Source organism: Acaryochloris thomasi RCC1774, from assembly GCF_003231495.1.
Lineage (GTDB): Bacteria > Cyanobacteriota > Cyanobacteriia > Thermosynechococcales > Thermosynechococcaceae > RCC1774.
In genome coordinates this window covers 1-51,853 of record NZ_PQWO01000027.1, presented here as the reverse complement: position 1 = coordinate 51,853, position 51,853 = coordinate 1, and the positions used below count along the sequence as shown (strand labels likewise).

At 47.6% G+C, this 51,853-nt stretch carries 60 protein-coding genes; 27 read left to right on the top strand and 33 right to left on the bottom strand.

The window, feature by feature from the left end:
* Positions 1-80: 80 nt before the first annotated feature.
* The 4 genes from C1752_RS24480 to C1752_RS24465 form a co-directional block, all read right to left on the bottom strand.
* Positions 81-878, bottom strand: coding sequence for a filamentous hemagglutinin N-terminal domain-containing protein (locus tag C1752_RS24480; RefSeq protein ID WP_110988678.1), 798 nt, complete (start codon positions 876-878; stop codon positions 81-83).
* The gene (locus tag C1752_RS24475; protein WP_158535186.1) at positions 871-1,926 is read right to left on the bottom strand and encodes a radical SAM protein; all 1,056 of its coding nucleotides are present in this window, start codon (positions 1,924-1,926) and stop codon (positions 871-873) included. The genes C1752_RS24480 and C1752_RS24475 overlap by 8 nt, the downstream gene beginning before the upstream one ends.
* A gap of 344 nt (positions 1,927-2,270) precedes the next feature.
* The gene (locus C1752_RS24470) at positions 2,271-3,620 is read right to left on the bottom strand and encodes a cytochrome P450 (protein ID WP_110988676.1); all 1,350 of its coding nucleotides are present in this window, start codon (positions 3,618-3,620) and stop codon (positions 2,271-2,273) included.
* A gap of 35 nt (positions 3,621-3,655) precedes the next feature.
* Entirely contained in the window at positions 3,656-4,699 is a 1,044-nt protein-coding gene (locus C1752_RS24465; RefSeq protein WP_110988675.1) for a hypothetical protein, read from the bottom strand.
* Between the two features lie 526 nt (positions 4,700-5,225).
* Here C1752_RS24465 and C1752_RS24460 point away from each other — a divergent pair.
* Together C1752_RS24460 and C1752_RS24455 are read left to right on the top strand one after the other, a co-directional pair.
* Positions 5,226-5,612, top strand: coding sequence for a hypothetical protein (locus C1752_RS24460; RefSeq protein ID WP_146242419.1), 387 nt, complete (start codon positions 5,226-5,228; stop codon positions 5,610-5,612).
* 182 nt (positions 5,613-5,794) lie between these two features.
* On the top strand, positions 5,795-6,979 hold the full coding sequence (locus C1752_RS24455) for a DNA double-strand break repair nuclease NurA (RefSeq protein WP_110988673.1): 1,185 nt from the start codon (positions 5,795-5,797) through the stop codon (positions 6,977-6,979).
* On the opposite strand, the gene C1752_RS29500 is transcribed toward C1752_RS24455, so the two are convergent.
* A complete protein-coding gene (locus tag C1752_RS29500; RefSeq protein WP_233501869.1) occupies positions 6,976-7,092 on the bottom strand; it encodes a DUF4351 domain-containing protein in 117 nt (38 codons plus the stop codon). The two genes, C1752_RS24455 and C1752_RS29500, sit on opposite strands and share 4 nt — an antisense overlap.
* Before the next feature lie 49 nt (positions 7,093-7,141).
* Positions 7,142-7,414, bottom strand: a complete 273-nt coding sequence (gene sepF / locus C1752_RS24445; RefSeq protein WP_110988671.1) for a cell division protein SepF — start codon at positions 7,412-7,414, stop codon at positions 7,142-7,144.
* 339 nt (positions 7,415-7,753) lie between these two features.
* Here sepF and C1752_RS24440 point away from each other — a divergent pair, with 339 nt between their 5' ends.
* On the top strand, positions 7,754-9,016 hold the full coding sequence (locus C1752_RS24440) for a hypothetical protein (protein ID WP_110988670.1): 1,263 nt from the start codon (positions 7,754-7,756) through the stop codon (positions 9,014-9,016).
* A gap of 170 nt (positions 9,017-9,186) precedes the next feature.
* Here the strand turns inward: C1752_RS24440 and C1752_RS24435 are convergent, their stop codons facing one another.
* The 3 genes from C1752_RS24435 to C1752_RS24425 all read right to left on the bottom strand — a co-directional run bounded on the left by C1752_RS24435 (position 9,187) and on the right by C1752_RS24425 (position 10,631).
* The gene (locus C1752_RS24435) at positions 9,187-10,041 is read right to left on the bottom strand and encodes an Rpn family recombination-promoting nuclease/putative transposase (RefSeq protein ID WP_110988669.1); all 855 of its coding nucleotides are present in this window, start codon (positions 10,039-10,041) and stop codon (positions 9,187-9,189) included.
* Between the two features lie 28 nt (positions 10,042-10,069).
* Positions 10,070-10,348 carry a hypothetical protein gene (locus C1752_RS24430; protein WP_110988668.1) on the bottom strand — a complete coding sequence of 93 codons (279 nt, stop codon included), beginning with the start codon at positions 10,346-10,348 and terminating at the stop codon, positions 10,070-10,072.
* A 76-nt stretch (positions 10,349-10,424) separates the two neighbouring features.
* Positions 10,425-10,631 carry a DUF2949 domain-containing protein gene (locus C1752_RS24425; RefSeq protein WP_110988667.1) on the bottom strand — a complete coding sequence of 69 codons (207 nt, stop codon included), beginning with the start codon at positions 10,629-10,631 and terminating at the stop codon, positions 10,425-10,427.
* Positions 10,632-10,821: 190 nt separating this feature from the next.
* On the opposite strand from C1752_RS24425, the gene C1752_RS24420 reads away from it, so the two are divergent.
* Positions 10,822-12,690, top strand: a complete 1,869-nt coding sequence (locus C1752_RS24420) for an RNB domain-containing ribonuclease (RefSeq protein WP_110988666.1) — start codon at positions 10,822-10,824, stop codon at positions 12,688-12,690.
* Here the strand turns inward: C1752_RS24420 and C1752_RS24415 are convergent.
* The 3 genes from C1752_RS24415 to C1752_RS24405 form a co-directional block, all read right to left on the bottom strand.
* The gene (locus tag C1752_RS24415) at positions 12,687-12,902 is read right to left on the bottom strand and encodes a hypothetical protein (RefSeq protein ID WP_110988665.1); all 216 of its coding nucleotides are present in this window, start codon (positions 12,900-12,902) and stop codon (positions 12,687-12,689) included. The genes C1752_RS24420 and C1752_RS24415 overlap by 4 nt on opposite strands.
* 54 nt (positions 12,903-12,956) lie before the next feature.
* Positions 12,957-13,229, bottom strand: a complete 273-nt coding sequence (locus C1752_RS24410) for a HigA family addiction module antitoxin (RefSeq protein WP_110988664.1) — start codon at positions 13,227-13,229, stop codon at positions 12,957-12,959.
* Positions 13,230-13,367: 138 nt separating this feature from the next.
* On the bottom strand, positions 13,368-14,228 hold the full coding sequence (locus tag C1752_RS24405) for a transposase (RefSeq protein WP_110988663.1): 861 nt from the start codon (positions 14,226-14,228) through the stop codon (positions 13,368-13,370).
* Between the two features lie 303 nt (positions 14,229-14,531).
* Here C1752_RS24405 and rbp point away from each other — a divergent pair, with 303 nt between their 5' ends.
* Positions 14,532-14,798, top strand: coding sequence for an RNA-binding regulator (gene rbp, locus C1752_RS24400; RefSeq protein WP_110988662.1), 267 nt, complete (start codon positions 14,532-14,534; stop codon positions 14,796-14,798).
* A 339-nt stretch (positions 14,799-15,137) separates the two neighbouring features.
* Here rbp and C1752_RS28635 read toward each other — a convergent pair whose 3' ends face one another.
* From C1752_RS28635 to C1752_RS24370, 9 genes are all read right to left on the bottom strand, one after another.
* A complete protein-coding gene (locus tag C1752_RS28635) occupies positions 15,138-15,314 on the bottom strand; it encodes a hypothetical protein (RefSeq protein WP_158535185.1) in 177 nt (58 codons plus the stop codon).
* Between the two features lie 165 nt (positions 15,315-15,479).
* Entirely contained in the window at positions 15,480-15,653 is a 174-nt protein-coding gene (locus C1752_RS28630; RefSeq protein ID WP_158535184.1) for a hypothetical protein, read from the bottom strand.
* Between the two features lie 87 nt (positions 15,654-15,740).
* Entirely contained in the window at positions 15,741-18,215 is a 2,475-nt protein-coding gene (locus C1752_RS24395) for an ATP-dependent Clp protease ATP-binding subunit (RefSeq protein ID WP_110988661.1), read from the bottom strand.
* Between the two features lie 526 nt (positions 18,216-18,741).
* Positions 18,742-19,572, bottom strand: a complete 831-nt coding sequence (locus C1752_RS24390; protein WP_274704538.1) for an acyl-CoA desaturase — start codon at positions 19,570-19,572, stop codon at positions 18,742-18,744.
* 190 nt (positions 19,573-19,762) lie between these two features.
* Entirely contained in the window at positions 19,763-19,933 is a 171-nt protein-coding gene (locus C1752_RS30500) for a pentapeptide repeat-containing protein (RefSeq protein WP_373276841.1), read from the bottom strand.
* On the bottom strand, positions 19,930-20,454 hold the full coding sequence (locus tag C1752_RS24385) for a pentapeptide repeat-containing protein (protein WP_110988679.1): 525 nt from the start codon (positions 20,452-20,454) through the stop codon (positions 19,930-19,932). Before C1752_RS24385 ends, C1752_RS30500 begins: the two co-directional genes overlap by 4 nt.
* A 275-nt stretch (positions 20,455-20,729) precedes the next feature.
* Positions 20,730-20,915, bottom strand: coding sequence for a hypothetical protein (locus C1752_RS24380; protein ID WP_110988660.1), 186 nt, complete (start codon positions 20,913-20,915; stop codon positions 20,730-20,732).
* 155 nt (positions 20,916-21,070) lie between these two features.
* Entirely contained in the window at positions 21,071-22,141 is a 1,071-nt protein-coding gene (locus C1752_RS24375) for an alanine/ornithine racemase family PLP-dependent enzyme (RefSeq protein WP_110988659.1), read from the bottom strand.
* 18 nt (positions 22,142-22,159) lie between these two features.
* Positions 22,160-23,281 (bottom strand): N-acetyltransferase DgcN family protein, encoded by a 1,122-nt coding sequence (locus C1752_RS24370; RefSeq protein ID WP_110988658.1) that lies wholly within the window; start codon positions 23,279-23,281, stop codon positions 22,160-22,162.
* A gap of 740 nt (positions 23,282-24,021) precedes the next feature.
* Here C1752_RS24370 and C1752_RS24365 point away from each other — a divergent pair.
* The gene (locus C1752_RS24365; RefSeq protein WP_110988657.1) at positions 24,022-24,711 is read left to right on the top strand and encodes a Type 1 glutamine amidotransferase-like domain-containing protein; all 690 of its coding nucleotides are present in this window, start codon (positions 24,022-24,024) and stop codon (positions 24,709-24,711) included.
* Positions 24,712-24,739: 28 nt separating this feature from the next.
* On the opposite strand, the gene C1752_RS24360 is transcribed toward C1752_RS24365, so the two are convergent.
* Both C1752_RS24360 and C1752_RS24355 read right to left on the bottom strand, forming a co-directional pair.
* On the bottom strand, positions 24,740-25,507 hold the full coding sequence (locus tag C1752_RS24360; RefSeq protein ID WP_110988656.1) for an LmeA family phospholipid-binding protein: 768 nt from the start codon (positions 25,505-25,507) through the stop codon (positions 24,740-24,742).
* Between the two features lie 354 nt (positions 25,508-25,861).
* Positions 25,862-26,656, bottom strand: coding sequence for an SDR family NAD(P)-dependent oxidoreductase (locus C1752_RS24355; RefSeq protein WP_110988655.1), 795 nt, complete (start codon positions 26,654-26,656; stop codon positions 25,862-25,864).
* Between the two features lie 762 nt (positions 26,657-27,418).
* Here C1752_RS24355 and C1752_RS29495 point away from each other — a divergent pair.
* A complete protein-coding gene (locus tag C1752_RS29495; protein ID WP_233501867.1) occupies positions 27,419-27,583 on the top strand; it encodes a hypothetical protein in 165 nt (54 codons plus the stop codon).
* A 118-nt stretch (positions 27,584-27,701) separates the two neighbouring features.
* On the opposite strand, the gene C1752_RS24345 is transcribed toward C1752_RS29495, so the two are convergent.
* The 5 genes from C1752_RS24345 to C1752_RS24325 form a co-directional block, all read right to left on the bottom strand.
* A complete protein-coding gene (locus C1752_RS24345; protein WP_233501866.1) occupies positions 27,702-28,013 on the bottom strand; it encodes a hypothetical protein in 312 nt (103 codons plus the stop codon).
* Between the two features lie 65 nt (positions 28,014-28,078).
* On the bottom strand, positions 28,079-28,720 hold the full coding sequence (locus tag C1752_RS24340; RefSeq protein WP_110988652.1) for a hypothetical protein: 642 nt from the start codon (positions 28,718-28,720) through the stop codon (positions 28,079-28,081).
* A 5-nt stretch (positions 28,721-28,725) separates the two neighbouring features.
* Complete coding sequence (locus C1752_RS24335; RefSeq protein ID WP_110988651.1) at positions 28,726-29,208, bottom strand: hypothetical protein; 483 nt, start codon at positions 29,206-29,208, stop codon at positions 28,726-28,728.
* 4 nt (positions 29,209-29,212) lie between these two features.
* Positions 29,213-29,434: a type II toxin-antitoxin system HicB family antitoxin gene (locus C1752_RS24330; protein ID WP_110988650.1), complete on the bottom strand. Its 222-nt coding sequence runs from the start codon at positions 29,432-29,434 to the stop codon at positions 29,213-29,215.
* Entirely contained in the window at positions 29,421-29,636 is a 216-nt protein-coding gene (locus C1752_RS24325) for a type II toxin-antitoxin system HicA family toxin (protein WP_110988649.1), read from the bottom strand. Before C1752_RS24325 ends, C1752_RS24330 begins: the two co-directional genes overlap by 14 nt.
* Positions 29,637-29,779: 143 nt before the next feature.
* Here C1752_RS24325 and C1752_RS24320 point away from each other — a divergent pair, with 143 nt between their 5' ends.
* The 8 genes from C1752_RS24320 (at position 29,780) to C1752_RS24285 (ending at position 37,690) form a co-directional block, all read left to right on the top strand.
* The gene (locus tag C1752_RS24320) at positions 29,780-31,990 is read left to right on the top strand and encodes an IS1096 element passenger TnpR family protein (protein ID WP_110988648.1); all 2,211 of its coding nucleotides are present in this window, start codon (positions 29,780-29,782) and stop codon (positions 31,988-31,990) included.
* Between the two features lie 272 nt (positions 31,991-32,262).
* Entirely contained in the window at positions 32,263-33,033 is a 771-nt protein-coding gene (locus tag C1752_RS24315; protein ID WP_110988647.1) for an AAA family ATPase, read from the top strand.
* Positions 33,026-34,009, top strand: coding sequence for a ParB/RepB/Spo0J family partition protein (locus tag C1752_RS24310; protein WP_158535183.1), 984 nt, complete (start codon positions 33,026-33,028; stop codon positions 34,007-34,009). Before C1752_RS24315 ends, C1752_RS24310 begins: the two co-directional genes overlap by 8 nt.
* A gap of 26 nt (positions 34,010-34,035) precedes the next feature.
* Positions 34,036-34,446 (top strand): PD-(D/E)XK nuclease family protein, encoded by a 411-nt coding sequence (locus tag C1752_RS24305; protein ID WP_233501865.1) that lies wholly within the window; start codon positions 34,036-34,038, stop codon positions 34,444-34,446.
* Between the two features lie 117 nt (positions 34,447-34,563).
* On the top strand, positions 34,564-35,100 hold the full coding sequence (locus C1752_RS24300) for a PD-(D/E)XK nuclease family protein (protein WP_158535182.1): 537 nt from the start codon (positions 34,564-34,566) through the stop codon (positions 35,098-35,100).
* 375 nt (positions 35,101-35,475) lie between these two features.
* Positions 35,476-35,991 carry a PEP-CTERM sorting domain-containing protein gene (locus C1752_RS24295; RefSeq protein ID WP_110988644.1) on the top strand — a complete coding sequence of 172 codons (516 nt, stop codon included), beginning with the start codon at positions 35,476-35,478 and terminating at the stop codon, positions 35,989-35,991.
* A 138-nt stretch (positions 35,992-36,129) separates the two neighbouring features.
* A complete protein-coding gene (locus C1752_RS24290; protein WP_110988643.1) occupies positions 36,130-36,843 on the top strand; it encodes an IS6 family transposase in 714 nt (237 codons plus the stop codon).
* Between the two features lie 103 nt (positions 36,844-36,946).
* Positions 36,947-37,690 (top strand): polysaccharide deacetylase family protein, encoded by a 744-nt coding sequence (locus C1752_RS24285; protein ID WP_110988642.1) that lies wholly within the window; start codon positions 36,947-36,949, stop codon positions 37,688-37,690.
* A 326-nt stretch (positions 37,691-38,016) separates the two neighbouring features.
* Here C1752_RS24285 and C1752_RS24280 read toward each other — a convergent pair whose 3' ends face one another.
* Positions 38,017-41,676: a Yip1 family protein gene (locus C1752_RS24280; RefSeq protein WP_110988641.1), complete on the bottom strand. Its 3,660-nt coding sequence runs from the start codon at positions 41,674-41,676 to the stop codon at positions 38,017-38,019.
* Between the two features lie 373 nt (positions 41,677-42,049).
* Here C1752_RS24280 and C1752_RS28140 point away from each other — a divergent pair, with 373 nt between their 5' ends.
* The 6 genes from C1752_RS28140 (at position 42,050) to C1752_RS24260 (ending at position 46,100) form a co-directional block, all read left to right on the top strand.
* On the top strand, positions 42,050-42,292 hold the full coding sequence (locus C1752_RS28140) for a hypothetical protein (RefSeq protein ID WP_146242417.1): 243 nt from the start codon (positions 42,050-42,052) through the stop codon (positions 42,290-42,292).
* A gap of 86 nt (positions 42,293-42,378) precedes the next feature.
* Positions 42,379-43,977 carry a protein kinase domain-containing protein gene (locus C1752_RS24275; RefSeq protein WP_110988640.1) on the top strand — a complete coding sequence of 533 codons (1,599 nt, stop codon included), beginning with the start codon at positions 42,379-42,381 and terminating at the stop codon, positions 43,975-43,977.
* Positions 43,978-44,202: 225 nt separating this feature from the next.
* The gene (locus C1752_RS24270) at positions 44,203-45,366 is read left to right on the top strand and encodes a serine hydrolase (RefSeq protein ID WP_110988639.1); all 1,164 of its coding nucleotides are present in this window, start codon (positions 44,203-44,205) and stop codon (positions 45,364-45,366) included.
* Positions 45,367-45,414: 48 nt separating this feature from the next.
* Positions 45,415-45,555 (top strand): hypothetical protein, encoded by a 141-nt coding sequence (locus C1752_RS28615; protein WP_158535181.1) that lies wholly within the window; start codon positions 45,415-45,417, stop codon positions 45,553-45,555.
* Positions 45,556-45,570: 15 nt separating this feature from the next.
* Positions 45,571-45,834: a phospholipase D-like domain-containing protein gene (locus tag C1752_RS24265; protein ID WP_110988638.1), complete on the top strand. Its 264-nt coding sequence runs from the start codon at positions 45,571-45,573 to the stop codon at positions 45,832-45,834.
* Between the two features lie 74 nt (positions 45,835-45,908).
* The gene (locus C1752_RS24260) at positions 45,909-46,100 is read left to right on the top strand and encodes a hypothetical protein (RefSeq protein WP_110988637.1); all 192 of its coding nucleotides are present in this window, start codon (positions 45,909-45,911) and stop codon (positions 46,098-46,100) included.
* A 71-nt stretch (positions 46,101-46,171) separates the two neighbouring features.
* On the opposite strand, the gene C1752_RS24255 is transcribed toward C1752_RS24260, so the two are convergent.
* Positions 46,172-47,389, bottom strand: a complete 1,218-nt coding sequence (locus tag C1752_RS24255; RefSeq protein ID WP_110988636.1) for a PQQ-dependent sugar dehydrogenase — start codon at positions 47,387-47,389, stop codon at positions 46,172-46,174.
* Between the two features lie 399 nt (positions 47,390-47,788).
* Here C1752_RS24255 and C1752_RS24250 point away from each other — a divergent pair, with 399 nt between their 5' ends.
* Entirely contained in the window at positions 47,789-48,166 is a 378-nt protein-coding gene (locus C1752_RS24250) for a hypothetical protein (RefSeq protein WP_110988635.1), read from the top strand.
* Positions 48,167-48,367: 201 nt separating this feature from the next.
* Here C1752_RS24250 and C1752_RS24245 read toward each other — a convergent pair whose 3' ends face one another.
* Positions 48,368-48,661 carry a DUF6788 family protein gene (locus tag C1752_RS24245; protein WP_158535180.1) on the bottom strand — a complete coding sequence of 98 codons (294 nt, stop codon included), beginning with the start codon at positions 48,659-48,661 and terminating at the stop codon, positions 48,368-48,370.
* A 267-nt stretch (positions 48,662-48,928) separates the two neighbouring features.
* On the opposite strand from C1752_RS24245, the gene C1752_RS28610 reads away from it, so the two are divergent.
* From C1752_RS28610 to C1752_RS29490, 4 genes are read left to right on the top strand one after another with little or no spacing between them, the layout of a single operon-like run.
* Complete coding sequence (locus C1752_RS28610; RefSeq protein ID WP_158535179.1) at positions 48,929-49,216, top strand: hypothetical protein; 288 nt, start codon at positions 48,929-48,931, stop codon at positions 49,214-49,216.
* A 2-nt stretch (positions 49,217-49,218) separates the two neighbouring features.
* Entirely contained in the window at positions 49,219-49,746 is a 528-nt protein-coding gene (locus tag C1752_RS24240; protein ID WP_158535178.1) for a DUF2786 domain-containing protein, read from the top strand.
* The gene (locus tag C1752_RS24235) at positions 49,736-50,089 is read left to right on the top strand and encodes an HNH endonuclease (RefSeq protein ID WP_110988632.1); all 354 of its coding nucleotides are present in this window, start codon (positions 49,736-49,738) and stop codon (positions 50,087-50,089) included. The genes C1752_RS24240 and C1752_RS24235 overlap by 11 nt, the downstream gene beginning before the upstream one ends.
* A 51-nt stretch (positions 50,090-50,140) precedes the next feature.
* Positions 50,141-50,281 (top strand): hypothetical protein, encoded by a 141-nt coding sequence (locus C1752_RS29490; RefSeq protein ID WP_233501863.1) that lies wholly within the window; start codon positions 50,141-50,143, stop codon positions 50,279-50,281.
* A 41-nt stretch (positions 50,282-50,322) separates the two neighbouring features.
* Here the strand turns inward: C1752_RS29490 and C1752_RS24230 are convergent, their stop codons facing one another.
* Positions 50,323-51,123 (bottom strand): VOC family protein, encoded by an 801-nt coding sequence (locus C1752_RS24230; protein ID WP_110988631.1) that lies wholly within the window; start codon positions 51,121-51,123, stop codon positions 50,323-50,325.
* Between the two features lie 324 nt (positions 51,124-51,447).
* Positions 51,448-51,762: a DUF8659 family protein gene (locus C1752_RS24225; protein ID WP_110988630.1), complete on the bottom strand. Its 315-nt coding sequence runs from the start codon at positions 51,760-51,762 to the stop codon at positions 51,448-51,450.
* Between the two features lie 16 nt (positions 51,763-51,778).
* On the opposite strand from C1752_RS24225, the gene C1752_RS30575 reads away from it, so the two are divergent.
* Positions 51,779-51,853: IS1/IS1595 family N-terminal zinc-binding domain-containing protein (locus tag C1752_RS30575; protein ID WP_417281540.1), on the top strand; the 75-nt coding region annotated here is incomplete at its 3' end.

Genomic DNA, 51,853 nt, shown 5'->3' with positions numbered 1-51,853 from the left:
GAGTGGTACGTAAGTCCGAAAGCTAAGGTCTCTGATGTGTAGAGTAGATTTAAAATCGTTAATGCATTGCGATAGAAGGCTTACAGGGATCCTGTGAGAAAAATTAGGCGTATGTCGGCATGACCCCGAACACCTCCAATCTCAATATTTCCACCAAATGACCTCAGGACACCACTATCAAACTCTACGTTACCTCCAATCAAAGCAATAGTACTATCTGGAGATACCGAAAGCCCAAAAGGAAAGATAATAGGATTATCAATAGGCATTACGGCAAGATCAGAAAGATTATTGCCTAAGCCCTTAACCCTAATAGGTCCCGTTCTAGAGTCAAAGATAAGTCTAGAAGGACGACTACGACTTAATACTTCAGTACTATTTAAGGGTGGTCTTGTAAATAAAGATGAATCATCCAGAAATCCAATTCTATTAGCTGTACTAACTAAAAAAGAATTGTTCAAACTAATTGCTGCATTGGAACCAAAGAAAATACCATTAGAATTTAGCAAAAATAGTCTAGCTGTCCCCCGTACACCCAACAAGCCTAAAATTCGTGTTGTATTATTTCCTGTCACTCTAGAAATAATTGTGTTTATCGCTGACGGGTTATCAAAAAATACAGACTGCCCCTCCCCAACATTAAATTCATTAAAACTATGTAGAAGATTTGAGCCACTTCTACTTCCACCCGTGATAAGAGAAGATGAATTCCCATTAGTATTCTGACGTTTCTGCACGATCGACGAATTATTTCCAAGCGTAGAATCAGGAACAATCTGGGCCGAAGCTGGAGAAATAATTAGAGTAGAAATATGGAAAGTCAAAAGACAGAAAATTCTACGGTATATCCGCAAAGACTCATTTCTATAGCTAGCCATAAGTCGCACGCAAAACTCCCGATATTGTTCTTATATCAACCAGATTAATAGCCTGCGCTAAACCGGAAATATTGCAGACACATGTTTCACATAAAGTATCATCTCTCAATACACATTTACCGACATTACTACCATCATAGTTAAGGCTCTCTACTCGCTGCGCAACAGAGCAACTCGATGAATTACTTATAATATACTTTTCATCAAAAAGGCGTTCATTAACTTTCGGCTGGTTAAATGGAAATAATTTCCATCCATATTTCTCTGCAGCACTTTCAATTAATTTCTTCAAATCCTTGCGATCCTCAATGGAAAAAGTGCAAGGATCCTCAAAATCTTTAGTTGCTGTGCCTGATACTATGATTCCACGTAATTTCCTAACATCCTTTACCAACCAATCAACAGTATCAGAAAACTTTTTAATAACTGGCTTTGAGAGGGTAATATGAACATATGCTCCTCTTTCAGATTCATTAATATTACGGACAATATTTGCACTCATTCCCTGTAGATTATTGTAGGAATAGTTTTTGTAAAATCCTTTGGGATCTCTAGATTTATTATGATAATCTGGAGGGCCATCGATACTAACAAAGACAGTGACTGAGTTAGGCAATCTTGGAAGCTTCACTACTCCATTTGTTACTACCCAAACGACAGGGAATAATTTTGATGCTAGACGAATAGCCTTAGGTGCAAGCGCAGTCTCTCCACCAACTAATGTTACATGAACGACGCCTCTACTCTTTAGCCTTCTTAAAGTTTCATAGACATTTTTCTCCTTAAGTTTGTGCTCACTAGGAGATAATTGGAGGTATCCTCCAAGCCTTTCATTTTGATCCCATTCAGATGGATATACATAACAGAAACTACATCCTGCATTGCATTTGTCCGTTATTTCAACTGATGCAGCAAACTTTTCCTTGGAGCCTCTTAACAAATGATAAGCAACAACTGAACTCGCTCTTAATATTGATGATGTTTGCTTTGCTCTTTCACTCAATGAATACCTTGGAGAATACAGAGTATATTCATTTCTATTGTTCATTAACCTCTCCATTACCACTCTTACAAGTTAAGGAAACAGTTATATAATGTGTATATTGACTTAATATACAGTGATTTTCAGACATAAAGAGAATATATTAGCTGTCTAAAGTTTTGCGATATTTCTCAAGTCCTCTACGAACAAGTTTCAACAGGTTTTGTATTGCTGTATACATAACCTGATGAGATTACTCAATTTCAACGAACTAAATTAGGTACGCCAATTCAAGCTCATTTTAGAGAAGGATTAGCTTGAAAGCCTCGTGGTTCAAGAATTTAAGTAAAGATAGTGTCCAAGATCAGGTCAGATTGGTATAGTTTTTCATGTTATTGAAGGCAGCAGACCTAGAATGATGCATCAACAAACATATTGATGCCATTTTTTGGCCGCAGGGTAATGGAAGGGAGTAACTCAATAGATTGATTAGGAACCAATCCCAAACTAAATTTTTGCGAAATCATAGCTAGAATCAGAGTCGCCTCCATCATTGAAAAAGCCTGTCCGATACATACTCTTGGCCCTGCCCCAAAGGGGAAATAGGCCCCAGGAGGCAGATGCTTTTCGAAGCGCTCATTCCATCGCTCCGGTCGAAACTGTCCTGGGTTGTCAAAAAACCGCTTGTCGCGATGTACAACCCACTGACTGAAATAGACCGTTGTACCTTTTGTCAGGAAATAGGGGCCAATCTGACAATCTTCTGCTACTTCACGACTCAAAGCCCAAGCAGGAGGATAAAGCCGCATTGATTCTTTGAGAACCATCTGAGTATAGGGCAACTTTTCAAGGTCATTGATATTGGGTAGGCATTGACCAAAAGCGGCTTGGGCTTCTGCTCTCAATTTATTTGCTATTTTTGGGTGCTGAGCGAGCAACATTAGTGCCCAAGCCAATGCACTAGCTGTTGTTTCATGTCCTGCTAGCAATAGCGTCATCACCTCACCACGCAGTTCACCGACAGAGAACGGACTGTCACCATCCTGTGTCCCTAGAAGAACCGAGAATAGATCATCATGGCTGGATTGGTAGCGTTGATTGATAGTATTTTCAACAATTTCATTTAGATACTTAATAGCAGAGGAAGCTTTACGGTTGCTAGGCGTAGGAAACCAAGACGGTACTAAAAAACCTGTCTGTGCTTGATGGTAGTACTGCAAAATAATCGCATCTAAAGCTTTGCCAATACTCACAGAAGCCGCGCTTAGGCTACTCCCGAAGAGCACATTAGTAATTATTTTGATCGTTAGCTGGCTGACAACTTGATGGAGATTAAATTTCCCTCCAATCTTCCAATTGCTCAGAAGTTGGTTTGTCTCTTCAATTACAGTCGCAGCATATTCAGCAATCCTCTCTTGAGTAAACGCAGGTTGCATCATCCGTCTGTGTCTTTTCCACTGCTCACCGTCACTGAGCAATAAGCTATCCCCCAGCAATCTGGCTAACATTCGATAACTAACGTCTTTAATGAAGCACTTATTTTTCTGATTTAGGACTTCGGCAATAAAATCAGGATGATTTAGTAGATAGATTTGAGTTGAAGCAATTTTAATTCGAGCAGCATCTCCATACTCATTTGCAGACCAAACGGAGTAATCAATAGGATTCCGACAAAAATCAACGAGTTGCCGGATAGCAGTTAAACCGCTAACTCCCTCTGGAATAGTGGAGCTGTCATGGGAATTAATTTTTTCAATCATAAACCAAAGAATCGAGCATCAACTCTAGCTCTAAGCTACACCAGTGGTACAGCCCCCAGTCGTTTAAGCTGTCGGATGGTGAACGCAAACGCCAGCTCAGTCCAGGGTTGCCAGTCGCCTACCTCAGGATTCGTACAGACGCACATCTGCCCATCCATAAACATCGAGGCTGACACAATCCCTTTCTCCCTAGCCAGCTCAAACCATTCATTAAAACCATCAGGCACCAGACTCCCAGACTCCTCGACCGGGTTAGGATTCCACTTCTGCTGAATGGCTTTGACCAGCATCCCAGCAGGCCGTTTCACCTTCCCCGCCTGCTTTTGCTGGCGCACGACAGCCAGGGCATCACGAACGACATCGACGGTAGCAGATACTACTGTCCTGCGGATGTTTTGGTTAAGCGGTTGTGCGATCACTTCTTCGACCTCAGCCTTTAGCTCTGGGCCTATTATTCTTTGTTCGGAGTTTAGCGGCACGTTCTGAGAATTGGGATCTGTTGGGGAATCTGTTCCAGGTTTTTGGGGTGTTGGATTTTGCATATTGGGGCTTAGGGGAGAGTTAGCCATACCTTCCTTGTCACTCCATGAAACAGGGTGGAGTGAGGTGGGTGTATCTGCTGTTCTCTTTTCTTCTCTATAAGAGGGTACGGCAGCATAAGCATTTGAGTGCTCTATTTTGGACATTTTTGTCACGGCTGGGACTTTTTGATCCAGAACCTGTACTTTTTTGTCACTGGCGCTGAGTTGCTTTTCCAGCGTTAACTGCTGCTCTACAGGTGCTATCTCTGCAGCCTCTGGGTGAAAGCAGATGAGCTTAAAGATACGAGTGCTGTATTGCTTAACGACATCTATCAGGCCAACGCTCAGTAGTTCCTGCACTGCTCTCTGAATATGTCGGATGCAGTACGGGCGACGACGGTGGCCGCTAGACCATTGGGCGAAGTCTCCTAGCTCTAGCTCCTGGGGCTTTCCTGCAGGTATCTTCCGCAGCAGCCAGCGGTAGAGCTGACCGGCACAGGGGGTCAACGTAAGTAAGATCGCGTCATGCACATCGGTGACGCGGGCAAAGGCTTTCATATTCTTGCTCCTATCGGTGATGGGAGCGAGGTCGATTGAGAGTCGTTCGTTAAGACAAATTAAAGCTGAGTTGCACTTTTACGTGTAGGCAGCTTAAAATGAGCGAACAACCAATGGGGTTTCTAACACCTGCCGATCAAGCTTTAGTTAGTTCCCGCGACTCCGCTAAATAAATTTCCTAAGAACCTGAGATTCCACCCTCGGGTTTTTTAGGTTTTAAAGACCGTTCTTGGTTCCTCCAGATAGATTTGCTCAATTACCGATTAAGTGTACGCCTCTAGCCCCCATTGGCAAAGGGTTTGAAACAAAAGATCACAGGATCCATAGCCAGACGCACCCCTCCAATGAAGTATAGGGAGACCGACCTGATCATCCAAAATTGGGGGCAAAACAGGGGTTTTTAGTAAAGTCGTGTAAAGATCGTGTTGCGAAGTGTAAAGCCTAGGGATCCTAAGACGACCTTTATCGAAGCTTGTGGGGAGAGAAAAAGAGCGGTAGCCTATGCTTGTAGATGCGATTGGTGCTCATGAAAATCGACAGAATAGCTTGTTTAGGAATGATCTCCTTAAACTTGGTGCTTCCTCTTGTCGCAAACGCTCAACTAACTCCACAAGAGCGTGAAACGCTTCAAAACGGCGTCCAATTTCCTGAAAATCCTCCAAAGGTTAACAACTCCAGAATCTTCAAAACACCTGAAATACGGAATGAAATCGAAGAGGGTGCCTGCCCAGGTGACACACCGATTCAAAAACACATGCGCGCTTTCCGAAAGAACAACCCAGGCAAACCACCAATGATCAGAGACCCAGTTACAGGTGAGCTAGAAGAATTCAAGCCTTTCACTGGTTGGAAATCCAATGGGGATGGAACAGTCAGATTAGTGAGTGAGCCAATTGTTTTGCAAGATTGTTAGAAATAGGTCGGACAAGTAGCTGGTCAGACTTTATCCTCGCTTCACCCAACAAGCAATAAGACAATCCAAAGCGATTGCCGAAGGCAGGCCAGGGGCCATCGCAACCCAATTCGCCCTAGTTGCCATTAAAGCTGGTACCTGCAATACTTCCAGCAGGAGCAACTCCCAGGGAAACCGCAGCCATGCCGCTCAAGCCCTCTGAACTACTGCAGGCTTTGGGACAATCTCAAGCCGAATTTACAGACTTTTCTAGCAACGCCTCCGAGATCTACAGAGACTACCGCCGTGCCCTCAAGAAGGTCTCAGCCCAAACCGATACAGACATAACAAATCTCCTGACAGACTACGAGCATCCTGGTGCGCGTCCCCTCGAACCTCTACCGCCTAGTGAGTCAAAGAACTGGTTAATTCGCTCCAAGCTAAAGTGGGCCAACAGAGAACGGAGTTTGCAATGGGTCCGAGATGTCCTCACAGGAGTGACCACCTTTGCCGTCGATGGCTCTCAAATCTTTCCTAGCAAAGACGTTTCTCCTCCTATCGCCTTGGTGCAAATCGGTTGGTTTGCAAACCCTCATTCAGAAACAGGCGAATATCAAAAGGACAATCGCTTGGCTCTGATGACGCCCGCTCAACTCGATCTAGAGAACGAGCGCACCCTCAATCGTCAGGTGAGTATGCGGCGCTTTCAGATGGAAGTAGAGCGCATCATTGAATTCATGGAGAGTCATCCTAGCTGTGATGATTGCCTAGTTTTCTTTGATGGCTCACTGGTCGCCACTTTTGCCGAAGCTTCCGACTTTGAATGCAAGCTCTTCTACGCCAAACAAATAGTCGCGCTACTTAGAGCCAGTGAGAAGTACAAAGTCCCAGTGGTCGGCTACATTGATACCTCCCAAGCCTGCGACATCGTGCAGATGCTTAGATGTCTGGAGGTATTACCAGAAACAACACTCCTCAACGATGCTCAGCTCCTGGGCAATGAGATGAACTGGGGCGATCGCACCCCAGTCTTTATCTGCGATCGCACAGGCGATGCCAGAAGTCAGGGCATTTTGAGCCTATATGAAGAACAGGCAGATGCGATTGCCTTCCTGTATATGAAGACCAACGGCAATGCGCCCGTGCGTCTGGAGTTCCCACGCTGGATTTATGATGAGGGGCATTTTGAGCGCATCCTCAACTATGTCCGGGGCGAGGTCATTATCGGGGGTGGATATCCCTATACGATTGAGACCGCTGATCAAGTGGCTGTACTGCAGTCGGGCGATCGCAACTTGTTTTACCGATTGGTACAGGATTGGTCAGAGCAGGCATCGGTGAACATTAGCTTTTCCCGCAAGATGGTGAGCAAGCAGTTGCGACGTTAACTCCTCTCCAACCACTCCCACAGATCACCCTGTTCCGAAAACAGCGCCTCTCCCAACTCTTCCGTCTGCTTGAGAGACAACTCCTTTATCTGCGATCGCAACTCTGAGTACACTTCCCCTATATGGCAAATAGTCAGTGATGCAATTGGCAATCGCAGTAAGTTAGATCTGGGTTGTAATTTTGCAATGCTCGGGTGCAAGTAGGAACAAGTCCTTACTGATCTCAATATGATGGGCTGAAATGGCGCAGGCGCTACCAGCAGTGTAATCAGCTATTCTCTGAGCTGACTGGGTTTCAAATCTTTTCAAGTTGAGCAATAGAACGACGCCAGACTTCAGAGATTCAATGGCCTGTCTCGTTTCTTCAAAGGAGCGCGGCATCAAAAACAAGATCTGATTGTTGGGATATTGACGAAAAGGCAATAAGTTCTCCACAATTTCGTTATCCTCAGATATGCAGTATCGTATTCCTCTACTGGAAGTTTAGACAATACAGGGAAAAAAGTGTTCCGCCGACTCAGGCTGAACATTCCAGGACAGGGCATAGCTCATCGACTCGGAGACCTGGGTAACACTCTTGTGACGATACACCCCCTACAACTACTGTCTGACAGTGACTTTAAGCTATCGGACTACAATCTCAATTGAGCCATATTCTCATTGTGAACAATGCCAATCTCTCGCATATTGAGCAACTGCATTTCTTAGAGCGAACCTCCAACTACATCTGGCCATAAGATAGAGAAACGTAATCATCAATGAAATCAGATCAGAATGTCCTCAGCCACTCCAGATTCCTCTCCTATCGACTACCTCATCACCCTCAAGTCTCACTTTGAACAAGAGTTATCCGAAGCCGATGCGAAGGTCGCCAACCTCAGAGAGCAACTTGAACACGTTGATGCATTGCTGCTCAATCAGCTTGTCCCGACTCATGGTGTGGCACCTCTACAAGAACGTATTGAAACGCCCTCCCCTGGGCTATTCTTGAGTCCTCAAGCTAATGCTCCCACTGATAGCTTAGACCTAGCTCCGACCCAAAGCGATCCAGAAACCGCTGCACCCCCAAGTGAAACCTTGGAGACAACAGCCGCACCCGAACCAACCCCAGCAAAAAGCGGTCGAAGTAGCCCACGGACAATGCTGCCTGCTTATCAAGAGCTGACGCGACTGGAGGCAATCACCACAGTGTTGCTAGCTCACCAGGGTCAAGCGGTCACAGCTGATGCCCTGACCCAAGAACTCTTTGGCACCTTGAGCGCAGTAGACCATAGAGCTGAGTCGAAGCGGCTGAAAACGCTCTTGTACCAGGGAGAGAAGAATAAGTTATGGCAGAAGGGAAGAAAACCTTCTAGCTACCAGATCAAAGGGGCAACAAACAAACGTAAAAAGCAAGGCAGTCAGAAAGTATCACCCGCCCCCCGCACAACAGCAGCAAAGACGGTTGCAAAGTCGAAAGTCTCCAACCAAAAGCCAGGGGCAACGACTAAGAATAGGGCAAAGGCAAAAGCACCCAAGGCAAAGCGAGAGACAGCAACTGCAAAGGCTAACAGCGTTCTTGAGCTACAGCCTCCCTACCAAGAAATGAAAAAGAATGAAGCGATTGTTTCTGTCTTAGAACAACGGGAAGGGAAAGCGGTTCACCGGGACGCGATCATTCAGTGGCTCTACGGCGACCTCAGCAGTGAAGATCTCAAAGTTGAACGCAGAAGGATGACAACTGCATTACACCGGGGCGTTAAAACCAACAAGTGGCAGAAAGCATCTGCACCATTGAGCTATCAAGTCGTTCCCGCTGCCAAAGAGGCAAAGCCTAAAAGTCCAGGGCGAAAATCTAAAGCTCCGAAACTCCAACCGGACCTTGTGGTTGAAGCAATAGCAGAAAGCACTCCAGCTCCCACTGATACTCCCAACGCAGCCCAAAAGCCAAAGAGAGGGCGAAAGCCAGCGGCATCTAAAGCGAAAACATCTACCAAAGCCAAGGCAAAAACACCGAGAAAGAGAGCAACACGGGATACGACAAAAGCCAAAGTATAAAACGACAAACCCAGACTACCAGAGACCACCCGCCAGACTAACGCAGAACTATCGCAGCGCGGGAAGGACTATCGTTTTCTGTAGGGAAGCGGAGGTTGCTGCTGCTCTGCTGGGGTGGGCTTTAGGGTGCAGTGGTTTCAGAATGGCATTCAAGCATCTCAACCCGAAGCCTACCGATTGCCTTCCAGCCATTCCACCAAGTCCCCCTGTTCCGTAAAGTCCAGCAGCGCCTCACCCAATGCCTCGGTTTGCTCCAGCGACAACCCTTCTATTTGAGATCGCAACTCTGGTGGAATCTCACCAAGGCGGCGAGTGAGCTGACGCAGGACGAGGGACTGGCTTTCTTCGAGGCGTCCTTTTTGTTGACCTTCCTGCACGGCTTCTTGGTAGACCTTTGTTTCTTTGAGATCGCTTAAGCCCAACATACGCTCTATCTCCGCTCGTTCTAATTGAGGGAATTTGTAGATCACAATAGTCTCTATCAGCTCCATTATCGCAGGCATTTGAGGATCTGTCCGCCCCTGAGCTTTTGCTCTCGATAGCAATGATCGTGCTTTAGAGGCAGCTTCCACTGAATCGGCAATAATTAATTGCATCAAGCCAATCCCAATTGAGTCAGTCGTGACATCGGCAAGGTCTTCAAGGTAAAGACGGTAGACCTGATCACTGTTGAGGAGCGCTCGGTACAGATGAGCATCATCCGGCTCAATCTTTCGCTCTGGGAAGATAACCACCGCCTGCCAATCGGCTGTGCTGGGGTACTGCTTGAGGTAGGTAATGATTTCGCCAAAAAATCGATGGTAAAACTCTGGATCTGGCTGAAACTGGTTTTCTAGGAAGATAACGGTCTGGTCTGGTGCATCTAGTCTCGGTAGGAAGAGGCCATCTATCCTGAAGGCAAGCTGCTTGATTTCAACGGAACGGAACTCGTATCCTGTGGCTAAAGTCGATGGCTGACCTAGAAGCTCGAATAAAATTCCGGGGTCAGTTTTGAAAATCGTATAGAAAATCGAATCAGTTTTCACACAACTCCAGGTTGCTCTGTTGTTTAAGTTAGTGCCAATTATTATGCTTTATAGCTTGATATAGCTCTACTTCATCCACGGCAAAACTAAACAATGCAGGAATTCCAGATTCATCCAGGCAGATTCGAGATGATTTGGGACAGTAGAGATAAACGACTAGCTCTTTGACAACGACATCTGAGGATTTCTTGGAAAGAGGCTGAGCATCAAGTTTAACTCTGGCAGCGATGATTCCGTGGGTATACTCTGCTAACTGAGGATTGAGAGAATAGGTGTTCGTCAAGCGAACAATGTCACCGCGTCTCACTGGGATAGCCTATTTCTTGCAATCTACTCAGTATGTCATTGATTCGCAGGCATGTTGAAGCGCCATAATGGCCTGCTCAAGTGAGCCTTGGGGTAGAATTCTCTAGCCAGTCAAAGATGGCGTTGAGCTGCTCTAGGGTGATCAGACCGTATTGCCACAGGATGATGTGCAGATGGCTCGATGGTTCAGGTTGCTGACGTAGCGCGAGGTTGATAGACTCACTGGGTATCGTCAATTCCTGTCTCAGATATTCGATTAGCTTGGCCTGAACAGAGGAAGACATGCGTCTGCTCGATGAGAGTGTGCGGAGTTCAGAAGAGTGTTGATAGTAAGTTAGCTCAGTTCTTGCCTTGTGTTTCCTATCCAAAGATAGAATCAATAATTCCCTGTTGGTAGATATTCATCTAATTTGTGCAGATTTACCGATAGTGTTAGAAATCTTTGCAGCTTCATAGATAGGAGGCTAGCAAGCCGTGATTGAACAGCGTTTCTCAACAGAAGCCATCACTCAAGCCAAGACGATCGCAACTCTACAGCCCGATCGCACCCGCCCGGAAGTCCAAGGCATCACCATCGACGGCCCCACCTCCCTCGACCTCGATGATGCAATCTGGTGCGAAGAAACCGACACAGGCGCAACCATCCAAGTCCACATCAGCGATGTATCCGAACACATCCCCCTCTACTCCCCCCTTGACTACAGCGCGATCGCAACCACCCAAACCCGCTACCACCGGCAGGGCAACAGCCCCATGCTGCCGAGGATTTTGAGTGAGGCAACACTGAGCCTACAGGAAGGCCAACCGAGAGCCACACTTACATTCGAACTAGAGTTAGCCAATGACGGCTCAGTCAGCAACTGCAAGATTTTCGAGTCCTGCCTGAGTAGCGCCAAACGCTTTGCCTACGCTGAAGCCGACTACGCCATTGCAAGTCCCAAACTCCGCTGGCACAATACGCTAAAGCTCTGCCAGGAGTGGGCCGCCAAGCTGAACCAGCAGCGGATGGCGACAGGGGCTATTGGAGCATCAGCTTTCGGTAAAAACATATACATCAATGAAGAGGGCAATCTATCTGATAATCCCAATGCAAAGTACCATAGCCATCGCGTTATAGAAGAGTTCATGATTGCGGCCAATACTGCTGCTGCCCAGTGGCTAGCCGACCGCGATCAACCGGCACTCTATCGAAATCACACCGCAAAAGCGATCGCACCGGACCAGGACGAGATGCTGCAGGCACTTCTGGTGCTGGGGTCGGCCACAGCCATTCGACGGCGGCTGCAAGGCTGGATGAATAGAGCAGAGTATGGCCCCGCGCTCATTGGGCACTTTGCATTGAATCTTCCGGCCTATGGGCACTTCACCTCGCCTATTCGCCGGATAGCCGACCTGATCAACCACCGGATTATTAAGGCATTGCTGCATGGGGCAGAGTCGCCCTATACAAAGAAAGATCTGGAAGAACTGGGGCGTCACATCAATGAAGCTGTTCTAGAAGAGGAGCGGCGAACAAGCACCTATTTTAAGACCAAGGCTAAGCAAGGACTGCTGGAAAAGCTGGAATCGGAAGATAGCGTTAACGAGCTGCCTGAGAAAGAGTTTTCGCGGTGGATCAAACATGCTGAGGGTGAGCTATCGGTGGCCCTGGCGGAGGAGGTGCGATCTCGGTTGGAGCAGAATCGGCTTGTGGTGCTGGACTACTATCTGCTGCTGATACAAGGAAACGATTGGGAGCTGCAGGAAATGGTGTTAAAACATCTGGAAGAGAAGGTGCGGGATGCGGCCAGCGTGTTGTCTATCGCTGTTATTCAGGAGGATTCTTGGGATGCTCTGAAATGTACAGAGTTATCGCAGGATGGCAGATTTTTGGCCTGGGCTGAAGTATACATCGATGGGGAACTGCAGACGACGGCGACAGCGGGTTGCGATCAGCGTAAACAAGTGGCGCGGCATCGAGCTTATTGGTTATGGCTCTCTGCCTTTGTTCACGGGGAGCTGGTGGGGGTGGATGCGCGGATTGTACCGGAGCTGCCGGTGGTGGTTGATGAAGTGGAGCCGGTGGTTGATTTGAAGGAGGAGAAGTTGCGATCGTTGCTAGAGAAGCCTCCGGTTGATGGGCAGAATCATGTGGGGCGATTGGTTGAGATCTGTCAGCTCATGGACTGGGAGTTACCTACCTTTGAGTTCGAGGAAGTCGAGGAGGGGTATCGATGTATATGCTGTATGGAATTCTTCGAGGAACGGGTTGAGGGGGTTGCGATCGAGGGGAAGAAGAAGCTGAGTAAGCAGAGGGCGGCGATGGGAGTGTTGGAAGTACTCAGGAGCAACGGACAATTCTAGCGACACTGTACAATCAAAATCCCATCTTTGACGAGAGCTTTTTGGTGCATGGAAGTGCAATCTATAGAAGACATAGAATGCTGAATTCGTTCCTCTAGACCGTTAATAGCTATTGCAATTTCTTCAGCCGTTCGCATATCAGCAAAGCTAAACTCTTCATTAAGTTCTGGATGATACTGGAACGTCAAATGACATTTAATTTCAGGATTCAAGATCTCACCTCAAAGTTGATATCGAAGCATACCGTTTTAATACAATTGCAATATCTAAGCAAACTCAAAAGCCACCAGCTCATCGTGAGGCTCCTGCTGACGCGCCACCCACAAATCATGGTTGACTTGCATCTGCAGCCAGCTCTCTGGTGACCCTCCCAACACCTTAGACAGTCGGATCGCCATGTCGGGCGTTACTGAGCTTCGGCCAGAGACCACACGAGCAAACGTTGAGTGAGCAACATCAAGCTTGGCCGCGACAGCTCTCACGCAACTGGTTGCGGGTTTCCTATTCTGTTGCCCTTGAATATTGGCCGAGCTGTTCACATTGAGTACACTACCAAGCAGTACGACTCATCTAGACTCTTTGCTTGACTGATTTAGCTGACATTTACTTTTTTCAAGCATGGTAAACTCGGCCCCTACTTTGAGACCTGAACAAGCACCAAAATGGGATGATTAGCCTTAGCAGAAATGTCGGAGGTTGATCATCGTATAGGCCAGACTCTTCAAGGCGTAGTGTAACTGACTGATCCTCTCAAAGCGGAGCAACAAGCGCTTGAATTTGTCCTCCCAGCCAAACACTCGTTCGATAGTGAAAAACCGTTCTTGGAATAGAGCCGGTATGAAGAATCGTTTGCGACCTCGTTTTGGAGTCTTTCTGCCCCTTGGGTTTTCATTGATATTCGGGATCATGCCCCGATTGAAAATCGCTTTCCGGTTGGAACGGCTGTCGTAAGCCCCATCCAGACTGACAATCGTCTTTTTGAGGTCGAGACCGACCTGCCGAGCAATACCCATCACCAGGGGCAGCGCTTCCAAAAACAGAGGGGATTCGTTGCGATTGCCAGGGGCAGCGACAAAGGGAGAAATGACATTGCAGTTGCGGTCACAGAAGGCCACCACTTTGTCGCCCTTCATATGTTTATGCCCGCTGAACCCCAGATTATCGCCACCCTTCTTGGCTGCGGTTGTTGTGCCATCGCCATGAATGACACTGGTATCGAGATGACCTTTCTTGTTCAGCACACCAACAGAGCCAGCAAAAATATCATCGAAGCAGCCGTGAGTTTCAAATCGTCGAAAGGCCCGATAGATGTTTGAATAGTGAATCTCTGGCATCCCATCTTTGTCTTTTTCGATGGGTAGTTCCTTCCATTGACACCCCAGATAGAGCAGCTTCAGAATATAGTTGAAAATCGTGTGCAAGGAGAGCTTCGGCTGCGGTCCCCGACGACCTGTGGGCAGATAGGGCAAGACAAATGTTTCAAACTGCTCTGTGGTCAATTGCGTGGGAATCTCATTCCACCGTTGGGGTTGAGGCATTCTTGCTCCTATCGGACATCAAATCAAATGGACAGGAGCAATTTTAGATTGGATCAGTGAAAGTCTATACGGACAGGGACTTTTAGATAGATTCTCTCCGTCTTTGAAACCCGCAACCAGTTGTGAGTAAGCAACTAGCAGCGATGAATTTGTTACAGGAAATTCGAGACTTTCAAGTTAGTCCTCATTGATTGTCCTGATTTAAGAAGCTTTTGGTCCGCTCACTGGCAAACCCGTTAGGATGCGAGGGCATAGGCATCCCAAGGTCATGCAACTTCACTTTAATTTTCTGGACAAAAATTTATGTCAATTTACGTCGGCAATTTATCCTACGATGTCACCGAACCAGGCTTAACCGGTGCATTTGCCGAATATGGAACGGTCAAAAAGGCTAATGTTCTCAAGGATCGCGAAACGAACCGACCCAGAGGTTTTGCCTTTGTTGATATGAGCACCGATGCCGAAGAAGACGTAGCCATTGCAGCCCTTGACGGCGCTGAATGGATGGGACGCGAACTTAAGGTGAATAAAGCGAAGCCCAAGGGATCTCGTGACGGTTCCAAATGGTAGTTAGCAGCTAAGGTTTAAAACATCAGACTTGATCTGATGATTGCGAAGATAAAGGGGCATTGTTTCTGAACAATCTGACCCATGCTCTGACCAGCTCCGTGCCTTGTGACCGATTTGTCGATTGCCAGGAGCAATGCACTTTAGGCTTGTATGCCTTTGGAGTAGTGACCTAATAGGAGCCTGCCGATAAAGTCTCATCTGTAGAACTTCAGACTTAATCTGACACTCCTTCATTAAGGTGAAGTTTTCTCTAAGTATCAAATTAAGTCTGAAGTTCTACACATAAATATCAGATAGCTGTTATCTAATTACGCTTTCGCAGAACCGTTGTCGTAACCCTCACTCTAGATAGTTATTTTCCTCTTCTTTCTTCTGCTTCTTCAGGGCAATTCGTTTGTTTGCTTCGTCAGCTCTAACCGTTGCGTTTCTTTGTTCCCACGTTTTGCGATTCTCTTCCAATTTAGCCGGTTTTTTTGAAATAAATCCTGTACTCGAAATATTAGATTTCGTTTTCATAGCATTTCTTTAAAAATGAACACAATCTTGCTACAGATGCACCGCTACTGATCTGCTGAAATAGCTTCGGAGTCAAGAACTCAGTCTTTTTCTCCTCTGATAAGCTGCTTTCAAAGGATCTTGTCAGAAGGCTATTATCATCCCCACAATTAGCCAACCCAGCATTTAAGCTTTCTCAGCATTTTGCTTTCTTTCTTCGGCAATAATCTGCCTCTGCATCGCACGGTAGTCATTCCAATCTTGCCCCACCTGATCCAGATCTAAGACCTTAGTGGAGCTGGGCTTTGTCTCCTTGAATCCCTGATGTTTTGAACGCCCTTCATTAACGGTATTTTTCATCATTTCGCTGCGGCTGACCTAAATTGAATGGGTAATCGCTCGGATGGACTATTAACGCTTTTCGAACTTGCTTCTAAAATATCTCCCTTACTTGCAACCACTTCTCTCTACTTGTTTGATTAGAACCTGCGTTTGCCCCGCCCCATTAACATCTACGATAACCGCATCGCCTGTCTTAACCCGCCCGGTCAGGATTTCTTCTGCCAGACAATCTTCTAAGAGTCTGGTGATCGCTCGACGCAGTGGACGCGCTCCCATTTCAGGGTCATAGCCTGTTTCTACCAGTCGCTCCTTAAATAGATCAGTGACCTCTACCGCAATCCTGCGCTCTGCTACTCGAGCAAACACTTCGTGCAGCAGAATATCAGCAATCTGCCTAACCTCAGTTTTGTTAAGCTGCTGGAAGACAATGATTTCATCCAGACGGTTGAGGAACTCAGGACGAAAAAACTGTTTGAGTTCTTCATTCACAACTGAGACAATGCGGCTGTATTGAGCACCGGCTAAATCATCAGAGAACTCAAAGCCTAAACCACTTCCCCCTTTTTGAATCACCTTCGAGCCAACGTTAGAGGTCATGATCAAGAGGGTGTTTTTGAAATCTACAGTCCGGCCTTTGGCATCGGTGAGACGACCATCTTCTAAGACCTGCAGCAGTAGATTAAATACATCTGGGTGGGCTTTTTCAATTTCGTCAAATAGTACTACGGTGTATGGCTGGCGGCGAACGGCTTCTGTGAGTTGCCCTCCCTCGTCGAAGCCGATATAGCCAGGGGGAGAACCAACCAGCTTGGCAACCGTGTGACTTTCCATATATTCAGACATATCCAGTCGAATCATAGCCGCCTCAGATCCGAAGTAGGAAGAAGCTAGAGCTTTAGCCAGTTCCGTCTTCCCGACCCCTGTAGGACCTGAAAAGATAAAGCTAGCGATGGGGCGGTTCGGATCTTTAAGCCCTGTGCGGACTCGGCGCATGGCGCGAGAAACGGCTTTAACAGCTTCCTCCTGACCAATAATCCGCTGATGCAGGATATCTTCTAACTGCAAAAGATTTTCAGACTCAGATTCTGTGAGCTTATTGACTGGAACGCCTGTCCAAGAGGCGACGATACTGGCAATATCTTCTTCATTAACGATCGGAAGAATGAGATCGGCAGGATTGGAGAACAGCGTTTGGCTATCCCCCTGAAGCTTGTTCTGAATTTCAACTTCGCGGATGCGTAGCTCTCTAGCGAGTGAGTAATCCTGTTTTTGAGTTGCGTTCCCTTTTTCCTTGAGAATTTGGCGCAGTTCTTTGCTGAGCTTTTTGTCAGTAGAGGCTGCTTTAGAAGAGCTGATACGGATCTTGGAGCCGGCCTCATCAATCAGATCGATCGCTTTATCTGGCAAGAAGCGATCGCAAATGTAGCGATCAGAGAGTTTAGCGGCTGCTTCTAAAGCCAGGTCAGAAATTTCAAGTTGATGATGTTGCTCATAGCAACTGCGTAAACCCTTCAGTATTTCAATTGTCTCTTCAACGCTGGATTCATTGACCATGACAGGCTGAAACCGTCTCTCTAGAGCAGAATCTCGTTCAATGTACTGACGATAGTCATCCAGTGTGGTTGCACCGATACACTGAAGTTCACCCCGTGCCAAAGATGGCTTGAGGATATTGGCTGCATCAAGCCCACCCTCTGCCGCCCCGGAGCCAACGAGGGTATGAATCTCATCAATCACCAATATGATATTTCCACTGCTGCGGACTTCCTCCACAATGGCCTTCAGGCGTTCCTCAAATTCACCTCGATACTTCGTACCCGCTAATAACGAGCCAACATTGAGTGTAAAAACGCATTTCCCCTCGATAGCGTCAGGAACATCATGATTCACAATCCGTTGGGCCAGTCCCTCTGCTAAGGCTGTTTTTCCCACGCCAGGTTCGCCAATCAAGATGGGATTGTTCTTCGTACGGCGATTGAGAATTTGGATCATTCGCTGCACTTCAGTTTGACGCCCCACGACTGGATCAAGGCTTCCCTCTACAGCAAGTTGGGTCAAGTTGGTACCGAACTCGTCGAGTGTCGATCTCTTGGGGAAGTTATAGTTTCTCTGAACCGTTGGGCGATTGCCAGAGGGAACCGCTGTTGGCTCAGAGAGTCTTTGCATCACTCGAGTCCGAATGTCGATAACGTCAATCTCTAGGTTCAAAAGAACTTGTGCCGCAACACCTTGCTCATCCTTGATCAGCGCCAACAATAAGTGTTCAGTACCCACGTAGCTATGCCCCAACTGTCGAGATTCTTCCAGAGCAGATTCCAGCACCCGTTTGCTTCGCGGGGTAAATGTAATCTCAGCCTTTACAGGGCTTGAGCCTTTCCCCACCGATTTTTCAACGTCGAGCCGCGCTTTAGGCAGATTTGCTCCCAGAGACTTTAGGACTGTTGCCGCGATTCCAGTTTCCTCGCCAATAAGACCCAATAGAATTAGCTCTGTACCGACAAACATTTGTTTAAGACGATGGGATTCCTCTTGGGCAAGCATAATTACCTTGATGGCTTTCTCTGTAAAGCACTCAAACATGATGCATATCCTTTTTTTTGGGGGGGAGGAGAGTAATTGTTAGTGCTTCGAGATCTTTCCCATAATCAGCATCAATCCATGACTACTTAGGGGCTGTTAAACGTTCTCAAAGGTTCTTATATTGAGCGGTCAGGCAGGCATAAATCTTACTCGGGTTGTTCCTAGTTTTGGTCGCCAGGAACTAAATTGCTGTTACTCCGATGTATCTGCTACATCTCAGGTTCCAAAACGACCTATCGACTCCGATATTTGCAACTCTTAATTGAGAACAATTAGCTGTATAACAACTTTCTGACGTATTGTCAGTAGAGTGGGGATTACTTCTTATGCGATTGCTGCCAAATAAGCTCTCTAACCTCCTCAAGCGGCAAACTTAATTTTTTGGCAATTTGTTGGGGAGAGAGGTTCAACGCCCATAGATTAGTAATCTCTTGTCTCTGCTCAGACTCCATAAAGGAACCCCATAATAAACATCTAAATCAATAGTCGTTTAAGGTTATTTGACACTCCCCAGGCTTACTAATGGTCATGTCTCTCCCGTTAGGGACATTCGTGTAGTCCTAACGTGGCTTGCTAAATTCAATCGTTCTAATAGTCGAATTGTTTGCCAAGCCATATCGATCTCCCACCAGCGCCACCCAAACCGTGCTGAAGATTGAAAGGCATGATGATTGTTATGCCATCCTTCACCAAAAGTCAGTAGCGCGACCCACCAACAGTTCGTGGAGCGATCATCTAATCCATGGGTGCGATAGCCAAACTTATGACAAGCACTATTGACAAAGAAAGTACCGTGGAATCCGACAAACAAACGAACAAAGATTCCCCACACGACAAAAGGCATTCCACCTAGTCCGTACAGTAGAGCAGCTAGCACGACTTGCAGAACAATATAATGCTTGTGACAAAACTGATAAAACGAATCATCCGAAATGTCTTTTGTGAAACGGGAGAGTTCTGTTCTCATCGGAACTTGATGCATCACCCAGCTAATATGGCTCCACCAAAATCCTTCAGTTGAGTCATGCGGATCTCCTGAACTATCGGTATACAAATGGTGCATCCGATGATAGCCCACCCAACCTTTGACGCCGCCCTGACCAGCCAAAGTGCCACAAAAAATCAAGAAATACTCCAACAGCTTTGGAACCTGTAAACTGCGATGGGTTGCTAGCCGATGAAAACCAACAGAAATACCCAAACCTATGATCAGGCAATGTAGGGTTATGGCCATACCAACGGCTGGCCAACTAAAATTAGCGGGAATAAATGCCAATAATACTCCTAGATGAAGAGCTACTGTGAACGCAATCACATCCCAACGAGGATGCGATCCCTCTAAACTAATATCATTCAAATAGTCACCTCTTCTTAGATATATTGCTGTCTTCGTCCATATTGATGCTCAGTACACTATATTTTTGTCAGGTTATCCAAATTGGATAGCCGGCATACAGAGATAGAAGACAATTAGCCATTGCCCTAGAAAATCTTTGCTCACCCAACCAATATCAATAAGATTTAGACGTTTAGAATGTTCGACAAGCCTAACTTAGAGAAACATCATTCAAGTCGACATCATTCCAGCGGATATTCACTAAGTTTGTTTTTTTGATTTTGGTGTCTGTCAGATTTGTACCGACTAAAATTGCATCGGCAGGATTAGCATAAATGAGATTTTTTCTATTAAGATAGACATTAGGCTCTTTGGTATCTATACGGATATAGACAAGTTGGAGTTACCTAATTCCCTTCGTTCTACTTCTTGAAATTCTGACTCATCTATATAGGCTCCCTTTAAGTCTGCACCCCTGAGATTAGTTTTGCTTAAACTAACCCCTGTCAGATCGGCTCCTCTCAAGTCTGCACCACTTAAATTTACATCCCGCAAGATGCTTCCTCTCAAGTCTGCTCCTCCTAAATTAGCACCACTCAAGTCTGCTCCACTGAGATCAGCTTGCCTCAAATCTGCTCCACTCAGGTCAGAATCAATCATTTCTGCATCAATCAAGCATGCGTTGATCATTTCTGTATCGGAAAGCTTGGACTGATTCATCTTGGCTTGAGCCAGATGCGCTTTGGTGAGGTTTGACCCTTGTAGATTTGCTTCAACCAAGTGTGCTCCAGTCAAGTGTGCACCAATTAGATTGGCATTTGTCAGACATACTTTAACAAGACTTACGTGGCTAAAATCTCGTTTTCCTTCACTATACAGGCGTAACATTTCTTGAGCGTTCACATCTTGATTCTCAGAATGATTTAGTAAATTCATTAATAAAAGCTAGAGCTTTCAACACACCGGTCATCAACTACCAATAAATAAAAATATTGAGCTTTTAGAGAAATAACTCAAATAGCGTTTATATACCAGAAGAAGAATTACTCTTTCCCCGCTTCTAGTATAGCTAAATAATTCTTGCCAAAACCATATGAACATAACTCTTATTAATAGACGATAGGTATCACAATTTTCAAATATTGTATGCAAGAATTTGCCTTAGACGTATTTTGCTACTATTTATTCTTGCCTCCTTCATTTCTTTGGGCTTGCTGCTTTTCCAGAATTCGTATCTGTGCCTCTGCGACACGAGCTTCAGCATTTTTTTGTTTCCACTGCTGGCAAGTTTTATCAATGCTACGGGTTGCAGGTGGCGAAAACTTCTTGTGGCTGTATTTCCCAATACTAGAATTAGCTCTCATCTATTGAACCTCAATAATATTTGTTGATTGTTTGGGACTTTGTCACAGGAGACTGTCTGCTCTCAATCTAAGCTGGACAAGCTTTAAATCCCTACCCATACCGGCTCCTTAACAGACAGGTGAAATGACATCGAGAAAAGAATCCTGGGAAATGTTCAAAAAGATTCAATAATCTTTTTCTGAATATGGGGTGATGTCATTGCCGATAGAACCCCACCGTAATCTAGACTAAATTCAACTTCGCTGCCAATTTCCAGATCGCAACCCTTGCTATTGAGGACGATGTGATCGCTGCTAGAGCCGAGTATCTCTACATCGCTATCAGCACTTAATCCAGATATCAGAACATCCTGTCTTCCCAAAGCAATAATGGCTCTTGCTTGAATTCCCTGATCCATAATAACTGGAATATTCCCAAAGGCATCCTGACAGATCACACCAAAGGGTAAAGAAGGTTTTACCTTGGCCTCAATCACTTCCGCAATCAGCTTGAAGGCATTACGATATAATGCTGGAATCCCCTTGCCGCTGACTGTTTCACAACCGAGAAGAATAGATTCCCCAATGCGGAGATTGTTGATTCTTCCTGCCTTCTGGGTCGATTTACACCATTCATAGTTAGCCGAGTTGCCGCCCGAAATAACCGTGAAGCCTATCTGAAATTTTGCTTCAATTGCAGTCACTAATTCAGATAGCTCGTCCATATTTTGTGTGTCTGGCTTGATGCCACCATAACAAGCCAAATTGCAGCCAATGCCCATGATTTCAATGTTGGGTAGGCCCAAGACTTCTTGCACGAAGAGAGACAAATCTCCCGGAAGGATACCTTCCCGCAAATCGCCTAACTCCACCATCAGGATGATTTGATGGGTTTTATTTTGTTCCTTCGCATAGTGAGACAGGGCCTGAATCGTTTTCAGTTCTGTGTTTAGACTGACGTTCACACTCTCAATCACCGATTTGGCTTGGCTGAGCGCTGTACGCAGCAACACGAACTGAGCAATGATTCCCGCCTGCTTCATTCTGAGAATGTTTTCAATGCGCGAGTCAGCAATAAACTGGACGCCACCTCGCAGCATGGCAGATGCGATCGCAGGCTCCCCTAATGTTGCTTTAGTGACACCCATTAAAGAAATACCTTTCTGCCCATACAGCTCCGATAAGATCTGAGCATTATGCTGTATCTTCGGTAAGGAGATTTCTATCCTTGGCAAAAAGGCTGGCATCTCTCTCAATCCAAATACTTACCCCATTGCCAACTGCAAAACCTTTTCTAACCCCTCCAGCTTAATTTTTTGATTCAGTTGTGGAAAATGCTGGCCTAAAGCCTGAATCAGTTTTTGACACCCATCATTGAGCACATCTGTCGTGGGTAATCGAAAGTGGTTTTCATACTCTGCAATCACGCTCTGAGTTTCTATCTCGTTCATGTTTTCATGGCTGATCGTGATGGCGAGCACCTGAGATTGAGAGATCGATTCGATCAGTTGAATTTCACTCTCTAGGGTGGGCATCGCTAGGTGGGGAAAATCGCACCGAAACTTTCGGGCTGGTGGATGCTGGAGAATCACACCATCGGGCATACAGCCCTTCAAAATACCGACGGAACTCATAAAAGCAGGATGACCGACGGCACTTTGACCTTCCACGAGAATAATATCGGGGTCTTCATGATCAAACGTCTGCACCACAGCATTTTCTATTTCACCAATCACAAATTGAGATACGAGCGCATCAATGGAGGCCCCATATTTTGCCCCCTGCATCAAACCTGTTTGCCCGGTCGCCACCATAACAGACTTTATTCCTAGCCTGTTTAAGGCTTGATTCAGCTCCACTGCAGTGGTCATTTTCCCGCAGGCGCAATCTGTACCGAGGACAGCAATCACAGGCACATTGACTCTAAAGATTTGACCAGTGAAGACGTGCAGATCTTGAAGCTGAGGTGGTTTTCTAATATCTTTAATTTGAATACCGTGTTGCTCAGCCATACGAACAAACTCAGGATCTTCAGAGAAAAACTGGTGCAAACCGTTGATGATATTCATGCCCTTGGACATCGCTTCAAAAATCAAGAACCTTTCCACCATTGAGATACAGGCATCTAAGGGGGCTTTCCCATAGATATAGCAGTTCGGAACGTCTCGTAGCTGGCCCAAAGCTTCATCTAAGTTGGCAAAAATAGGAATGCCGTTTTCGCGATCGCCTAACTCTTCCCCAGCGTCTCTTCCCGCCAAAGTACTATCAATAACGCCAACGATGGTATACGTGTCAGAGTGCCGAACTAACCCTGAAGCCGTTTTCCCGTCTACTAAGCCAAACTGATTCTCGCAATAAACTAAAGCCGTTTCTTTAACGAATGGCATGCAATTAAACCTTTACAATTGTCTTTTAAATTCTCAAGAGACTTGTTGAGCTTGCTAAGCCTCGATACGATTTAGAGTTGATTTACATTTTTCTCGAAATAAACTCACAGGCACTGCGCTGCCTGAAATTTAGTCTTCGTATGATTTCCGAGAAGTCACGCAGTCAAGACTGCACAATCTAGTAAATTCTTTGGTTAGCGAAAGTAATGTGTGTATTGAAGCGAAAAGCTCAGATCCTAGCTGAACTTCTGTTGGAACTTATGCGTGCTCTAAGTGTAACATGTATTACTTTTTTAGGGATTATTCAATCGAGACCACACTTTTTAGCAATAGCCTATACCCTTTATCCAAAGAGAGTTTCAGGTTTTCCAGGTAGCGGCCATAGACCACCCAATCTGCGATATCGCGCCATTCTCTATACAAGTGCTTAATTCAACTACCAAGTTTAGTCATTTCAACGTTCAATGGATAGTTGAATTCTTATATAAGAAGACATTAATGGAAATCGCCAAAAATACTTCTATGCTAAGACTTCATTTTTATAGTGCATGTAAATGAGAAAAGCATCACATCCAGTTAACCCATCAAATTACTGAATTGTAGGTTAAAAGTTCTGCTCTTTTGCTTGAAATTACTTAGTAGTATAAAAACCTTGGGTAAAACTTTGTTCACCTCTATGGTATTCAAAATCACAGTTTGGTTCATTTATGGCCTACAATCAAAAAATTGAGTCCTAAATTATGATTCAAGGTCAAATCATTGCCATTGGCGGCGGGGGCTTTTCAGAAGGTTCCGAGCCGAGACTCGATACCTATATCCTGGAGCAGTGCCCAACTAGTAAACCGAAGATTGGCTTTTTGGGAACCGCCAGTGGAGATGCCGAAAGTTATCGACAGAAGTTCTATGCACGCTTTTCTCAACTAAACTGTCTACCAGCTCACCTCACATTCTTTCGCCGTACTCCCGACCTAGCTGATTGGGTTATGCAACAGGATGCTATTTATGTTGGCGGTGGCAATACTCTAAGCCTTTTAGCCATTTGGGAAGCCTGGAACTTGCCTCCATTGCTTAAAGAGGCAGCAAGAAATGGCACTATTTTAGCAGGCGTCAGCGCGGGAGCCGTATGCTGGTTTGAGTCTGCTCTAACAGATGCCAGAGCTGGAACACTAATGCCATTAAAGTGCCTCAACTTCATTTCAGGCAGTTGCTGTCCCCACTATTCATTGGAAGCGGAGCGTAAACCAACCTTCGAAAAACTCGTTAGGAATGGAGATATCTCCCCTGGCATCGCCATTGATGATGGTGCTGCAGCCCATTTCGTTGACGGTCAGTTGAAACACGTTATATCCGGCCATGATGGATCAGCCGCATACAAAGTTATACAAAGTCCTAATGGAGCTATGACTGAGCCACTTAAGGTAAACTCCTGAGAGAGCGACATAGAGCGTGAAAGACTCTCTATGGTTGCCACCCTCTATTTCGCTGTGGAAACTTCTCGATAAGGGCAACACCATATAGCGTGAGCTGCTTGTTACGTAGCCGTAGCTGATCTACACGAAGCTGCATCCCGTCCAAGGCAAACTGATCTAAATCCAGTAACTGATTTACATGTTCAGTCAGCATTTGACCTAACGCTACAGCCGTCGGATCACCACCGTAGGTCACCTCTACAAATTTCAGTTTGCGTCGGTTTTCAACCTCAACCCGAGCCGTAATATCAATTTCAAACAGTTGTTCAGCCTCACCTTGGCGAACCCAGCTTTGCATCCGCAGCGACTGATCTTCGTTAACACTAATCCGAGTCCTCTCAAACATCAGAGACTGTCCCTCCCATGAGAGCTGCTGGAGCTTCTCCTTGAGAAAGGGTGTATTGAAGGATTCCGTTAAGTTATCCTCGGTTAGCGCAATCCGCATGGAAGCCTGCGTCGGCTGTCGAAGTTGGACTTGCCCTCGAAAAAGAGCACCAAAGTCAATGGAGAGCGCCTGTAGATGAAACTCCATCTGGTCAACTTGAAGGCCGCTGTGCATCAGCAGTCCCTGCCCCACACAGTCAAAGCCATCGACGCTGCCCTGAAGCAGCTTTGCCACTGGCTCAGCCCTGACGTTGACCTCTAATAACTCTGTTTGCCTCAGCAACGCAGAAATGGCAGTGGTCACAACCTTGCTGACGAGTTGATCGCCACCCTGACGTTTAGATTCCATTGGAATTGATAGGTTAGCAATCATAGGTCTGTTGCTTTGTGAATGAGTCCTTAATATAACGCAAACATTTAAGAATGCAATTAAAAAATAGCAATATAGATTAAATTTGTTAGATTTTGTAGTCTTATCTACTAATTAGTAAGTTATCCTCACTAAAGCTAATTCAAGATAAGGACAGTGTCGTACCATCATTGACCTGGATGATGTGGTGTTGATGATGGCAGATACTGTCCTTCATCCGAGCCATACTCCTAGAGATGGACGATTTGGCCCATGAGCGAGTCGCTCAAGTCTTGGATTGAAACTCTTTGTATTGAGCATTCAGACCTCCTTCTGACCCAATTGTCCAACAACCAACCAAGGTAAGAGCCGAGGTGACTATAGTCGTAGAGCAGGAGCAAACCGAGTCTTGGGGGCCGTCATCCTTAGCACTTGCTCCAGGATGCCCGGTGCGATTCGGTTGCACCACACGGCCAAATGACTCTGCCATCCCACCAGGATTTCAGCCGACTCTTTTTCCAGACTGGCAACCAAAACCTGAGCCACCTTCTGGGGAGACGTTGGCACCACCCATCGGAACCGTTCTAGGTTCCGCACCATATCCGTTTCAGTCAAAGACGGTAACAGAGCCGAGACCCGGATGTTGTAGGGAGCTAGTTCTCCCCGAAGTGCATGGGTAAAGCCCACAAGAGCAAACTTAGTCGCTGAATAGGTCGCCATTGTCGGTGCAGCCACCTTACCCATCAAGCTCGACACATTGACGATTCGTCCTTCCCGCTTCCGGGCCATCCGACGAGCAATTAAATGAGTCACCGTATAAGTGCCCATTAGATTGAGGGCAATCTCTTCCTGAACGTCGGGAAGACGGGCTTGCAAAAAAGGCAGTTGATGGGCCACTCCAGCGCAATTAATCAATAGATGAATGGGGCCTTGATGCTGCCAAACGCGAGCCATCGCAATTCGGACCTCCCCGATCTGCGTTAAATCCAAAGGGACCAAGATGGCCTCTACGCCCATCTGTTTAATTTCCTCAGCCACCGCTGCTAATCGCTGCCGATCACGGGCGACCAAGACTAGGCGAGCAATTCCTTCACGGGCTAACTCCAGGGCAATCTCCCGACCAATCCCACGGGAAGCGCCCGTCACCAGAGCTGTTTTTCCAATCAGTTTCATGCTTCTCCTCCCACAAAGTCCAATGGATTATCAAGCTGTCATCCCTGCCATAGAATCAACATAGGCAACAGCACACACTCCCATCAGACGGAAAACAACAGGTCTATCAGGATTAAAAAACTTAAATTAAAAAAATCTTGGACTCAGATCGTCTTTAGTACATATACGCCCAGGATTACGCATGGGACGTTACGGCTAAGAGACAATGGGCAATTGACTTGAGATGAGCTTGAGGAAAACTCCCAACAAAAGTGAAGAAGGGCTAAACCAGAAAGACTGCTCAGACCATTCAAGTATGGCCATACTTGAATGAGATAGCCTCAGACTAGATAGATGTAGAGCATAGGTAGGTGCCTCCTTGATGCGAACATTGATTTTGACTAGGTATCAGCATCTAAGCTAGCACCGGGATCAGGGATCTGCATAAATTCTTAACTAAGGCAACTTTCTGTTACATTTCTTAGTGATATATTTATTAAGCTGAAGTCATTTCGTGGTGATTTGCCCTACCTGTGTTGCCTGCTTAGTATGCTTTAGGCTGAAATATAGATGCTAAATCGTGGCCTTGTAAAGTATGAGAAAGGCGGGCAGGTATTTAGAAAGATGAGAACCCTCAACTGATTACGGGTTTCCAGTTTTGTTGATCTGCAATGTTGGCCAGGGTGGCTGAAGCGATCATCTAAGCAATGCATCTGATACAGTGCCGAACTGTTCAAGGAATTCGGTATGGCACCCTAACCATGCCTATGCCAGGTTTAGGTGATGAGCATTGCCAACAAACGACAATCGATTCCTACACGCGATCATCTCCTACTGCGTCTGGTTGTATTGAACTTTCCCTCTCAACTTCAGCGATATTCAGAAACGGATAGTGATCCCACCACCATAAAAGTGCTCACCATCCGACTCCAACACAAAGCCCCCTAGCAATAGCCCCAACCACAGCCGCCCCCAGGATAGCTTTAGGTGCTTCTGCAATGCGACGAGAGAGTCACTACCATTCTCGGTGGCTGCTAGCCTTTGTGCGATCGCATCTCCTCCCACATCACTGGATAAGCGGAGCGCTCATCGACAAAATCTGAAAGAGTGGCTCTGGCAAATAGGGAATGTCGATTGCCTCACCCTGGTAACTGACGTGACGGAATGTGTCGGCCTTGAATATCCCGTGAGGAACCTGAATCACAACATCGCGCATCCACATCCCTAAACGATAATCAACGATGTACCCCTTGTGTTCCCCCAGCAGCTCTATCCAGAAGTGAAGCGGAATTTCCTGGCTTTCTACCCGACATGAACCGATGTAAACACTGTGTTCTATCGACTCTCTGGAGAGAACAGTATGGCATAAGCGAGTCATACCATCGCACTCGGTAGATGATGTATCCAGAGGATTGAGCAATGCTTCGATTTTTTTGAGATTTGTCAACGTACACAGCTCACTTCAATTTCCCGACTGTAAAAGCGATCGCTCTCCAACTCGAACCCACCAAGCAGCAGTCCCAGCCATAACCGTCCCCAAGACAACTCTAGGTGCTGCTGCAGTGCGATCGCAGAGTCACTACCTCCCCTGGCCCGCAATCGTTGTGCGATCGCATCCACCCAAGCCGCCACGTTTTCCTCCTCAATCACAGCAAATACCTCTTCCGGCTGCTGCAACTCCAGCTCCTGAAGCAACACCTCTTTCTCCACGATCGCAACCACAGAGTCCCCTTCCTCTTTTGGGAAAGTGCGCCTAGTGACAAGCTCAGGCTCAGCGAACAATTCATCGAGATCAAACACCATCGACTGACGGACCAGCACCTCTAGCTCTCCCAAGTCCAGCACCGGCCCCTCCTCACTGTGAGCCTGCTTCCAATCATTGAGCAGCATATCCGCTCGACGATTGAAGACTTCAGCAATCTGTAGAAAGGCTTCCCCAGCCATCTCTAACTGCCGCTTAGGAGACACCTGAGTCAGCATCAGATCTAACCCTAAGCACAACTGCTCAACGTTAGTCTGCTCAGGGTATTCCTCAGCTACGGCAAGCTGCTGCCAAAGATCGAGTTCTAGCTGAATAACACTCATTAATATTACTCAGGGTGGAGAGGACATGGACGGATCGGGCACTGGTTTGGATTCAACTCCACCGTTGTTTCAAAGCGGTCCAGCACAACATCCTCAAGCTGACCTGAAAAGCCTTTCAGTACCTCCCGCGAATACTGTTTCACTTGCATTCCTGTCCACCCCAGGCAATGCACAGGTTCAACTTTCGCAACCTGCTGTTGCCCGATCCACAGTTCAGCGGCGATCGCATGGAGGGGTGCATCCACCCTCACTCGATACAGATGCAGAATCGCAGCCGGAGTCGCAGGTACAGCCACCGTGATCTCTGGAATGATCTTGCCGGTTGCAATGGCATACTGCTTTTTCTTCTGCTTGTTGTAGCGATCGCGATTCCGGTACCCATGACGACGAACATGACAGACTTGCCCTGCCCAGCAGTCCTTCTCCTTCGCTTCAGTCACCGACAGCTTGGCACACCGCCGACATTTCTCTGCCAGGGGCCGAGCCATTGTCCTAGGCCACCTGCAACGTCTGCGGGACGGGCAAAGTCCACCCCTCAGCTTCATAGAAATCCACTAAGGACTCAATCGCTTCTTGCCCTTGCCGAGCTGCCGCTTCATAGGTGGTGCCATCCGTCACCGGCTGCGTCACCCGCTCAAAGTCCGGCAGAGACACCACAAAGCAAGAATCCTCATCTGACCATTCAATGATCATTCGATACTTAGTCTGCGTCATCGGGTAACTCCTTCAACTGCTGCAGGGCTTGAGAAACCTTTCGTTCCAGATAGCGGGGGGCATCGGCTCCATCCTTACGAGCCACCGTGATCACCTGGGGCAACCGGGGATGCTTCCAGTTATTGTGTGACCCTTTTCCCGACCGGACAATGAAGCCAGCCTCCTTGAGCATAGCCTTGATCTCTCGAATCTTCTTGGGCATCGAATCCTCTCGCTGCTTAGATTTTAGATTCTCAGATCATCTTACCATCTCTTATTCGTCATAGTTTAGTCATAGCTAAGATATTAGCCCAATATTTATTATTGAAATATGCCACTATTATAGAAGGTCCGCGAGGTAACGAGATGGCGATCGCTCCGAAGTCAATTCCCCCAGTAATGGTGGTGGCCATCCCGGTGGCGGAGGAGAGGCCCGAATCGAGGCAACGGCAGGGACGGCCCCGGCAAATTGAGACCCCTGCTGATATCCGCTGGCCGGTGGTGCAGGAGTTTCTGAGAGCGAGCAATCTAGCAGCCAACTCTCGGAAGCTCTATGAGCGTGAATTGAAGCGTTTTTTGGGCTGGACCCACTCTGCTTGGTCTGAGCTGAAGCTCCGGCAGTTGGGGCAGTACAAAGCCTATTTGATGGAGCATGAGGTTAAGCCGGGGAAAACGCTCTCGAAGAGCAGCGTCAATGCGGCTTTGACGGCCCTCAAGTCGTTCTTTCGGTGGTTGAATACGTTTCATCCTGAGCTGTGCCCGGAGAACCCGACTGAGGGGGTCAAATTCGAGCGGTTGCCGGTGCCGATGCCACAGGATATCTCGGCTGAGAATATGGAGAAGGTGTGGGCGGCGGTGGTCCAGCGGGGGCGTACTCAAGTGAGAGATCTGGCATTGCTGCACTTGCTGGCCAGTGGGATGCGATCCGGAGAGGTGGTGGCCACCAATGTCGGATCGTTTGATGGGCGTCTGATCTCGATTCCGATATCGAAGAATAAACAGCCTCGCTTGGTGCCCCTCAGCCCTGCGGGCCAGAAGGCGGTAGCGGAGTATTTAGACTGGCGGCGAGACCAGGGAGAGGAGCTGCAGCCTGACTTTCCTCTGTTTCTCTCTCAGCATCGCGGGTGGGGCGGCCAGCGATTGTCCTACCAGGGGGTCTATCAGATGGTGGAGGCGATTGGGGAGATCTCGGGGGTTCCTGATATTCATCCCCACCGGCTGCGGCACACGGGGGCTTCTGAGATGCTGCGGAAGGGCATGGACCCGGCCCATGCGATGCGGTTGACGGGGCACACGGACGAGAGATCGTTTCGGCGCTACACGATGGGGGCGGAGCAGGAAGCTGCGGTGGAGGCGTATTACCGCTCCATTGAAGAGTCTAAGGAGTTGGTGTATGCAAAGTCTTTAGATAGGAAGCAGCGGAAGCTGCTGGGGGGATTGGTGCAGTTGACAGGAAAGGAACCGTTGGGCCAAGTGGAGTTTGATGATGGGGACATTACTTTCGCAGAGCTTTGGCAGGAGAACATTGAGGCGCTGGAGCAAATGCTTGAGCTGGCCTACGGTATGCCGGAAATGTTTGGTGTGAAGGTTGCTGAAGAAGGACAATCGCCAGATATACAGTCTCAGGAGAGGGAAGAGGTTAATTCTCCTGAGACTGCACTAGTTGATCTGGAGTCTGGGCTTAAGCTACAGATGCCTTTAAGGTATGGGGACACCGCCGTTGAGCATCAGGCCCAGGTGCGCTTCAAGCTCTGGGTCGAAGGCCGTAAAAAATCGAAGGTCCGCAAGGAGATTGAGCGGCAGGTGTTCAGCGATGTTCAAGGCCAGAAGACGAAACCTCGGGGTAATGAGTACTTGCTAACTCTGACCTATCACGAGAAGGATGAAATATCGCAAATTATTGGTGATATGTTCTGGCGGATGGAGATGATCGCAGAGCTGGATAATTGCAAAGTGAATTGTGAGTGGGAGATGGTGGATCAAGTACTGGAGCTGGCCTCTACTGAGGAACCGCTAGACTGTCCAAAAATTACGGCTGTAGAAGATTCTTTAGATGCAGTCCATGTAACCAGCGTCTATCAATTGAAAATTACGCTTTTGGGAGTCCAGCCTAAGGTCTGGCGGCGGCTTCAAGTGTCAGAGGTCATGACGCTGGCCCAACTTCATCCAGTGGTACAAGCTGCGATGGGGTGGGAGGGCTACCATCTTCACAAGTTCTCGGTCAATGAGGACGAGGAGGATGAGACTCTTACCTTAGCGGAGTTAATTGGGAATGAGTTGTTTTCATTCTCCTACCTATACAACCTTGGTGATATGTGGCAGCACGAAATCGAGGTAGAAAAAAGGCTAGCAAGTGAGCCTGAGAAAACCTATCCAGTGTGTCTGGCCGGAAAGCAGGCTTGTCCACCGGAAGACTGTGGCGGGGACTGGGGGTATGCCCATTTGTTGAAGGTGCTGAAAAATCCCCGACATAGTGATCACAGGGAACGGAAAGAATGGGTTGGGAGCGAGTTTGACCCGAAAGCCTTTGACCTACAAGAGGTGAATCAAGCCCTAAGGGAGCTTGAGTATTCGTAAGGATTATGTGCTCACCCTTTCCGATAGCGACAAGAGCAAGATCCCTATGACCTTCGCTGACATACTCTGGCAGATTGAGGCGATCTCGGAGTTGGATGAGTGTTCGGCGAGGTGGAATGAGAAGTACTACAGAACCTGCAGTAGACCGATGGGATCAAGTAACAACAAGATAAATTGCTTCATTTAGATTCAGGATATCTTGACAAAATTGATAATAACGTTATTATCCTGGCAGGATTTATATAGTTTTAGAATTACATTGAGGTGCCTGAATGGCTACTGCCACACGAGAGAAGCCTCGTGCTCCCAGACGAAAGAAGTTTACTCCACCTACCAAAAAGATCGTCATTGCCTTTCTCAGTCAGAAGGGAGGTGTAGGAAAGACAACAACAGCTGCACATGCTAGGGACTGGTTTGAACAGTTTGGTTCCGTAGGATTTGTAGATGCAGATGCCCAGAGAAGCAGTTCGAGATGGCTCTCTGCTATTAGCGCAGACATTCAGTGCTCTGTTATGGGTGATGCAAGAACACTTCTTAGAGAACTTCCGAATGTCAAACAGCAGTACGATTACGTGATCGTTGATGCTCCAGGCAGCATGGAGGAAGTCTCAAGAGCCATCTTGAGCCGATGCGATATCGTAGTTATCCCCTGCCAAACTTCCCAGCTTGACTTGGATAGCAATGATGACACTATCGAGATGGTTGAAGTTGCTCAAGACATCCGGGGTGGATTGCCAAAAGCAGTCATGTTTTTCAATCGGGCGCAAGAGGGCACTATCCTCCTACGCGAAGCCCTTGAAGCAACAGATGAAGACAATAAGGTAAGACAGCATGTGTTTCCACTTGATACAGTCATCTATCATCGGACGTGCATCATGGACGTTCCGGGGCAAAGAACTACTGCACTGAGAGAATCCCAACGTTTAGAGAAAAGCCGTAAGAAAAGAGGCGTGAAGAAAGTCAAAAAACTCACGTCGATTGAAATCGCTCGTAATGAGTACTGTCAGCTTTTTGAAGAGATTACGGAGATCATCAATGGCTAAGCGTCGTTCGTTAACGTTGCAAAGAGAAAAACATACGGAGGAAGCCTTAGAAAATTTTGTCCTCAACGATGGCTTTCTAAATCGTGACGGGCTACCGGCATGGAGCCAGTCCCCTACTCTTGAAATAGAATTAGAGAAAATTCTTCTACCTGATTTCCAACTCAGGCTCTACTATGACCGCATCAAAATTGAACAAATTAAGGCAACAATTCAAGCAGTAGGGATAAAAGAACCACTGCTTTTAAGACCAACAAGTGAAGCCTCAGACCATTTTGAGTTGATTGCTGGCTCGCAAAGACGATTAGCGGCAGCAGAACTAGGGCTTACTACTGTCCCTGTAAAAGTTGATGAAGTAGATGACTTTACAGCCCTAAAGATAGCAATTATCGAAAATGAAGCCCGTTCAGACATCAATCCTTTCGAACGTACTCGCGGAATTATTCAGTTACTGTCCGTCGGTTTAGACAAGGACACCGATGAAGTCGCTCATGCCCTCACTTCATTATTTAATGCAGAGAATCGAGGTGGTGACAATAACGTTATTATCACTGCCAAGCAGAGAGAATTCATCATCTCAGTATTTGAGGAGTTGGGATTGAACTGGAAGTCATTCGTAGCAAACAAGCTTCAGCTTATCAACCTACCAAATGATGTAATTGCTTTTCTGGAGGCAGGAAAGCTGTCGTACACCAAAGCGATCCGTATCGCCAGAGTTAAAAATGAGGCAGAACGTAAGGCTCTGCTCAAAAGTGCAGTTGATGAAAAGCTTACGGTCAAAGAGATTCAGAATCTAATCATCACCTCCACAAAAAACAACGCCAACAATAACAGTGTAGTGCTGCGCGATCGTGCACGATCTATTCTCAAGAAGGCAACTAGCCCAAAATTGCTGAAGGACAAGAGAATAAGAAGGAAAGTAGAATCGCTAACAAACCAACTAGAATCACTAATTCTTGAATCAGAATCTAGTGCTTAGGCTGATCTCCGAACCGAAAATCGTCTATGGCTTACCCCATCTCAGCAACTCGGCTAAAGCTATACAAAAGCTGCCCCCAGTCCTACTACTTCCGCTATGAACGAGGATTGAAGGAACAGTCTGTCTTTGGTTCTCCTGCACTGGGTAAAGCTGTTCACGCAGCACTCAAAGATATCTACGAGCAGTGGAACTATGCATACCCCATCCCCAACCTAGAGTGGTTCTCACAGTGTTGGCAATCGCACACTGTTGACCTGGGCAAATCAAGTAAACGACGGCTGGCGGATGCTGCAGGAGTACTACGAGAGATACGTAGAGCCAATGCCGATGATGAGAAAACCCCTTGGAGTAGAGCAGTCAATCAAGGGGTCTTTTCGAGTTGGCTACTACGAGTTTGTCATTCGGGGCCAATACGATCGTCTGGATTATGTCGATGATGGATTAGAGCTGATTGATTATAACCTACATTCCGCAGGTAGTACACTTTTCTAGGAGCCATACTAGAGAAGGGTTACAGGGCCTATCAAGAATCGGCTCTGTTCCATCAATCCAGGTTGCATCACCTGAAAAAACAGATCACAGACTCTCTAGAAGCCAGATTGGAAAAGCAATACAGGTTAATCGGCCACCTGTATCTCAACGCTCTGAGGGAGGTATTCTTGAATTTCGGGATAAAGCTCAAAGCCTTTACTGGAAAAGGCTTACAAGAATTCACTAACCTGCGGAATGTAGGTTATAAGACCACAAAATTGGTTAGCCCACCGGATGCTGTAGATATTCAGTTGGGCCTCTACGATTTACTTCTCAAACAGGCTTATCAGCAGGCTCTCCACAAGCTCAGTCTCATCTACCTACGGACGGGTGAGAAAGTCACCTATGAAGTCACTCCAGAGCACCGAAAAGAGTCAAAGCGACTCATCGAAAAACTAGCGGTTAGTCTACAGAAAGAGGATGAATGGCGACCGAAGAAAGGAGAACAGTGCGATCGCTGTAGTTATCAGCGCTATTGCTCTGTAACAGCAGAAGTGCCGGAGCCGATACCCGATACCGCCAGAAAGCCAAAGGGAATGCAGTTGTTGCTGCCATTTTGAGGTGAATCATAATGAATACAAACACACAGAATCGGCAAGCTGCGAAAGTAGCTCTCCGCAATGCTCTCTGTAGGCGGCTATAAGGTCTGAGATAAGCAACTTAACAAGTATTGAATTTTGGTCATTATTTACCTGCCATAGTAAATTACTAAAATACCCAAGTACAAGCGTGTTGGCAGTTTGATATGCGATGGTAATTTCCCCAGCATTAATAAATCAATATAAGATAGCTAGAAGAATTTACGTTTAGCCCAGCAGACCTTATGGCCACCTACTGGACTTCTTTGCTGAGGAATACCGAAGTCAACATCACTGCTGCCGAGGTTACGCGAATATGCAACCCTATGAACCCATCATATTAGGAATTCAATTGTAATGAATTATACTTTTCCCATAGCTTTTGGCCTAGCTCTAGGCATGACAGCTATCGTAATTCAGCCATCCCACGCAGTTTCCCTTAACTTCGATGTTGACAATTTTACAGGAAATTTAGCTGGTGAAGACCTATCAGGTTCATTCGAGTTTGATGACTCTGGCCTAACTGGTACGGGTAACGAGTTTGCACCCGTCTCTAGCCTAAGCCTAGAGTTTTTCAACACCGTATTTACAGAAGCAGATGCTGTGTCAGGTCCAGAAGTTGTTTTTTCTGACAATAAATTTCTGGGGCTAAGTTATGTAGGAGAACAAACAAGTCCAACGGATCTAATCTTCCTTTCCTTTGCGCCAGGTCCATCCAGTATTGATGGATCACAGTTCACTTACAGCACACTCAGTGTAGGTGACGGAACTGGAGATGTTCGTTATTCAGAAGTTCCTGAACCCAACGGCGTTCTGGGTTCAACAGCGGTTCTGGGACTGATGTTGCTGCTGCGTAAAAAGCTAAGGCAGTAGCTGAGGCCATCGCTCAAGTCTCGTTCTAACGGATTTGCTGTATTACTACAACTTCGGCATGTAAATCTCAGGGTTCTGCTGCAGGGATTGGATCTGGAGATGGTAGGTCGAGATCTTTGCCACTGCTAGCTTTCAGTTATGCTTGTTGACCGCCCGTTCAAACATCGTCAGTACCCACCCTGCATTATTCTGTGGGCAGTGCGCTGGTATCTTTGCTATCGACTGAGTTGTCGGGATGTTGCTGAAATGCTAGCTGAGCGTGGCGTTGAAGTAGACCATACCACTATCTATCAGTGGGTTCAGCGATATGGACCTGAACTCGATGAGCGCTGCCGTCCACACTTCCGGCCAACCAACGACTCATGGAGAATCGATGAGACATACATCGATATTCAAGAGCAGTTCTATTATCTCTGGAGAGCCATCGACTCGTCGGGCTTCATGCTCGACTTCTTGCTGACAGCTAAGCGAGACACAAAAGCTGCCAAACGGTTTCTGAGTAAGGTCTTGCAGAGAGAACATGTAGAGCAGATGCCCAGAGTCATCAATACGGATAAATACGCCGTCTATCCAGGTGTAATTGAGGATCTTCAGGAGTCAGGTGAGTTACCCGAAGAAACGGAACATCTGCCCGTGAAGTACCTCCATAATATATTGGAACAAGATCACAGATTTATAAAACTCAAAGTGAAGGCAGGGCTTGAATTTCAAAACTTCTGGAGTGCCAAGCTAACGATTCGGGGATATGAGACGATGAATGCGATTCGCAAGGGTCAGATTGTCGGTATTGAGAAAGAATGTCTTCTTTCTCAGAATCACTTCATTTCAGAGATCTTTGGGATTGCTGTCTAAAAATCAGGGTTAGGCTCCCATTCTTGCGCCCTGGAACGTTAACGCAACAGAACCCTTAGTAGTAGTAAAATATTTTTCTTCTGATTAAAACGGTAGCCCCTTTATGGAAACGTCTCAACAGCGGCTAGTTGTGCAGGTTGCTCGCTTTTTTCCAGAGGGGGTGTTCTATAAGCGGACGGCTGAGAAAGTCATTGCTTTGACCATTGATGATCTGCCGACGCCAAATGAGATTGATGATGCTTCATCTCGGATGATTTTGGATGCGATCGCAACCCACAATCAAAGTATTAAAAATTCGAGCGATCATGTGCACGCAACTTTTTTCATTATCAGCGGTCACTTAAGCAACCGAGACACTCTTTTAAATGACATCGTTGGACAGGGACATGAGATTGGGAATCATGGAACAGCAGACGAGACAGCTGCGATGCTGGAGTCTGAATCGTTCAATACGCAGTTCAAAGCAGCCCATCGACGAATCACTCAGCAAATTACAGCGACACCTCATCCGCCACTGCGATGGTATCGCCCAGGGCGAGGACTGTACAAAAAAGCGATGCTGAGCACTCTACAGCAGATGCCGGACTATGTGCCCCGGTTTGCCCTCGCTTCAATGCTTCCGGTAGATACTTTCAAACCCACTCACGATGCTGCTTTTACAGCCTGGTACGTTAGCCAGCACTTCTTTCCAGGTTCAATTTTAGTCCTGCATGGTGGTTCGCTTGAGCGCTGTCAGCAAACAGCTAAAGCCTTGCCATCAATCCTTTCTGAACTCCATCAGCAAGGTTATAAGGTTGTAACGCTTAGCGAGTTATGGGACAAAGAACGTTGGACGCAAGAACGCTAGCTGTATCAGCCAGATTTGGCTAAGGCGCTATTTTGAATCAGCCTCTAGAATTAGACATCTAGATGTAAGAAGTTGATCTAGTGGCCAGAGCGGCAGTTGGGCGCTCTCTTCCGGCGCTTAGTCTAGACAAGAGATATTGCTGAAGGAGATCGCATCGCAAAAGTATCCTTGCAATCCATTGTGTTCTGAAGTTCTTGCTTCGCATACGGTGTATCGCTATCGCCCCTCCCGTTGCGTCTGGTTGACCAGAGAACGTACCGGCCATCTTGCCGAAAAGAGCGACGGGTACCTAGCAACGAACGGTCTTGATCTATAGCTTCGTTTCGTTACAGCGTCATGGGAGCTACGGGTTCAATGTCAGGATTAACGCCACCAACCTGAATGGTTTGAAGTATCCACACTTCTCCTCCCCTTTTTAGAAAGGCTTCGGTTACTTTATCGCTGGCCAAACGCGGCAGCAGCGTTCGCCAGGTAACTAAGCCGCGAATTAGATTTTGGACAGGATGATCTCCTAACGTGCTGCCCAATACGTTTGCGCTTTTTTCCCAGTCGGCGCGGGCTGTTCCCCACGGGAGCAGGATCTGCTTAAAGTCTTCGGTAAATTGCTCTAACCGATCAAGCCTGCGAGCCTGGTCGGGCTGCTGCTGCTTCCACTGCTCGATATTTGGATGGGTACGAATCGATTCAGAGATATAGCGCAGCGCAGCATATAAAGCTTGATTGGCATCTTGGGCGCAATTGTTGGCTGGCCCGACGAAGGTCGCGCCAGTGCCGTCGCCAATCCGATAGCGAGCCGCCATAATTTCGAGTTCATACATCACGCAATCTAAGGGCGATCGCTGCCATCCTTCGCCACGATAGTCGCTGACAAACTCGTCTAGCTTGATTAAAGTATCAGCCACCGGGCGCAGTCCCAAAAAGCCAAAGGCGCGATCGCCCATATAGCGAGACCAGTGCAGGCTACCGGCAGTTAACCCCTCAGAATTTTGAGTATAAATTTGGTGATAAACGATCTCAAATCTCAGCTCGCCAGTTAACGGTTCGCGAACGACCTCAGCCGTACCGTAGACAAAATGCCCAAAATAAAGCGGTGTTTTGGCGGCAGGTTCAGTTTTGTTGCCACCGATACCGCCGTATACATGAATCAATAAGGCCCGCTGGCCTTCAGCCCAGGTTGTTCCTTGGGTCTGAACTGAAAATGCTGGCTTTAGCAAAGCAGAACGCGCGGTTCCTTTGTTATCTTCTATGTGCCTCCAGGCCTTTTTCTTAACGTACTCTCGAGCGGCTTTCTTGCCAGTCAAGACCCGATCCGGTTTGGCCTGTAGCAGCTTGCGCGGCGCTATTGCCTGAACGACAAACAGTCCTGAGTCGTCCTGCGCACCATAGATGTACCACCCTAATTCATTTAAAGGCGAATTCTCGAGACCTCTACGGGTGGAAGGCTTCGTATCGTTGTAGTTCACAGGGGTCTGAGGAACCTTTACCGTCTCTTTAAGACCGTCAAATTGCCCTGTGGCTCGGTTGAAATGAATCACTCTGAAACCATCATTTTCCGGCTCTGGTGGATTTGCGACTGGCCCGATGAATTGCACTAGCCCGTAGTAGCGTCCGGTGATTTGTACTGGCTCACGCTGGATCACGAGAATCGGTGATAGGGCGCTTTTCCCTTCTCGCTCAGCACCATGCTGCTGAACTGTCACTGACCGTGGCAACATCACCGTTACATCGTCGACCGGATGAGCACCTGCGAGCGATTCTAAAGGGTTAACCAAGCGCCAGTGGTTAAGCCGAGTCGGATGAATGTTACCGTCCCTGACGCTGGCTTCGGCTTGGGGGCTGAAGTGTATGTCTTTGTTCACGGCGTGGACATATGAGCGCGTTTCGGGTTCGTCATCTAGCTGTAGCGTCACGATTTTGCTGACTAGATGCTGAAACCGATCAGGCGCATGATGCACTTCAAACAGAACGCCGTGGGGCTGCCGCCGTTCTGGAGCCGGTAAGATTAACCGTCCCATCCAGGGTGCGATCTCTCGGTAATATTCCGACGGCAGTGACTGGTGAATCGGATAAGATTCTGCTCGATTAGCTGCGATCGCCCGGTATCGCTCATAGTCGCTCAGCTTAGGCTCCGGTATTGAGTGGCCTTTACGCTGACTCTCAGAATCTTCTAGCAAAATGGCCGTCACTAGATCAACTGTTTGCTGCAAATGGGTGCGACCATCCGGCAATTTCTGATCGGGGTCCATAATGCCTCCAGGGACCTGATGTCCAACGGGGCCAAGTGAAATGAGACTTACTTTTCCTAATCGCTTCGCCCGATTCCAGTAAGACAGAGAATAGATAGCCCAGCGTTTTGGAAACATGACCGGCCCGATGCGCTCAACTGCATCTTTCTCACCCGATAGGTGATAGAGGTGTTCGAGTTCAAGAATATTGATGTTGCCGCTCATCACTCCGCCTAGCGAAATCACGTCAATGGGCGCTTTCAATACACCCTGCAGGAGTGAAGCCGTTGCGATCGCCATTTGTCCACCGCCGCTGAAGCCAATCAAGGTAATGGGAAGGCCACTATCGGGACGGTAGCCCCGCTGTAGCAAGGTCTGACAAACCACTTTTGCGATTCCCCGATTGTAGATTGGCCCATAACGCTTGTCGGCAGAAACTGCGACAATCCAGGCGTTGCGAATATTGACGAAGTAACTGAACAGGCTTGAAGGATGGTTGATTCTAAACGCGTTAATCCAGCGCCAAACAAATGATAAGGGACGATTTATGGTGAGCGGACGGTTCCGCACTGAATAGGACATGATGCCCTTGATTAGAACCACATCCTCTGACAAAACAGACTCCAGCGCATCGAAAAAGTCTTCAACATCGGGCGTATGTTCAAACTCCGATTGGTTGATGCCGTCCAGAAAAACGATATAGCGGGCAGCCGTTCTTTGAGTTTGGGCAGCATGAGTCTCGGCAGACTGGGCAGAGGTCAGGAACTGTGTCTCTGAGAGAACACCTGAGAGCGCTTTCGTATCGGCGGAGACATCGGACACATCGCCCCAACCTGCCCACCAGCGCAGCGCTTCTAAAGGCGATAGGAGTGCGGTGGTCACAACAGCAGTCACGGCAATCCAGCCTAAGTCGAACGCGAGTCCAAAGATGTTAGTCAGGCTATTATGCCAAGCAAACCACCAATGCCGGATCGGAGACAAGAGAATCGCTGCAGTGAGGGTACTCACAGCGAGAGCTAGAAGGCCAATCGAAACGCTGATAATATTGCGTAAGCTGTAGCGGTCAGAAGATGGTTTTCGTTTGAGCTTTACCACTTTTGCTGACGTGGGTTTCGCTGTTGAAAATAGTTGAAACTCTTGAAAGAAATCTTTGAGCTTTTGGGTGTCAGTAATGAGTTCGACACCTGCTGCTTTAGAAGCAATCCAATAACCTAAGCGAACAATCGGTTGCCCTAGTGTACGCTGCAGCACCCAAAGCGTTACCCAGCCCAAAGCTACGGTGCCGAAAGACTGCCATAGGCTAGCACCGCTAATCGCCGCGAAGCCTACGACCATTGCTAATAATTGCCACAGTGATAAGGCTGCCAGAATGGGTTCACCAAAATAGGGCATGGCCCCAAACGCACTAAACACAAGCGGCGCATAGCTAAAGCCCAAGGTGCGCGCCAGATCGCTGAAAGTCGCTTTAACGGTGAATGGAGCAAAGCTAATTAGCCAGGTGCTGCATACGAGAAACAGGTAGCCGAACACAAACAATATGGCGCTGATGAGCAAGCTGAAAAAGAGGCGGACTGGCTTGACGCGGTTGGCAAACAGAATCACGCTGTGTGCAATCGCCTGCGAAAGCCCTGCTGAAAGAACCACAATCAGCACAATGATCGATCCTTTCGGCATCGTTTCAAGCTGTCTAAAAGCATCAACATTGAATGCCAGCACCCAGCCCAGCAGCTCCCAAAATCGCCCCAGGGCAGTTTCGTTCATTAACTTTAGCGTCCTGTTTCTAGTTTTCTGTAAAACCTGAAGGCCTGCACCTCAACTCAAACTGATTCGTTTGGTTAGAGGCCGATCGCAAAGCCAAAAGCATTGCGATCGTCTAAATATAGTCAAACAAAACGCTGATACCGACCCAAACGCTCATTGATACACCGTTCTAAACAGCGATAGACGATGACCATACCAAAAGAAGTGCAACAGTCACTAGATAGCGATCTCATCAGCTTTGAGTAGCGATACAAAGGTAACGGAAAGGTTTCAGGGCGGGAGCTGCTAATCGATGGAATCGTCTGCTGTTTCGACAACTTCAATAGTCTCTGTGCAGTTAGCGTTGATTCTGGCTTGGCTCGAGAGGTCTTGAATGATCGCTTGTGAGGGAGCGCGGGGAGAGGTTCAGGGTATCCTGAGCTTGAACCTCTCCCCGCGCTTTTACACCCTCCGTCGCCAAAACAGCAAAAATCACAGCAATCGCAACTTCAGCAGTGGGTGCGATCTCATAAGACCGGTCGAAGACTATTGCAACTGCCGTAACTCAGCAGACAGTCTATGTCGTAGCGCCGAGGTCAGTGGTGTAGTCATAGACACCGGCTATAGCGGCGATTAAGCTATGAACGGGCTACCCAGTATCAAGCCCGTCTACCGGCTGAAATAGACATCAATACCATCTGAAACCATTGACGCGACAAAACTATGAGACAAAACCAACTATTAGTAAGCCGCTTTGAAGTCCTGAAAACTTTAGGCAGTGGTGGGTTTGGAGATGTTTTCTTAGCAAAAGATATCCATTGGCCTCAAAAACGCATCTGCGTTGTGAAGCAGCTTAAACCCATCGACGATAATCCAGCAGTCTATCAGATAGTCAAAGAGCGCTTCCTTCGAGAGGCCGTTTTACTAGAAGAGTTGGGCAATGGTCATCCTCAAATTCCATGTCTGTATGCCTATTTCGAAGATCAGGGTCAGTTTTATCTTGTTCAGGAATTTATTGAAGGCGATACTCTAGCTGAGCTTGTCAAAGTTGAAGGATACCTCTCGGAAGAGCGAGTCGAGACAATTCTGCTGAAGGTGCTTGACGTTCTGGACTACATTCAGCAGAAGCGAATTATTCATCGAGATATTAAACCTGACAACATCATTATTCGCCGTACGGATCAGATGCCGGTTTTGATCGACTTTGGTGCGGTCAGAGAGTCAATGGGCACAGTCATGAACAGTACGGAAAATGCTAAAAGCTCGATTGTGATTGGTACGCCTGGGTACATGCCTCCGGAGCAGGCTACTGGGCGTCCGGTTTACGCTAGTGATCTTTATGCGTTGGGACTGACTGCAGTTCACGCGCTGCGAGGCAAGGCACCTCAGGAGCTAGATACAGATCCGATGACGGGTGAAATTATCTGGAAGCAAGGTTTTGTTCTAACAAATCCGATTTTAGCGAGTGTTATTGATAGGGCGATTCAGTCCCACGCCAGTCAGCGGTTTATGACGGCGACCCTGATGAAGACGGCCTTGCAATCGTCTCCAGATTTTCCCGAAACTGAAGTGGTTCAGGTCCGCGTTCCTCAGGTTCCCGCAACCGAAGTTGATACGGGGGTGGGGAGTGTTCAGGGAGCTGGGGGTAAAACTTTGGGTCAGCAGAAGCCCTCGGGATCGCAAAAAATGCTATGGGGCGGATTGGTGGGGGGCGTGGTTGCAATTGCTTCCACCGCATTCTATCTCCAGCAGCAAGCTGCACACCAGAAGCAGATCTCAAATATTCCTGCAGAGGAACCTGCCGTTCTAGAGCCGGTTGCGACAGAAACACGTGACTCCCAAAATTCTCAGGACGAACTTCTGGAAACGGAGCCTCAGCAGGATCTCGAAGAGGAGCGCCGTCAAGCGGAAGCTCGTAGACAGGAAGAACTTGAAAGACAACGGCAGCTTGAAGCCTCTCGTACCGAGCCGCCTCAGGTGTGGCGATCTGAAAGTAATCTCACTCGACTGGTGAACCTCAAGCAAATTTGCTTGGGAAATGAAGTCATTAATACAGCCCAAACGGTGTTTGGCTATGAGAACACGCCGCTGACAGGCGCGCTCTCTTTCCCGAGGCCGAAAACAGGCGGATGCAAAGGTGGCGATACGCTCCAAGGAAGCTTTAACCTCAATGGCAGTGCAGGTCGTTGTAGTGGGACGATTACCGTCACATGGCAAAGTAACGAGGATGCCTTTATTGCCTGGGATATTGGCAATGTCGGCCCCAGTTGTCCCGCAACAACCAACTACTGGGAAATCAACACCTACCCAGTGGCGCTTTAGTTGCGACCGCTTCACTGAACAACTCTAAAAGTTGTTGGATGAGTGACTGCACGAAGAAGATTATTTGGGACGGGTTTGGGAAACGTGCAGTACTTATGGAGTCAGCATCATCAAGCTGCGTACTTTGAGAGTGGTAGATTTCATTTGATCTACTCCGAACAATAGGGTTGTTATCAATTTAAGATAGTGTCGACCGCTCATCCGTCATCAGCTTAGGCTCTGGAAATGTATTCAGTTATGATGCAAATGCTCTCGCTCCTCTGTGGATTGCTGCTTGTTGGGCAAACGGCCTGTGTGCGAACGACAACGGAGGGGCAACAGTCGTCGCAGCAGGTTCAGAGAAAGAGTGCGGTTCAGGCGAGGCCAGCTCAAGAAGACACAAAAACATTGCGAGACATTTTGGAACAGGACGACCTTCTCGCTCAGATGCAAGCTTGGAACGGTAAGGCTCTGTTTATCAAGGTTGATGACGCTCAAGATCCACCTCGGTTTCAGTCCTTTAGTTTTCGCGCTCAGTACGAAGATACAAACCAAAATCAAAAACAGGATATTGAGGATGAGGGATTTTTCAATCCGGCTTCTACTGTTAAGGTTGCAATCTCAGCTTTAGTTCTGGAGCTACTCAAGCAGAAAAAGATCGGCAAAGCAGCAGAGTATCGGGTTGCAGGGACATCACCCTGGTTCTCAATTGAGGACGATCTTGAGAGAATGCTGGTTATTTCTGACAATGATGCAGCCAACCGCCTGATTTTACTATTGGGATTTGAGTCTCTTAACGAAACTATGAGAGCCAAAGGTCTCGAACAGTACGCGGTTACCCGTCTGATGCTTGATCAGGGGACACTCATTGACTCCCCCGCTATGGAGATTCGATATCAAGGCAGACTTAGCCAAATTCCAAAACAAACCGTGACAGATCAATTTGACTGCTATGAAGTAGGCGAAAAAAGCGGAAATTGCGCTAGCGCTCATGACCTAGCCGGGATTTTGATGCGATTGGTTTTTCCTCAAGCATTTCCTCCTGAGCAGCGCTTCGACCTGCGGCTCGAAGATCGTGAATGGATGCAACAGGTGATGTCTAAAACCCCCCAGGAATCAGGGCTGAGCTTTGAAAATACTTTCTGTCGCTTCTTGGATCCTTTGGGCAAGAAGTTAGCCAGCCAATCCGGCAGACTGCTGAGCAAGTGCGGAATTGGCTTGTTCTCCCATACATTCTCAGACACCAGCTTTCTCAAAACAGACCAAGGCCAGAAGTATTTTATTGTTTTTTCTGTTACGCCGCCTAGAAGCATCAATAAAACTGAGATCATCCACTGGCTTAACCAAACGAGTCAATCTATTGTGATGCAGTTAAATGCAATGGTTCAAACTCGGGCAACACAGCTCTAAATCATAGTGTGCCTTTGGCTCAAGAAGTCTGCAATCGATAGCGTGCCCATGCACCACGTACAGTCCGCCCTGGAACGAGAGGTTGCAATCGACATCGGTTGGGGACGGTTACGAGATCTGCAGACCGGCGAGTACAAGAACAGCCTCTACTATGATGCGCTGCCCTTGGTGGAACAACTCGCCCGATAGCACCCAAAATTACGATTGAAGCCTATCGGAACCCACGAGAAAATCTTGGTTTGCGATGGCCGAAGGCCGGTCGGAGACCATCGCACTTTTGCCACGATTGGAACCCACAACTTCCTGACATCGGATGATGGCTCTCAGGAACGAGAGGTGAGCCTACGGACCACTGACCAGAATATGATCTATCAACTGCTGCAGAACTATGAGGGAGCACCTGCAATCTCGCCAGTAAAAGCACCGCTTCTGAAATTAAAGAACAGCCTCACCGAACTATCCGCGTAGTGATTTCACCACTGTTCTGTCATCGATAATTTGTAATGATTGATACCTGATGATTTTCTGCAGTTGAGACATCCATGCAAGAACAAGAACAGTACGCCGTTCCCGCCGCTCGCAATGTCGAAGGTATCCAGAAGTCCTACAAGAGCGACGCCCAACGGATGCGGGCCAAGAATGCTCAAGCTAGACTCGCTGCCAAGCACAGAGCTGAGCGAGATCAAAAACAACGGGATGCGATCGCACAGATTCCGGCAGAGCACCGGATCTAGAATAGCTTACGTGGACTGAGTATAACTAAACTCTCGACCGATATTATGAGCGTCGGATAAAACGGCTCAATTTAGTTGTTTGGGTCAACTTCCAGGCGCAAAAGCTGACCCGAGTTAGCATCAGTTAGCACATATAGATACCCATCTGGCCCCTGGCGGATATCACGCACCCGCTGGCCGATAGTGATTTGGGACTCCGCTGTCACGCTCCCTGATTCATCTAGTTCGAGCCGTCGAATGCTACGGGAGACAAGTCCGCCAGCGAACAAATTGCCGCGCCACTGCGGAATCTGATCTCCCGTATAAATGGCTAACCCCGAGGGCGCAATGGAAGGGGTCCATACGCGCTTTGGATCTACCATCTCAGGGCCAGTGGTTGCCGGGGCAACGGCGCGATTACTAGTGTACTCCTGACTGAATGAAACAACGGGCCAGCCATAGTTTTTGCCGGATTGCACCCAGTTCAGTTCATCGCCGCCGCGTGAGCCATGTTCGGTCGCCCAAACTCTTTTCCGCATTGGATCATAGGTCAGCCCCTGAATATTGCGATGGCCATAACTCCAGACGGCAGGCGCGGCCCCCTCGGTGGATACATAGGGATTATCCGCTGGAATAGTGCCATCATCTTTGATGCGAATGACTTTACCAAGGTGGCTAGCGCGGTTTTGGGCTTGTTTACGGATTAGATCACCATCAAGTTTGACGGGCGGATTGCCACCATCACCAATAGAAATCAATAGGGTCTCGTCCGGCAGCCAAGTCAGACGCGAACCAAAGTGTTGACCACCACGCTTGGTTTGGGCAACCTCGAATATCACTTGCCAGCCATCAAGCTGCTGACCGTCAAACTGAGCGCGGGCGACGCGGGTCCGATTGGCGTCGCGGGTGCCGTGGGAGTAGGTGAAATAGACCCAGCGATTGTCGGCAAAGCGGGGATGGATGGCAATATCCATCAGCCCACCCTGTTGAGTCGCAAATAATTGTTGCGCGGTAATGGTGGAAACGGCTGTCACGCCTTTGATCGGTTCGGGGGCGAGTTTGCCATTTTTTACGAGGCGTAGCCGACCCGGACGCTCAGTGATTAATATTTGATCATCCGGCAACCACGCCATACCCCAAGGATGTTCCAGACCAGTAACGATCGGCACGAGTTTGACCGCAGCAATCGGCAGCTGATCAGCTTGGGGACTCAGGCGATCACTGGGAACAGGAATAGCTGGAGCGCAGCCCATAATTGCACAAATTCCGGAAAGCAGGCCAGCAACCGTAGCAATGGAGCGAGTTCGCATGGACTATAGCCGAAATAAGGGTTCATCTTTGACCAATTGCTCCGAGTGTAACAAGTATGGGGAACTGAAGGGGTGCTGACACCAGGCGCAACGATGGCTAGACACCCGGCAGTGAAAGGCTTCTATGGCTCAATATTTCTTCGTGAATTTTAGGCCTTACGTGATGATTTGAGTTTTGCTCGAACGTATTTGCGTCGTTATAGGCTTCAAAAAGTGCTTGATTGCGCCTGGTGTCAGCAACCCTTCAAGTACCTCGCTTTGGTGAGCGGGTGAAGGATCAAGAAGATCTGAGAAATACAAGAAAGCGATCAGTGAAGGGAAAACTCTACACGAGCTGGGTGAGGAGGATTTAGCTTACCCGTTTGAAGCACTATTGAAGCGAATTGGAGGCCATTTAGCATGAGTGATGCGTTAGAAAGGCAGCGAGAAAAGCGTCAACAGAAAAAAGCAGTCCCTGCTCGTGACACATCACTGATGGGCCAGAGGCCAATTGAGGCTGAAGAAGCACCAGTACCCTCTGTTAAGGCACTGCCAGAGAAAAATACCGAACTAGGGCCACGGCGGTACATTGCTTTTTCCGAAGACATTGATGAGGAGGTACAGAAACAATGTGGAAAGATGGGACTTCCAGTTTATATCGAGGCATTGTACGAACTCGTGAGGGAAGCTGGGCAACTAGAAGAAGCTAAGGCGAGAGCAGACCGTATCAAGGAAGAACGCAAGCAATCAGCTCACTTACAAAGACTTCGCACTCAACTAGAAAACCTCGGAGGTTAGCCGTGAAACCTCACGACCATTGATGTAACTACCTCGTGCCCACCGATGCAAAACGAGAACTACAGCAAGCACTCAACAGGCATCTATGACCTACGGTCAGGGGAATTAGCAAGGGGTGATCTTTAGGGTGCGTTCTTGCACCCTAAAGATCACCCCCAGCAAACCCATGCCCACCGACCGCCACCAATACCCCGAGCGATCTCACACCGATCTCTTCTCGTCATCAGCCTTCCCTAGATAAACTGCACGATGTTTGCCGCCTTCCCACCAACGAAGGTATTTGTAGGGACCGCAGCCATTAACCATCCGCTTCTCGATATGGCCCTCTTGATCGAGAGGCTTACCATGCTCATCTCGATCGACTTCTTTACCCCGCTCGCACTCCATCGCTGCAAGCCCTGAGATCAGAGATCGCAACTCGGCATCAGAGAGCAACGCAGCACTCTTGAGCAACTGAGGCACAGTCGGCTTTCGGGGACGGGGGTTTCGCGGCACTAATTTAGGGTACAAAACAGATCACAACTGTACCCTAAGCTTTACGCAAAAAACACCAGTTGAGATCGCTCAGATGTACACAATAGATGACTTGTCGCATTTTAGGGTACATGATAATCTAGTACTTGTACCCTAAAATAACTTACAAATCACTCAAATCCATTACTGAAGTGAGTTTCAAGTGCGACTACTGACGGTCAGAGTATTATTGTTTAGGGTACAAGCACTGTCAGATTCTTCCTATCTGGAGCAAAGGAGGTAAGGCTCATGCCTACCATTACAGGAACGGTAGAAGTACAACGAAGCGACAGCAGCGAGTGCATCTGCTGCGATGGTCAGCATGTTTTCAATACATCACTCGTCTTGGATGACTACCCCTCGTTTTCTCCAGGGCATATCAAAGGGTCTTTGTTCGACTGGGTAGATTCCAGTCTCGATCTAAAGCTATTGGAGGGCAGACGGATCAAAATCTCGGCAGAAGTCCTACCATCAGAGCAATCGCATCGCCCATCAGCAACTAAAAATGAGACAAATGAGTCCGTAGAAAGGGTCTAATGGTGGATATCGAGGAACGCTTACGGAAACTTCTGACTCTATCTGAACAGGGCGCACCGGGAGAAGCTGAAAACGCTCAAAGGTTGCTCGAAAAGCTACTAAACAAATACGATCTCGCACTTGATCAGATTGAAAGAGAGGCTTCTGTTGACTGTACTCTAACCTTTAGAAACAGACATGAACGGGATCTAACCATTGATGTCGCTTGGTACGTTCTGAAAGCCGGAAACCATAAGTACGATAAATCTAAGAAAAACAAGTACCGATTCATTGGCATTACTCCAGCTCAAGCTGTGGAGATGGAGTTTCTATACGATCACCACCGGAAAGAACTAGCTAAGGTTCTGGAAGCTGCGGCGACGGCCTACTCAGTTCGCAACCTACCCTCACCTTCTTTCGATGGAGAGAAAGAACAACCTGTCGATGAACTCAGTGATACGGAAAAGATCGCCTTAGAATTCTACAAGGCAATGCCCAGGAGTAGTCCAAACCGTCAGCTATCTGAAGCAGGATCAGCCCATGCCCACTGAACGCTACCGATACCCTGACAACTGGGAAGAGATCGCAACCTCGATCAAAGAGGAGGCAGGTTGGGTATGCGAGAATTGCGGTAAGGTCTGCCGCAGGACAGGAGAGAGCCTGCAGGACTATATTAAGCGTAGCCAGTATCCTGCAGTAGAAGTACTGCTGCACCGCCAGCGCTATACCCTCGATGGCGCTCACCTCGACCAGAATCCAGACAATAGCGATCGCAGTAATCTCAGAGCACTCTGCCGGGTCTGCCATCTGAACTACGATCGCAAATGGATCGGCATGAACATGATGCGGAGGCTAGAGAGAGCGGGGCAGATGAGAATACCTAACTGCATCTAGGAAGGATGAGAACGATACTCTGCATCAGTCGATATTAAAGCTAAGTTCACTATGTCCTCTCCCAGAAAGCGTGAACAACTTGCCCAACAGATAGACACCGAGGTCTACCAAACCGTTGCCGATGAAAAGGGTGACGAGGAACTACTCTCATCCATATATAAACACATGGAACCCTTCAAAGAAGCTAGTTAGCGACTAGAAAGTCTGGGCTAAGACTTCCTCCGTTTTACATTTCACTCATTGGTCTTAAACCACTCAAAAAGATAAAAGTGTGCGCCCGTCGGATCTTCCATGCAGGCAAAAAAGCCAGTCTCAGGTATCTCCGTTTTTGGCATGACAGTCTTGCCGCCCAAAGACGCTACCTTCTCTGACCAGACATCCACAGAACTCACGGAGAAGTAGCTCATCCATACAGGCGGCATATGCGGTACGTTAGGAGGCCGCTTCAAGATACCGCCGATCATCTCATCAGCCACTTGTTCACCGGAAGCTTTAAAGCTTATGTACTCGCCGCCATTCATGGGCATAGGATCTGTAAACTTCCAGCCCACTAGTTCAGCATAGAAAGGCAGGAGGGGATCAGGATCATCAACAATTAGCTCCATCCAGCAGATTTCACCCGGTCCATTGCCGATCATATTCAGGTTGCCCTCATCCGTCGCGGGGGTAAAAACATGAAATGCCGTTCCAGCCGGATCAGTCAGTACTGCAGTTCGACCGATGGTAGGGATATCAAAAGCCGGAACACAGACTTTTCCGCCGAGCGACTCCGCCTGCTGACAAGCCTCATCCACGTTCTCTACCGTGATATAGGCAATCCAATGACTTGGTCCGGGAAATTCCTCTTCCAGCTCAACTGGGTTCGCAAATCCCCCTTTACTGGCCGTGTAGATGATGGAATCATCATGCCCTGGAATTTCTATTTCACTGAGCTTCCAATCGAACAGTTTTTGATAGAACGCATTTGCCTTCTCGACATCCTTCGTCATTAAACTCCACCAGCAAAAAGTGCCGATCTGATCTGTCAAACTCATGGAATTCTCCTTTCCTGTAACGGTTTAACTGAGAATAATTTCTACCGGAAATCATCAAAAAAGATATGGCAACACAATATAGTACATAAATACTATCATATGCGATGTCAACCGAATGGGGAGAGTGATCAAAACCGGGGGAAACGCTGATATTTCGTGAATAGAACAGCCCTAGTCAAACATAGATGTTAGCTGATACCCAAAACCTCCAGAACTCTTGCTGTGCAGAAAGATCCTTTGGTATGAGAACTACCTACTGAGGAAAGTGTTTTGGGAGGTGCAAGTCCTTATCTAACAAGCTTTCCCCCAGCTTTGATCACTCTCCTATACCTTGACGCCAGTTTCAGCATCCATCCAAACGGAGTTCTGCCCCTGCCAGAGAATCGGATGCTCGGGTTGCTCCTGACGTTCAATCATCAGCGACATCTGAGTGCCAGCGGTATAAAACTCAAGGTTAAGTGTCCACTCTGGCAACTGATGACCGGCCTCATCACGAGCGATAAGCTGCAGATGACAGTCATCTATCGTTGCGCTTTCGCTAAGCAGACGACCCGCGTAATGTAGGGCCGGGAAAGTGAGCTGGGCAGCCTGAATCGAAAGCTTGGTAGTCCGCCAGATGTAAGGATAGAGGTAGCTCAATCGTTCATGCTCAACAATGTCACCCCTAATCTGTCCTAGCTGCGGGTCTCAAAAGGTCGTCAAAAACGGTCGCATCCATAACGGCAAGCAA

Bases quoted from the DNA above. Each gene is read 5' to 3' on its own strand.
- C1752_RS24480 (WP_110988678.1), bottom strand. From the start codon at position 878: ATGGCTAGCTATAGAAATGAGTCTTTGCGGATATACCGTAGAATTTTC.
- C1752_RS24475 (WP_158535186.1), bottom strand. From the start codon at position 1,926: ATGAACAATAGAAATGAATATACTCTGTATTCTCCAAGGTATTCATTG.
- C1752_RS24470 (WP_110988676.1), bottom strand. From the start codon at position 3,620: ATGATTGAAAAAATTAATTCCCATGACAGCTCCACTATTCCAGAGGGA.
- C1752_RS24465 (WP_110988675.1), bottom strand. From the start codon at position 4,699: ATGAAAGCCTTTGCCCGCGTCACCGATGTGCATGACGCGATCTTACTT.
- C1752_RS24460 (WP_146242419.1), top strand. From the start codon at position 5,226: ATGAAAATCGACAGAATAGCTTGTTTAGGAATGATCTCCTTAAACTTG.
- C1752_RS24455 (WP_110988673.1), top strand. From the start codon at position 5,795: ATGCCGCTCAAGCCCTCTGAACTACTGCAGGCTTTGGGACAATCTCAA.
- C1752_RS24440 (WP_110988670.1), top strand. From the start codon at position 7,754: ATGTCCTCAGCCACTCCAGATTCCTCTCCTATCGACTACCTCATCACC.
- C1752_RS24425 (WP_110988667.1), bottom strand. From the start codon at position 10,631: ATGTCTTCCTCTGTTCAGGCCAAGCTAATCGAATATCTGAGACAGGAA.
- C1752_RS24405 (WP_110988663.1), bottom strand. From the start codon at position 14,228: ATGCCTCAACCCCAACGGTGGAATGAGATTCCCACGCAATTGACCACA.
- rbp (WP_110988662.1), top strand. From the start codon at position 14,532: ATGTCAATTTACGTCGGCAATTTATCCTACGATGTCACCGAACCAGGC.
- C1752_RS28635 (WP_158535185.1), bottom strand. From the start codon at position 15,314: ATGAAAACGAAATCTAATATTTCGAGTACAGGATTTATTTCAAAAAAA.
- C1752_RS28630 (WP_158535184.1), bottom strand. From the start codon at position 15,653: ATGAAAAATACCGTTAATGAAGGGCGTTCAAAACATCAGGGATTCAAG.
- C1752_RS24395 (WP_110988661.1), bottom strand. From the start codon at position 18,215: ATGTTTGAGTGCTTTACAGAGAAAGCCATCAAGGTAATTATGCTTGCC.
- C1752_RS24380 (WP_110988660.1), bottom strand. From the start codon at position 20,915: ATGAGAGCTAATTCTAGTATTGGGAAATACAGCCACAAGAAGTTTTCG.
- C1752_RS24375 (WP_110988659.1), bottom strand. From the start codon at position 22,141: ATGCCAGCCTTTTTGCCAAGGATAGAAATCTCCTTACCGAAGATACAG.
- C1752_RS24370 (WP_110988658.1), bottom strand. From the start codon at position 23,281: ATGCCATTCGTTAAAGAAACGGCTTTAGTTTATTGCGAGAATCAGTTT.
- C1752_RS24365 (WP_110988657.1), top strand. From the start codon at position 24,022: ATGATTCAAGGTCAAATCATTGCCATTGGCGGCGGGGGCTTTTCAGAA.
- C1752_RS24360 (WP_110988656.1), bottom strand. From the start codon at position 25,507: ATGATTGCTAACCTATCAATTCCAATGGAATCTAAACGTCAGGGTGGC.
- C1752_RS24355 (WP_110988655.1), bottom strand. From the start codon at position 26,656: ATGAAACTGATTGGAAAAACAGCTCTGGTGACGGGCGCTTCCCGTGGG.
- C1752_RS29495 (WP_233501867.1), top strand. From the start codon at position 27,419: ATGAGCATTGCCAACAAACGACAATCGATTCCTACACGCGATCATCTC.
- C1752_RS24345 (WP_233501866.1), bottom strand. From the start codon at position 28,013: ATGACTCGCTTATGCCATACTGTTCTCTCCAGAGAGTCGATAGAACAC.
- C1752_RS24340 (WP_110988652.1), bottom strand. From the start codon at position 28,720: ATGAGTGTTATTCAGCTAGAACTCGATCTTTGGCAGCAGCTTGCCGTA.
- C1752_RS24335 (WP_110988651.1), bottom strand. From the start codon at position 29,208: ATGGCTCGGCCCCTGGCAGAGAAATGTCGGCGGTGTGCCAAGCTGTCG.
- C1752_RS24330 (WP_110988650.1), bottom strand. From the start codon at position 29,434: ATGACGCAGACTAAGTATCGAATGATCATTGAATGGTCAGATGAGGAT.
- C1752_RS24325 (WP_110988649.1), bottom strand. From the start codon at position 29,636: ATGCCCAAGAAGATTCGAGAGATCAAGGCTATGCTCAAGGAGGCTGGC.
- C1752_RS24320 (WP_110988648.1), top strand. From the start codon at position 29,780: ATGGCGATCGCTCCGAAGTCAATTCCCCCAGTAATGGTGGTGGCCATC.
- C1752_RS24315 (WP_110988647.1), top strand. From the start codon at position 32,263: ATGGCTACTGCCACACGAGAGAAGCCTCGTGCTCCCAGACGAAAGAAG.
- C1752_RS24310 (WP_158535183.1), top strand. From the start codon at position 33,026: ATGGCTAAGCGTCGTTCGTTAACGTTGCAAAGAGAAAAACATACGGAG.
- C1752_RS24305 (WP_233501865.1), top strand. From the start codon at position 34,036: ATGGCTTACCCCATCTCAGCAACTCGGCTAAAGCTATACAAAAGCTGC.
- C1752_RS24295 (WP_110988644.1), top strand. From the start codon at position 35,476: ATGAATTATACTTTTCCCATAGCTTTTGGCCTAGCTCTAGGCATGACA.
- C1752_RS24290 (WP_110988643.1), top strand. From the start codon at position 36,130: ATGCTTGTTGACCGCCCGTTCAAACATCGTCAGTACCCACCCTGCATT.
- C1752_RS24285 (WP_110988642.1), top strand. From the start codon at position 36,947: ATGGAAACGTCTCAACAGCGGCTAGTTGTGCAGGTTGCTCGCTTTTTT.
- C1752_RS24280 (WP_110988641.1), bottom strand. From the start codon at position 41,676: ATGAACGAAACTGCCCTGGGGCGATTTTGGGAGCTGCTGGGCTGGGTG.
- C1752_RS28140 (WP_146242417.1), top strand. From the start codon at position 42,050: ATGATCGCTTGTGAGGGAGCGCGGGGAGAGGTTCAGGGTATCCTGAGC.
- C1752_RS24275 (WP_110988640.1), top strand. From the start codon at position 42,379: ATGAGACAAAACCAACTATTAGTAAGCCGCTTTGAAGTCCTGAAAACT.
- C1752_RS24270 (WP_110988639.1), top strand. From the start codon at position 44,203: ATGTATTCAGTTATGATGCAAATGCTCTCGCTCCTCTGTGGATTGCTG.
- C1752_RS28615 (WP_158535181.1), top strand. From the start codon at position 45,415: ATGCACCACGTACAGTCCGCCCTGGAACGAGAGGTTGCAATCGACATC.
- C1752_RS24260 (WP_110988637.1), top strand. From the start codon at position 45,909: ATGCAAGAACAAGAACAGTACGCCGTTCCCGCCGCTCGCAATGTCGAA.
- C1752_RS24255 (WP_110988636.1), bottom strand. From the start codon at position 47,389: ATGCGAACTCGCTCCATTGCTACGGTTGCTGGCCTGCTTTCCGGAATT.
- C1752_RS24250 (WP_110988635.1), top strand. From the start codon at position 47,789: ATGAGTGATGCGTTAGAAAGGCAGCGAGAAAAGCGTCAACAGAAAAAA.
- C1752_RS28610 (WP_158535179.1), top strand. From the start codon at position 48,929: ATGCCTACCATTACAGGAACGGTAGAAGTACAACGAAGCGACAGCAGC.
- C1752_RS24235 (WP_110988632.1), top strand. From the start codon at position 49,736: ATGCCCACTGAACGCTACCGATACCCTGACAACTGGGAAGAGATCGCA.
- C1752_RS29490 (WP_233501863.1), top strand. From the start codon at position 50,141: ATGTCCTCTCCCAGAAAGCGTGAACAACTTGCCCAACAGATAGACACC.
- C1752_RS24230 (WP_110988631.1), bottom strand. From the start codon at position 51,123: ATGAGTTTGACAGATCAGATCGGCACTTTTTGCTGGTGGAGTTTAATG.